A 57,671-nucleotide genomic window follows, 5' to 3' on the forward strand; every position below is an offset into this window, starting at 1 on the left:
CTTGCTGTGGCAATGGTCTTGCCGTCGGGACTGAAACTCACACTATAGACAGAACCGCTATGCCCTTTGAGAGTTTTGAGTGGTTTGCCAGAGATGTCCCAAAGTTTGACTGTGCTGTCAGAACTTGCTGTGGCAATGGTCTTGCCGTCGGGACTGAAACTCACACTATAGACAGAACCGCTATGCCCTTTGAGAGTTTGGAGTGGTTTGCCAGAGATGTCCCAAAGTTTGACTGTGCTGTCATCACTGGCAGAGGCAATGGTCTTGCCGTCGGGACTGAAACTCACACTATAGACAGAACCGCTATGCCCTTTGAGAGTTTGGAGTGGTTTGCCAGAGATGTCCCAGAGTTTGACTGTGCTGTCAGAACTTGCTGTGGCAATGGTCTTGCCGTCGGGACTGAAACTCACACTTAAGACATAACCGCTATGCCCTTTGAGAGTTTTGAGTGGTTTGCCAGAGATGTCCCAAAGTTTGACTGTGCTGTCATCACTGGCAGAGGCAATGGTCTTGCCGTCGGGACTGAAACTCACACTATTGACAGAACCGCTATGCCCTTTGAGAGTTTTGAGTGGTTTGCCAGAGATGTCCCAGAGTTTGACTGTATTGTCAGAACTTGCTGTGGCAATGGTCTTGCCGTCGGGACTGAAACTCACACTTAAGACATAACCGCTATGCCCTTTGAGAGTTTTGAGTGGTTTGCCAGAGATGTCCCAGAGTTTGACTGTGCTGTCAGAACTTGCTGTGGCAATGGTCTTGCCGTCGGGACTGAAACTCACACTATTGACATAACCGCTATGCCCTTTGAGAGTTTTGAGTGGTTTGCCAGAGATGTCCCAGAGTTTGACTGTGCTGTCACCACTGGCAGAGGCAATGGTCTTGCCGTCGGGACTGAAACTCACACTTAAGACATAACCGCTATGACCTTCTACAGTATTACGTTCCCTGAATTTATTTTCGTCTGGTTGTAAATATACTGCCTGTCTTAATGTTGCAATTGTCTGCATTCGAGTGCTTGGGGTTGCTAATTCGGCATTTTTGAGTTTTTCTGCTGCTTTTAAGCCTTCTATCAGGGAATCAAAGTTCAACTCAGAGAGAAAAAGTGCTTCGCTAGAATTAGTAATGGCGTTGATTTCATTAACATCGGCTTGTTTTTTTTGCTCTTCTACCCTACGTGCTGCATCCCAGGCGGTAACTGCTAACCCAGCCAATACCAATCCAGCTGCTACTGAACCCATCAAGGCGCGTTTAAGTAACTTATTAAGTTTGGCTTCGCTAATTTTTCTTTGTTTTCTTTCCTCTTCCAGTTCCGCCATCACCTGCTTTAACTTCGGTTCCTGTTGCTGGCGGATAAAGGCGGCTAAATAATCATGCACCAATTGATAACGGTCTGCTGGTTTTTCTGGTAATAAAACAACTAAGCCAGATTTAACAAAAATCTCTAATATTAAATTTAATTTATGGCGATCTGCGGCGACATCTGCCACTAATGCTTGTAAATCCCTTTCTATTTCAGCGCGAGTCTTCAGGGGGCGAGTCCCTTTGTCATCAGTCAGCAAATACAGCAACAATTCCGCCGCTTGTTGATTTTCTGCACCGCAGTCATTAACCACTTCTGCTAAGTGTCGCTTCACTAATTCTTCTTTAGCGTTACCCCCTAATTCTTGATACTTCGCCAAAGTTGTAATATTCTCAGTTTGCAGTTGCGCCCCTACCACCTGCAACTCAATTGGGCGCACTTCTCCCAGTTCTCCGGCTAAATCTTGAACTAGTTGGTCAATTAACTCAGGTTCTAAATAAAAGCTAGTATTCTGAGTTAAACGCTGAATAATTGCTTTAGTATCACTAGGCGAAAAATTCCCCAACTCATAAAGCACATTATTGCTGAGAATATCATTGCCAATAATCTTCAGACTCTCAAGGCGATTACATTCCAGTAAATAATGCAAGTAATCTATCCGCAATGACAAAATCACTTTGACAGAGAGGATGTTAAGACATTCTCCCAGGAACTCAAAAAACTGCCGTCTTTGTTTTGGTTCTGGGTAAACGAAGAAAAATTCTTCAAATTGGTCAAAAATTAGTACAGTTCGCAGGTTGCGTTGTTCATTTTCTCGCAATTGAGTGAGAAGAGCGGGAGGTGAGGGGGACAAGGGAGACAAGGGAGACAAGGGAGACAAGGAGGAATGGGAGGGTTGAGGTTTTGCTCTGGGAGTGTTGAGTAAAAAGGTGGAATTGTCACCTTCTGAACTGGAATTGTTCTGTTCTGAACTCGCCGTGTCTTGTTCGGAACTCGAAGTATCGAGTAAAAAGGTGAAATTGTCACCTTCTGAACTCGAATTATTATGTTCTGAACTCGGAGTATCGTGTTCGGAACTAGAATTGTCGCCTTCTGAACTCGGAGTATCGTGTTCGGAACTAGAATTGTCACGTTCTAAACTCAAACTGTCACCTCTGAACTCCCCCTTGTCCCCCTTGTCCCCCTTGTCCCCCTTGTCCCCCTTGTCCCCCTTGTCCCCCTTGTCTCCCCTGTCCCCCTCGCCCTCCAACAACTCCCGCCCCAACTCTTCTACCCAATTGGTATACACGCGAATAGCAACAACTAAATTATCTTGCACACCAATGGCTTTTTGTTTCAAAGCTGGGACTAATCCCGCATTAACTAAAGAACTTTTACCCACACCCGATTGCCCATAAATCACGATTAATTTATAATCTGAGCGACCGATGCGTTCTATTAACCGTTCTACATCCAATTGACGACCAGATGCGGCGATTTCTGGGGCAATATTACCTTGATTATCTGCTAGTACTGCTGTTAAAACTTGGGTATCTAACTGTTTTGTCGCTTGTAATCTCCCTGCACCAATAAACGCCCGCAAACCAAATTGCTGCTCAATAGAACGTGCTTCTAGTTTGGCATCAAATGCTTGGAGATATTGCTTTTGTTTAAAATATAAGCTTTTTAATTTATCAAGAATAATCAAATAAATCTGGGGGTCGTTGTCTGCGATACTTAATTCTCTAGCTAGTTCTAAATAATTAATTGCTGCTGGCTGTTGTGCTAAATTTTCTTGAGCTTGGGCGATAATTAATAATAATTTCTGCCGATGAGCAATGATATTTAACTGAGATAATTCCGGCGGTACGGGCTGATGAGTGGTGGCAACCAATTTTAATGCTGTTTGTGCAAATTCTTGTGCTTGTTGCCAGTTATTTTGTGCTAATTCTGTTTCTGCTAAAAAACCATAATCCTGGGATATTCTTAAAGGATTATTCTCCGCTTCATGGACAGTTAAAGCTTGTTGGGCTAGGGTTTTGAGTTTTTGCCAATCTTCTAAATAGCTGAGGATAATCCCGAATTGCTCAAGGGAATTGGCAATTAAATCCGGGCGTTGGGCGGTTTGAAATGCGGTTATAGCTTGTTGGAGATAATTGGTAATTGTCTCCCGATTAACCGCCGACACCCTAAAGGGTGCGGCTACATCAACGAAAGCTGCCTTTGCAGCCTCAATATCTCCAGCCTGCGAAGGCAGGCTTTGTGCTGTTAGCCCCAGGCTTCTAGCCTGCGGGCGATTTATCGGGCGATTTCTTTCGTCTGCTCTCGCTTTTTCATAATAGCAAATGGTAATTTGCGCAAGTATCTTTCCTTGATATTCATAATTATTAACAGTCTGCCAATAAACTAAACTTTGATGGTAATACTCAATCGCACCATCAAGATTTTTATGAATATATTCAACCAATCCCAAGACAAAATCACAGTTAGCTTTTAACTCTGGTGCTAAATCTTGTCCCTGATTTTGTAATTCTTGCCAAGCAGATTGAATTTCTGTGATATTTTGTAAATTGATATTTAAAACATTAGCAAATAATTGCGCTGCTGTATTTTGGAGAAACTGAGTTAAATCATCAACAGCGATCGCAAAATTTTTCGTAGTTGTCCAACTCTCTAAATCTGGCGCGATTTGCATCAATTGCTGGTGAATTTCATCGTTAATCCACATCACAATCGGGAAGGGAAAACTTTTGCGAAATTCTTCCCGCACCTGATTCGCCGCAATCAACATTTGGGGTAAATCGTGCAATTTATCTAACCCCACAATCGTTAAAGCTGGGATATTATCCCCAAATTCCTCCCGAATTGCGGTGTAAAGCGTTTTTTGGGATGGTTTGAGAGCTAAAACGCTAATTTGGACAGGAGAGATTTCTTGTAATTTGGCAATTAAGCGATCGCGCTGTTGCACATAATTACACTTTGCCAAAATCAGTTTAAACTGCCCAACAGAAGCTTGTATAGCCCAAGCTAGTTGTTGTAAAGAGCGATCGTTGTTTGTCATTTGTCATTTGTTATTGGGCATTGGGCATGGGGCATTGGGCATGGGGCATTTGTTAGAGACGCGATTCATCGCGTCTCTACAATTGTTGCCCTGTTTCTTACGCCAATTCTCTGGCTTCGGTCAAAATTGGGTTAACATCAAACCAAGATTCGCCGCGATCGCGATATTCAAAAACAAAGCGACTGCGAATCAGTTTTTGATATCCTTGATCGTCGCTAACTCTTTTTCTCTGCTTGACATGGCGTAATAATTGCCACTCATCATCAGAAATTGGCATTGTCATTTCGTTGCGGCGAGAACGTATTACTTGTTCTAAGGTGTCGCGGGATAGGGGAAGCGCCATTTCTTCCATAATCCAGGTGTTTAGCAGTCGCAGCAAGTCGCGTACATGACCGCCACTCATCTGACATAAGCGGTTTAAGCTACTTTCATCGTCAAATATTTCTGTAATATTACTTAAACGCTCTGCTGGTGCTAGGTCAGGAAAGGCTCTGGCTAAGACCATCTGCTGCATTAATTCCATTCCCTTTTCATGGATGCTACCATCAGGCCACAGTACGGGAACCATTGGCAAAACTTTCGGGTCTTCGGGGAATCGCTGGGTTAACATGCCATAATCATTAGAAAATTTCAGCGATAGGGGCATTGTATAAACTAAGTGACAATTTAACTTAGTTAAAAATTCTCCCTGATCGACAAATAGATATTCCTGTTGCGGACGACCCCAAGATTTGACGCGGTTGTCGATGCGGTCGAGGTTATCGACAATTACCACTAAACCTTTTTTACCTTGTTGCTTGAGTTTTGCGATCGCAGGTTCTAATAGTTCCCGGTTAATGGCTTCGAGTAATTGGGTTTTCTGCGGCCCTAAATATTGATTGAGTTTTTCCCGCAATGTGGGATCGTTTTTGATTTTGGTGGTAATTTCGCCAATCCCAAAGGATAAAGATACCTTTTCTTTATCCGTCGAGTAACCCACATCCCCCAGGGGAGACTTGGCTTTAACTCCTGTAACCTCGGAGTTTAACACCCGCCAAGCACCTTGCAGCAATTCATTAAATTTGCTGGTTTCCGCCAGAGTAATTTTATCGAGACTTTGACTTACACGGCGCGCGATCGCTAATAATACATCAGCAATATCAACATCAGTCATTTCTAAGTCTTCGCTAGACTCAAAATACACAACATGAAAGCTTTGCTTTTCCAGTTCCGCCTGTAACCTTAATAACTCCGTCGATTTTCCACAACCAATATGCCCAGTAAATAAAGTACAGGTAGGATCGTTTGGTTTGAAAAAGGTAATTTTCTGTTGCAGTTTGTTAATAATATCACCGCCCCGTACCTCAGAAAAATCTATGTAGTACTTAGCATCCAATTCGTTATTAATAAATAACGTGCGGCTGGGATCGGTAGCTTGAAAGAACTTCAGTAAATCTAAGACCATGAACTTATGATTTTATTGTAAATTTGCCAAATACAGCAGATTGTCAGTGATTGTAGGGGCACTGGCACTGCCATGCCCCGAAGCGCGTACCTCATTTACTTAAAATATGCTGTATTCTCGTTCCAGCTATTTCCGTATCTGTACTTTCTGTATATTGGGCATAGCCTATCAAAACTTGTGACGCTGGGCTATGCCCGTTACGCATCATTTAAAACTCCAGTATTTATACTATATGTAATAACTAGGAATAAGCAACTATCGAGAAATTACTGACTGTAAACTTTTGTACATTGTATCTAAGGCTGCACATTAACGCCCTCACCCTATAAGGGTGGGGCTATAATTACAAAGCCTGCCTACGCAGGCTAGATTATATGCATCTTCATATTGAATTGGTATAAATGCCATTTCCAAAAAATAATAAGATTGAGGCTAAAAAAATTCTTAAAGAAGAGTTAGATAAATTACCAATCTGTTTTCAGGGTAGATTTGGACAAAGAGAAAAGTTAAAAGCCGTCCCTGATTGGCAAGAACGGCTGAGAGAATACGTTGATGAATTAATTCAAAATGTCAACAATCAGTAAGCTTTGTCTATATTTGGGCAGTATTTAGCTTACAGTTTCTAACCCAATTTTTTTAGATTTTTACTTCATCTGCGAAGCTTTGACGCCGGAAAAACTGAAAAGGCCCAGCAACAGATCCCCATAGATGCTCATCGGTTTCTAAATCTCTTCCGCGATCGAGGCTAAGAAAGATATCTTCGTTGATTTCAAATTCATTGTCGAGATAGGTTTTATTGCCTTTGCGAAAGACGATGCAACCTTTACCTGGTTCAACTTTACCTTTAAAGCTGGTGCCTGTCCATTCAACAATCATGTTACAGCCGGATAACTTTTCTAAGTCATCTGGTTTTAATGTTGCTAGTTTTTCTAGATTACGGGCAGCACCGTAAAAATTTGTTTCTTCTTTAACAGTGTAATTTTCAATGTGGATGCGATCGCCTGCGTCGATTAACTTCAACACCCGCAGCCGATAAGGATCGTGTAGCGCAAAATCATAAGCTTGTTCCACAAACAAACTCACCCCCGATAAAAATTCTAACGGTAGGGGACGCATACACACGCGAATGTGAGCATAAAGCGGCGGATTGTCAAAGGCTTGTTGTTGATTGCTAAAATCAGCCGCCATCCAGCGCGCCAAGGTAGCAATGTCTGTAGAGTGAGTCATTATAAATTATCAAATGATGGCTGAATATTCTTCTTGAAGTATTTTAAGGCTTTGCGTTGGGCATTGGGCATGGGGCATTGGGCATTGGGCATTGGGCATTGGGCATTGGGCTATATTCCGTAGTGCGAGCATCTTGCTCGCTGGTGTTCAAAAGCGAGCAAGATGCTCGCACTACAAATTTATTGGGTATTTAAAAAATTGGATGTCCCTTGTCTCCCTTCCCTTCCCTTCCCCTACTTCGGGAGAATTCCCATTGCTTTATGCGTCCTGCAAATTGGTAACTTAGGTAATGGGGTAGGGAGATTAGCGCATGAGAAAATGGAACGATCGCCAGCAATTACGTTATTTACTTTTTATGCTGACTACGGCGATAGTCTGGCAGTTTAGCAGTACGTTGACTTTGGCGCAGAATAAAAAGCCACAACCGCCTGATAAGTTTCCCCCTAGTCCGATAGAAAATATTCTTCCCGATCCATTATTAACACCTTTGGGCGATCCCAAAAAGTTGACTCCTGCACAACTCCAACAGCTAGAACCGCAACTTGAACAGTTAAATCAACAAGCTGCGGCGCAACTAGAAGCGGGAGATACAAAAGCTGCTTTTGATACTTGGAACCGGGAATTACGCTTACGTCGTTTATATGGTTCCTTAACTGAAGTGCAAGCATTATCAAGGGTGGGAGGAATTGCTTTTAGTCAAAACAATCGCGAACAGGTGCAATATGTTACCCAACGTTTGCAAGTAATTCAACAGCAAACTTTATCTCAGCCTTTAATTGATTTAGAATTACTGCGATCGCTTGGTGCGGCTTATGAAAAAGTGCGATCGCCAAAACAAGCTTTAGAAGCGTACAATAACCTATTAACAGCAGTCAAGCAACAAAAAAATACCGCCGCCATTATCGACACTCTCAAAAGCATCGGGGAAGTACATCTCGGTTGGTTCGATTATCCCCAAGCCGCAGCCACTTATCAAGAATTATTAGCTCTGGCGACTACCCAAGGCGATAAATTAAACGAAGTAGCATACTTGCAACAGCTAGCTTATATTTACGAACAGGCAAAAAATCCCCAAGAATCTATCAATATTTTGAGTAAACTGGCAGAAATTTACACCAGTGATAATAATACAACTCAATTACCAAAATTAAAAATGGCGATCGCGGCAAATTATCAAGCATTAGCCAAGGAAAACCCAGCTTTATTACCGGAAGCCTTTAAAAATTATCAAGCAGCTTACACCACAGCTTGGGAACAGCAACAATATTTTGATGCGGGGGAAGCTTTACAGCAGTTAATTGCGCTGTACCGTTCTCAAGGACAAGTCGAAGATGCTTTGCAAACCAGTCAAATTTTAATTACCGCCCAAACTCAAGCTAGCAACTATTACGGCGTCATGCAAGCTTACGACCAAATGGGACAACTTTATTTACAACAAAAACAATATCCCCAAGCAATTACAGCCTTTCAAAAAGGTTTAGAAATAGCCCAACAACTCAAGTATGATGAAACTTACTTTACGCAACAAATTGAAAAAGTATCGCAAGGTAATTTATGAGTAAGTAGGGCGATGTCATGAAAATACTGGAGAAGGCTGTCATTCTTACAAAGTTCTGAGCGCCGGAAGCCGGCGCTCAGACTTTGCGCTTTGTCATTTGGGGACATCCAATTTTTTAAATACCCAATAAATTTGTAGTGCGAGCATCTTGCTCGCTTTTGAACACCAGCGAGCAAGATGCTCGCACTACGAAATATGGGTAATTTATTTTTTGTAAGTCCCTTGTCATTTGTTATTTGTCTTTTAATTGCCTACGTCACCTACATCTCAGATGGATTAATACACTTGAAATCTTCGCAACCTAAACGTTGAGTCACCATTGCTGATAGCTGTTGCGAAGCTTGCAAATCTAAATGCAATTGTTGCTGAATGCGATCGCAACTTTCACCCTGCACAATTCGCTTTGCCATTTGTTGAAACTGCAACCAAGTTAAATCGCTGTCAACAAAAGCTTTAGCCAGGGTAATTACCAACTCTTCATAGTCATTATCTTCGATTTTCGTCATCATCCGATGTTCTATTTGCAGGGAATCATCGAAACAGTAGTACCAAGATTTTGGTTGTTGCTGGAGTACCATGTTAAATAAGTCCTGCTGTTTAGATAAACTCACAGCGCGATCGCTTTCACTACCAACTATTAACATCGGTGCAGAAACAGTCTTTGCAGCTTGTTTTAATAAATCCTGTCCTAATTCCAGAAATATCCGCAAACCAGGAATGCGAAAACCTTTATAGCCAAAATTCCCTGGTGCATCTTTATTAAACCATTCAAAGTAAATTGGCAAAGTTTTAATCAACCCATCAAATAAAAAATTCTGACTGCCTAAAAAAGGTGCAAATAATAGCGCTCGATTGATTTTCTGGGGATGTTCTAACGCTAACCAACCCGCTAAAGTTCCCCCTGTGGATAATCCACCCACTATTACTTGTTCACCTAAAGTTTGGGCAATTTGCAACCACTCCAGCACAAAATTTTGATAAGTCTCAATCTCCGTTGATAATGGCGGTGGATTTTGACGATGCCAATTACCTGCAAGTCCGTGACCTGGTTGTAAAGGAATTAAAACATTGTATCCTTTGTTAAAGAAAGCTTTGCCAATCGGTTCAAATTGGTATGGCCCGGCTGTAAAACCATGCAAGAACAAACAAACTTTAGAAGTATTATGAGGATGCACAAAAAATTTAGAACGACAGGCTTCGTTCTTCAGCCCAACTTTAGACTCTAATTTCTGAAATTGCTCAAGTATTTCTCTTGTATCTTTAATATTATCTATCATCGTATCAGTTACTGTAATTATGCTGATATCTTTGAGGAATGTATCTCAAAGTTAGCAGCCACAACATCTAACTGATGTATTGATAATACTCCACCTCAAGACATAATAATTCCCCACTAAATACAACATCTCATTAATTCTTAGCTCATTCTTTGCGTACCTCTGCGCTTACCTCCGCGCTACTTTGCGTTTAAACTTGTCTTATGAGTCTATGAGCTTTTTACTGGTAAATTGGCTGATTTGCAAGATATCTCAGCTACTTTTCCTTAAATTAGATAGTTCCTTGCAGATGAAATATAATGTATTATGTAAGTAATACTCGAAAAAAACTACGGTAAAAGTATATGTAGTCCCTGGTTGCAATCAAATTCGGTTCAAGCGGCGAATGTTAACTGACTGATTCGTTTCAGTTCGTCGCGAAATGATTTGATTGCAGTCACCAAGGTAAAAATTCAGAGAAAAAATTGATCGATATCCGCGTATCCATCATATTGAGGATTCGCGATCGCAATTTGAAAATGAAGACACAGTGTTTCATTTTCTTAATTTTGCATTGTCAACATATCTCCAGAAAAACTGAAAATGTCAAAACCAGAAAAGAAAAAAATGGCAACCAGTCGCGAAGTTTACCATCGCATTATCTGGGATGTACGTCTTGATAGCAGCGCTTTTATAGTCGGTTATCAAGAACGTCTTTCATCTACAGGAATCCGCGAAAAACCTCTCGCACAATGGACGACAGATGGAGATATTCCATTTCATCGCATCCGCTATATCCGTTGTCAAGATGTGCTAGTTTGGGATCGAGAACAGCATTTAGATTTAATTTCCTCTGGAGAATTACCTGCGGCGGCTTGGAAAAGCGAGACTAGAGAAAATTTAGGGGAGAACGTTGTCACTGTATTAGATAGCACAGCAGTATTTACTCCGCGACAAGTTTATAAATACGATATCCAAGGTTGGCGAGCAGATACACAAAAAATCGCAGATGTCAAATTAAACAATTTGGCGATCGCTAGTTTTAACGTGCTTTGCGACCTCTACGAAAAAGAGAAAATCGCCACAGAAAAAAGATTACCAGCAATTGTTGAGCAATTACGTCAATGTAACGCAGATATTATCGCCATCCAAGAAGCAACGCCAGCTTTAATAGAGTTACTTTTATCACAAAATTGGGCGCGTAATTATTACATTTCCGATAACAGCGCAGCCGCAACAGTGCGACCTTACGGTAATTTATTATTGTCCCGTCTGCCTTTTACACTCGTTGAGCATCAATTTTCTGGACACAAGCGGGTATTGGTAGGGAGTTGTCAAATTAATGGTCAATTATTGCACGTTGCAGTTGTACATTTAACCAGTGATTACGCGCAAAATGCTTTAGAAAAACGCCAGCATCAGCTAGCTACCATAATTGCATATCTGCAAAAGCTACCGGGAAATAGCTTAATAGCTGGTGATTTCAATACGCGAGGTAACGAACAACAAGACATCTTAACCGGTGCTGGATGTGTTGATATTTGGGAACAACTACATCCAGATGCAGCAGGTTATACATTTGACCCCCAACACAACACCTTAGCAGCCTTGATGAGTTTAAAGGGAATACCAGTTAGACTCGATCGCATTTTACTACGAAGTCCAAACCAAGATTGGCAACCACAGTCAATTGACTTGTTCGCTTGTGAACCCATAGCAGATACAGAAGAGAAAATTTATCCATCCGATCATTTTGGGATTCGCGCAGTTCTGAAATTTGCCAAGTCTTTTCCAGTTTCTGCATTAAATTCGGCATTAAGTACAGTGCGCCCAGTTTATCAAAGTGCTGTAGTTGTAATTCCACCAGACAATGTTTTACCTGCTATCCAAGCCATCCGTCAGCGTTATGATGCCAGAGTAGAGCGTTGGATGGCTCATATTAATTTACTCTACGGTTTTCTACCAGAATCTTATTTTGCCGAAGCGGTAGAAATTATTGCACCTGTACTTGCTCAACTACAACCATTTCAAATTACCTTAGCCGACTTCCAAACATTTACACACCGTAAAAGTTCTACAGCATGGTTGCGTCCTGTTGTCGAGCCAGAAACCGCATTACATGAGTTACAGACAATACTGGAAAATCTATTTCCCCAATGTAACGAACAAAGCAGCAAAACCAAAGCAGGTTTTACACCCCACCTCAGCGTCGGACAATTCCCCAGTCCGGAAGCAGCGTTTGCTGAGTTACCTGAATGGTATCCAGTTAGTTTTACAGTTGACTCTATCGCCTTAATTAGCCGTCGCGGTGATGAGCCTTTTGAAGTTAGACATATTGTCTATTTGGGACAGGGGGGAAGTGAATTAGGGGAGTTAATTAAGGAACTGGAACCGGAATTAACTCCCGCACAGCAATTACAGCGCGATACGGTGTTAGAAGTGGTGACTCAAGCTTGTGCAGAATGTTTGGGTTTTCAACCATCATTGCAGTTATTGGGTTCGGCGCGTCTTGGGGTGCAAAGTCCCGATAGCGATTTGGATGCTGTGTGTGTAATTCCCACTTATCTATCTGGGGAAGCGTTTCTAATTAGTGTTCAACAACAGTTACAAGGATTGTGTCACACTCAACTAATATTAGATGCACGAGTACCGATACTGCGCCTCAAATTAGAGGGAATATCCTTAGATTTACTTTATGCACGAGCAGAAAACTATCAATTAGCGAGAAAAAATCCGCAAAACCTTGACCCAATTAGCTTAAAAGCTATTACAGGTTGTTGGGAAGCAGATGTAATTACTGAGATAGTTAGTAAATATGTATCTCTAGACATCTTTCGGCAGTTATTGCGAGCAGTACGCGCCTGGGCTAAAGTTAGAAAGATTTACGGCAATGCTTCGGGTTTTCTTGGTGGTTTCTCCTGGGCGTTACTCTGCGCTTTTTGTTGTACTTTTGACCAAGAAGTAGAACCAAGCATAGAGAAATTACTGGCTAATTTTTTTCAACTTTTGCATCATCATGATTGGCAACAGGCGATCGCACTTACAGATTTTGGGAGACAATATCAGGTACAATTACCAAGAGACTGGCTACCTGTAATTACATCAATAGAACCATGTCAAAATACTGCTCGTAATGTCACCCATTCTACTGCAAAGATAATCCACAGTGAATTTGCTAGAGGCGCAACATTGACTAAGCAAATTTTAGCTGGTGAGGAGAAATGGACAACTTTATTTGAGACAATCGATTTACACCAAGAATCATAAATTTTAATGCATCTAATTTGTATATAAGACGCGGGCAAGATGCCCGCACTACAATTATTTTGCGTTTTTGACTTATATAATTTAGCTGCACAGCAGCTTATTATTTGCATAATTTAAGTTTTACTTGAGACAGCCTAAAGGCTCACAAGCTCACCTGTAGGCTCTGGAGATGAATTATGTGTGAGGCTTTTGTTAAGCTTCAGTGAAAGCATTAGCGAGATTTATGACTAGTTCCTCAAGAGGGATATATTGAATCAGAGAATGGGAACAATAACTAGAGTCAGATAAAGAAAGCGATCGCTGATGAAAGTAGTACCGTTGCTATTGATATTAATAAGTGTGTTATTCAATCCAGAGAATAACCAAGTGGCGATCGCGCAGGTGACATCAGACGGTACTACTAACACTTTAGTTCAGCAAAATGGGAATAATGTCACTATTCTTAATGGTATTGAAAAAGGTAATAATTTATTCCACAGTTTTAGTAATTTTTCGATTCCTCAGAATGGTTCAGCAACTTTCGATTTAATTAATACACCAAATATTAAAACTATATTTAGTCGAGTTACAGGTGGCAAAATTTCCGATATTAATGGGTTAATTCAAACTCTCAATAGTAATCATCCTGTGAGTTTGTTCTTGATAAATCCTGCGGGTATTGTGTTTCGGGAAAATGCCTCATTGAATATTGGCGGTTCGTTTGTAGGAACTACAGCAAATAGTATTAAGTTTGCTGATGGTGTGGAATTTAGCGCTACTAATCCTCATACTTCGCCCCTATTGACAGTAAGTTTACCAATAGGCTTGCAAATGGGACAAAATTCAGGTTTGATTGCTGTTGAAGGGGCGGGTCATCAAATTACAAGTAAAAGTGAAATCTTTGGATATCCCCAACTAATTAACAACCATACGGGGTTACAAATTCAAGCCAAAAATACCTTGGCACTGATTGGCAACCAAGTAAATTTTTCTGGTGGACTTGTGGAAGTTGATGGCGGCGGACATCTAGAAATAGGGAGTGTTCAAAAGGGGGAAGTCAGTATTAATCCCACAGTTACCGGATGGGAGGGAAACTATTCAAAAGTGCAGCAATTTAATCATATTCATCTAGCACAACAATCCCTGCTAAATGCCAGTGGTAATAATGGCTCAATTCAACTACAGGGGCAAAATATCAACTTGAGTGATGGATCTAATGTGGCGATCCAAAACCTGGGGAGACAATCACAAGGAATTACCATCTATGCTACAGAATCTTTAAATTTGACAGGCAATACCTCTGACAAAAAGCTGGGCAGTATAATTAAATTGGAAAACTTGGGATTAGGGCGCATAGGCGATATTGTGGTTTGGGCGAATCAACTTACCCTGCAAGATGGCGCACAAATTGAAACTGCGGCTTTCACTCCAGCACCCAGTGGCAATATTATAATCAATGCTCAAGGCTTGATTGACATTAATGGTTTTGTCTCTAGAAATCCTTCTACTCCTTCCTCAATTTTAACGCTGACACGTAACGCCGCTAATGCAGGTGATATTAACGTTTCATCGGCAAACTTAAGAATTAGCAATGGGGGTATTCTTAGTTCTCTGACTGTAAGTTCTGGACAGGCTGCAAGGATACAGATCGATGTCAAAGACTCAATTGAAATTGCTGGTAATAACCCGATAACGTTCATACCTAGCACAATCAGTTCGACTACCTTTAGTGCTGGTAATGCTGCTGATGTAGTAGTTACAACATCCAAATTAGTCATTCGAGATGGCGGCTCTTTAGGATCTGCCAGCATGAATCAGGGTTCATCAGGGAAGGTGACGGTTAATGCTTTAGATTTCATAGAAGTCAGTGGTCGGGCCTCTGGATCGATCTCATCTAGTCGGATTGCTTCTGGATCTGAGATTACTGACCCAGTTTTTCGAGCTATTTATGGAGTACCACTCATTCCCACTGGAGATGCAAGTGCTTTGACAATTAACACCCCATTATTACGTATTACTAATGGGGCACTGGTAACTGTCAAAACTGATGGCCCTGGTAATGCAGGAGATTTACAGATTAATAGCAACTCGATTTTTATGGATAACCAAGGCACAATTAGCGCCTCAACTATTTCTGGAAATGGAGGCAATATCAAATTAAACTTACGAGATAATTTGCTAATGGGTCACAATAGCCTGATTGCGGCTAGTGCTGCGGGTAAAGGTAATGGTGGTAATTTGTCAATTCATGCATCGGTGATTGTGGGATTAGAAAATAGCGACATTATCGCCAATGCATTTCAAGGTCAAGGTGGAAACGTTCAAATTACAACTCAAGGTATATTCGGTCTGGAATTACGTCCCCAACTAACTGCTAAAAGCGATATTACAGTTAGTTCTGTATTTGGGCTAAATGGTGGTGTAGAAATCAAAACTTTGGCAGTCGATCCTAGCAAAGGAATTGTGGCATTACCTGTTGAGCCAAAAGATATTTCATCATTAATTACTCAAGGTTGCGGACAGAATCAACCTAGTGAATTTAACCGCTTCATTGTGACTGGACAAGGCGGTTTACCCCAAAATCCAGAGGTAATATTGGAGAGTGACACAGTTTTAGAAGATATCCAAACAGTTCCGATTGCAATAAAGAGCGATCGCTCTTTGCTAACTCCTAGTTCTGGAAATTTACCATTGCAAACCTCCCAAAGAATTATAGAAGCTCAGGGACTTGTAATAACTCCTCAAGGAGAGATATTATTAACGGCGCACTCATTAGTCACAACTCCTCATAGTTTTGGGTTCAATGCAGCTAGTTGCCTGACAAATTAAACAGCGTGCGTAGTTCATGACCAATGCCCAATGCCCCATGCCCCATGCCCAATGACTAAGTATCCAAGAAAGTTGAGGCAAATGTCAAAATTGGGACTAAAGCCTCGTACAATTGATATCACTTATATTTAGCTCAGGAGAATCTAGCCATGCCAATGGCGGTTGGCGTAATAGAAACCTTAGGTTTTCCTTCGGTGTTGGCGGCAGCAGATGCAATGGTAAAATCAGCAGCAGTCACACTGGTGTATTATGGCCAAGCAGAAAGCGCTCGTTTGCTAGTTGCAGTTCGGGGACATGTTGCTGAAGTCAGAACAGCTGTGGAAGCAGGAATTGCCGCAGGTGAACAGGTAAAGGAGGGTACAGTCATTACCCATTACATTGTCCCCAATCCCCCAGAGAATGTGGAAACTATACTTCCTATCCACTTTACGGAAGACTCTGAACCCTTCCGTATGTTCTAAACAAGTTTGCCATTAAAATTGGTAGCGAAGCTTCGTACAATTAACTTGTAACACCACCTAAGTTTATTCCTACAGGAGATTTTTTAATGTCATTACAGGCAGTTGGAGCGCTAGAAACTAAGGGTTTTCCTGCTGTGTTAGCAGCAGCAGATGCAATGGTCAAAGCGGGTCGTGTTACCTTGGTGGGGTATATCCGGGTTGGTAGCGCTCGTTTTACAGTCAATATTCGTGGCGATGTCTCTGAAGTTAAAACCGCTATGGCAGCTGGTGTAGAAGCTGCTGAAAATGTTTATGGTGGTACCCTGGAATCTTGGGTGATTATTCCCAGACCCCATGAAAACGTTGAAGCTGTTCTACCTATTGGCTACACCGATGCCGTACAACAGTACAGAGAATCTGTGGAAAATCCAATTATCAGATCGTCAAACAGTCGCTAGATTGAGATTTATCGTCTTTAGCTCCAACTAGAAACAAAATATTACCAGCTGCGCCTTGACAATTCACTCTTGCCAAGACGCAATTAATCATGTCTTGACATATTTATTACCAATGTTTTTCATCTAAATTGCATAACTACTAATAAGGCCTGTCAACAGTCAACAGTCAACAGTCAACAGTCAACAGTCAACAGTCAACAGTCAACAACCCAGAGAAAGTTATTTGTATTAGTAGTTCCTTGAGTTGGTATAAGTTTTGTCATCGTATGTGAAATACACATAGCAACCCAATGTAATATTGATGGGGTCACAAAATTAGGAAAACCTCAAGAAAAGCTTTATTTATGAGAAAATTATCGCCATCGCTCCAGATATTACCCTCATGGGTACTATTAAATAGTCAATAATCCTATTAGATAATGGTTGTATATCTTGCCGAAAAATAAAATTAAGTTGCCAAAATGATAGAAGAGAGTTAAAAAATGCTGAGATTATCACACAGATATGCTGGAAATCTGAAACTTATATGTATCAAACTACGTCTGGATTTGAGGTGAATTTTATTTGCTCTGGCGATCGCGTCCACCATGTCAGCTTTTCTTAACCCCGCTTAAAAAAGGTGTATATTAATTTACATACACTGCGCAGGTTGCTTTTCTCGAATGTGAATTTATTAAATTTACAAAAATTTATAATTTGCAAATCAGAGAAAAATTCCTTGAATAGTTGGGTTTTCCGCAGTTGGCAATCAAAAGTGAAAACTAGCAAAGGATATTTTCTGCATAAGTTTAGTCCTTTGAGACGTAATAAAAAATGGAATCACTAAAAAATCTTCAACCAGAAGATTCAGTTAGGGGCAGCTGCCAGTTAATAAATTAAGTGCGAAAAATGGGGGTTGTAATGCAAACTTTAAAACAGGGTTTTGAGGAGTACAATCTCACTATGGCAACAGAAGCCAACAAACTGGCACAATATTGGCGACAACGTCTTGTGAGTGATTGTCCACAACAAAGTCAAACAGCCAGAGAAAGCATAGTCTTGTGGTTGTTGGGGCGCGATAACCAGCGCTTTGATATGCTTAATCCCAAAGAGCTTGAGATTGCCAAGCAAGCGATGGAATATCGTTACCGGATTTTGTTGCAACGTTACTTGGGTACAGGTAGGGAACGCGCCTATCGTAACCTCATCTCCAGATTAGCCAGCTTAATGACCTTAAGGAACAAAATTCAAACTTGGGTATCTTTAAGCCGCGATCGCCAACGTAGTGTCATTGATGTACTACAAGAAATCATTCAAGAATTATTACAAAGCGATTCTTACATTCAAGACCAAATGTCCTGTATCGCGGAAATTACCACCGATCGCAGGTTAAGAGATACTTTATTATTCGCCAGCATCGAGGAATATTGCTTGCGTCCAGTGCGCAATCAACCCTTGCTAGTTTATCGCTTTGTCAATTACCTGCGCCGGACTCAACGGGGAGGCTTAACTCAAGTACCCAGCAGCGACTTGATTCGCCTAGTTTCCGAGGAAATCCTCACAGATGACAGCGATAATCGAATTAACTTGGTTGATAGTCAAGCGATCGCGGAATATGAAGAAGCACAAGAACTAGAACAGCAACAAATCCTGCGTCAGTCCGTACAACAAGAATTTGAAGTATATTTACAAGAAAATCTCGGCACCGAAGCAGTAGAATGGCTGCGGCTGTATCTCCAAGGTAAGTCTCAAGACGAAATTGCCAAAGTCCTCAACAAGCAGATTAAAGAAGTCTACAGATTGCGCGAAAAAATCAGCTACCATGCTGTGCGCGTGTTTGCCCTCAAAGGTAAACCAGAACTGGTAGATAATTGGTTAGCAATTTCCTTGGAAGAACACAACCTGGGGTTAACACCTAATCAATGGCAGCAACTTTATGAGAAATTGTCTCATCAGGGACAGCAGATTTTAGATTTGCGCAAAGCTGGTAACTCCATTGAAACCACAGCTCAACAATTAAAACTTAAAACCCATCAGGTGATGGGAGAATGGGCCAAAGTCTATCTCGCTGCTCAAGCTTTAAGAACTCAGGAGTCATCATGATATCTCAGATGAAATCCTGAAATAATACTGATATTAAAAGTTATCTATTTAACATATAGAAACACTTAATATTAAGTATTACCAAACCTAACAGTGTTGAGTTGTAGATTTTGGATTTGGGATTTATCCCCAATCCACAATCCCAGATTTAACTAAGACAACATCCCTATCTACTTTACAAAAAATTAATTTGTATATTCTGATTTTCACTAAAAATTTGTCGTTAATTTAACTAGTGCTAACATTTATAAAGCATCTTTATTTACTAAAACCTAACTAAGACGCACAATAGAAGGATAAGCAAATAAAAAAAGTCTTAAATACATCTTATGTTGTCTTCAGAAGGCAATTTTACTGATAACAAAGCGAACACGCCAATTACAGGGGAAACAAAACTCACTAATATTGACCAGTTACTGAGCGATCGCGAGCGGATATTTTCGTTAATAGATAATTTATTGTCCTTAGAAGTTTGCCTATATCACCAAATTTTACCCTTAGAGTTAAAAAGCAATCAACTCATACTCGGTATGGTGAATGTAGAAGACACAGAAGCATTAGATTACGTTAACCGAATTTTTTCTTATATGAAGTTAACAATGGTGAGTCTGACAATTCCTAAGGAGATTCACCAGTCTACCCTTTCAAACTACCTCAGCTACAAAAATACATCTTCCCTAAATCCTCAACCACAGCAGCCACAAGCTAACTCCAACGCTAATAATAACCCTGTTCCGCCAATAGAGCCAACAGAGCAAATTAATACCTATGCCACTACCTACATTGAGACAGAAGTAGAAACTCCCCCTGCTTCTTTGCACAAAGTAGATTTACCTGTAAAAGAAAATCGCCCTCCTGTGTCTCAACCTAGCATAACTAAGCCGCAAGAGAGTGAATATAAAAAGACTACGGAGATTATCGCGCCAAATAACCTCAGTGTCTCACCATTACAAACTTCAGAGATATCCAGACCCCTAGAACTACTAACTCACCTACCACCGAGAAAATTACTAGAACAATTATTAGCCAGAGTCTTGCGCGGGGGAATAGGTCGCTTGTATTTGGAAAGACAGCATAACCAAGGGAGAATACTCTGGAGCGATAACGGAATTTTACAATCAGTAGTCGAAAATCTCTCTCTTGATGTTTTCCAGAGCATTATTAATGAGTTCAAGAAATTTGCTGATGTACCCTTAACCACGATTTCAGAAGCAAAACAGGTAGAGAAGGAATGTAAATATAGAAATGACAATTTATTGTTACGCTTACGATTGATGCCGGGAATTTATGGTGAAGAAGCAACATTACAAGTATTGCGGGGAGCAGCCTTAAAATTTTATCAACAGCAACAGTTAAGTCGCCTCAGCCGCGATACCTTGGTCATGGCGCAAAAACTCAGCTTTAAGTTACACGAACTAGAAAAACGCTTGCTAATTAACAATACCAATCAATCTGAGCAATTAAAAGCTATAGCTGCCATCACTAAAATAGTAGAAAATTTAGACAAACAACTCAATATTCTAGCAGCAGATACTCATCTGCCTAGAAAATAGTTAACAACAGTAATTAACATTTTAATTTGTCAGTAAAAACGCTGATTTCGATTGTCTACATAATTGTTATGTTGTACTAGAATATTAGACCTAAATACTAATTTTTCATGCCTCAATTTTTCATCAAGAATCCTCAGATTAAAACTGAGATTTTAAGTTTCCCTGTCTTGTTGGATTAAAAAAATAGGATAAACACCTAATTATTCTCAATAAATTTCTCATCGTATTTTTACCGTATTCAGTAGTTGATTGCTGTGTGAAAAATTATCATATCCGCTCTAATGTTCTCCTCGTAAATCTATTTTTTACAGATATTTCATGCATACTGAGGTTTTTAGTGAACTTTTCCCCTTACTAAGTACAGCCAATCCTCAAACTTTAGAATGGCTGTTAAACGTTGCGATTGAACACGAATACCCAGCAGAAAGAGCCGTTTTAATGGAAGATGCTTGGGGAAATGCTGTTTACTTCGTGGTTTCTGGTTGGGTAAAAGTCCGGCGCACATCCGGAGATAATTCCGTCGCTCTAGCTATTTTAGGTCGCGGTGATTTTTTTGGAGAAATGGCTGTTTTAGATGAATCTCCGCGTTCAACTGATGTAATTGCTCTTTCGCCTGTAAAATTGCTGAGTGTTTCTCGCGAACGTTTTATTCAAATCTTATTTAAAGACCCGCATTTGCATCACCGCATGTTACAACTAATGGTGCGACGAGTACGACAAATCAACCTCCGCTTGCAAATGCGCTCTTCACCTCCAGCAGTTAAACTAGCCCAAACTTTAGTAAGTTTAGGTGAAAATTACGGACAAAAATCTGAAAAGGGACGAGAAATTTTTAATATTCCCGTTAAAGATTTAGCAGAAGTCACAGAAATTAGTGTTGAGGAAACCAGCAAAATTATGGACAAGCTGGATGAGAAAGGCTGGATAGAAATTGACGATATTAATAATATTATTTATTTAGTCAATTTTAAACAGTTGATTAATTTGGCGGGTAAAGTTTGATAGTGGGGCATGGGGCATCCCTTCGGCTTCTCTACGAGACGCTACGCGAACGCTCAGGGCGAGTGGGCATTGGGCAGAGACGCGATTAATCGCGTCTCTACAATTTTCATCTTAATCTCCCTTGTCCCCCAATACCCTGTTGCTCCTGCTTGCAAGTTCCACCTGTGAGGGTATAGTTATCTACCTGAACCCAGCTATCTTGACTTAAAGCCCAGAATCCGGTGACGATGTTGTAATCAGATTCACTACCGGTGACGAATCGGAGGGTTAAGGGTAGATATTGAGGTAATCTGCCAAATTTTATTTCTATAAATGGTTTCTGATTGGCATCTCGCAGTCCAAAGGAACCATCTGTGATATTTTCAGATGTGCGCACGTAGGCTTTTAATTCATATTCAGTATTTGGCTGTAATTTAATGCGCTGACTAATACTATTCCAGCCTGTAAAATTGCGCATAGAAATATTATTTTTGCCGGAATTGCTATTTCCTGCTGCTAAATCAACAGTTATGTTACCGTCAGCAACCCAAGGACTGCTGACTGTGGGGCTAATTTGTTCTTCAAAGTCGCCATCTAATAGGGGACTGGGACAGGCGGCTGTTACTTTAGCAGAGCCAAGATAATGGATAATGCCAATAGTAATAAATAATGCAACTGTGCCGATCGCGAACTGTTTGCTAGTCATTATATATTGACCTCTTGACTCAGGGGTATTACCCAAGCCAATGAGTATATAATATGTCTCGCCAATCTGGCTGAGGGAAATTACGGAAGGCTGTATTTTGAGCTATGAAAGCGATCGCACTAGCTTTACAATCAAAGATAGTTGAAAGTGCGATCGCTAATTAGCAAAATTCTCTAGAATATTTCTCGATTATCGACCATTAGCGATTTTTCTTTCAATCACCGAAATCCGTTCTTGGGTTGCTGGATGGCTACTCAAAAACGATGGTGCAGAAGATTGACGAACTAATTTGCGCAAAAATGCAGGCATAGCCTTGGGATTATACCCAGCCCGGCGCATATACTGCAATCCCCTATCATCCGCATTAAATTCTGCTTCGCGGCTATTAGGTAAGTCTACAGCTAGCTGATAAGCTATAGCGGTGACAGCACTTTGATCTAAACCTGCTAGGGAAGCTGCACCTTGCGCCAGTTGTGTTTGTTTTAACTTATTAATTAAGTCATTGTTGCAAATATGCGCTATTTCGTGAGCGATAACAGATGCTAGTTGGTCTTCATTATCCACCGCATTTAATAGCCCTGTGTGAACGTAAACATAGCCACCTGTGGTTGCAAAAGCATTAATACTAGAGTCGCGAACTACATAAAAGCGAAAAGGAATTTGAGAACAATTACTAGCTTTAGCTAAACGTTGACCAACGCGATTAACATAAGCGTTGGTTTTAGAATTAGAATCCAGTCGGTAATTTTGTTTTACCTGCTGGTGAATATTTTGTCCCAGGGCGACTGTTTGCTGTGGGGAAATGTTGGACAGTTGTAACAACTGCACGCCATTAAATATTAGCTGACCCCAAGGAATTGCACTGGCTGGCTCAAGAGAACTCAAGCCAATAGTACAAGCAGTACCTAAACCAAGGATTAAAGAAACACCTTTATGCATTCTCGATTTCATAACCAAAAATCAAACGTATACGAGTAATAAACAGCAAAATTGATTTTTACCTTTGCGGCTAAATTAAGTTTTTTGATAATGAGAAAAAATCAAAATGATACAGTTTGATAAAAGTGTATTAATAAAAACCAATATGTATTAATCGCTCTATTCGATTAGTTATTTACGTTTAATATATATAAGACTTAAGCAAAATCATGAAAAAACGAACCGCGAAGCACGCAAAGAACACGAAGTAAAGAGGGTTTGGAAGAGTTATTGCATAAGTCCTATATATATTTATTTTAACGAAAAGTGTTGTACATAAAGCCAGCATAAAGGAAGAATTTTACAGGTGAACTAACCCTATCAGTATCAGTCTCTAGCATTACTGTGAGAAGTTGTTGGTGGTCAGATCCCCGAATCAGAGTTAATCCCGGTGTGGGATTATTTTTTTACCAAGTTGAGATCCAAATAGGGAAAGACGACGTATTCCTATTTAGATGATTCAAATATCAATCAACTATGTCAGTGCAAGTTACTCTTTCTCCAGAAACTATCCAAGCTGTGATTCAGCAATACTTTGCGGCTAGTCGTTCTGACGATAAAGCTGAGGGTATGGTTGTCTGTTTTGCCGAAGATACTGTCAGTTATGATCCTGTAGGTGCGCCAGCATTACAAGGCCATAGTCAACTACGGGAATTTTTTCAAGGGGTAGCAGCTTTGTTTACCAAGGTAGAACTCTCTGAAGATTTTATTTCTATCAATGGTAATGAAGCGGCTGTTAAATGGACGGGTCGAGGTATCGGTCAAAATGGTCAGGCTGTGACTTTTGAAGGAATTGATTTATTCGAGTTCAACAGTGAGGGTAAAATTCAATCAATGCGGGCTTATTGGAATCCGGCGGCAATGCTGGCACAATTGCAGAGTTAAGGCTGATACTTGATTTGAGCAAGAAATCAGGCGAAAATATGCGATCGCGTTTAGGGCTAATTCTCAGTGTACTCGGACTATTTTTAAGTAGCTGGATTATCATTCCGGCTTCTAACTTTACCTTGCTACCTCTAGCTGTGGGTAGTCCAGAAATCAGCCCTATATTGTTAATTGGCAACTTAATTGCTTTCTTGCTGTCATTTACCGCTAAAAAACAGCTTTTACTTCGTCGGATTGCAATTGGCTTGAGTTTAAGCGGAATTTTACTCAGTAGTCTGCCTTTATTACAGCTACCTAGCACAATTAAACAAGCAGATGCGCAAATGCAACCTTTATTGAGTAATCTGCAAATTACGGCTGATTTACAAGCAAAAATACGCCCCCATCCCTTTGTATTAGCTGATTTATTTACTGGATTTGCAAAACCCAAAGTTCGCCATCATCAACAAAATTTTGCTGCTGCTGATGGAACTCCCCTAAATCTCGAAATTTATCAGCCTCTAACTACTGGTAAGCATCCAGCGATTGTCACTATTTATGGTGGCGCATGGCGTAGTGGCGAACCAGCGCAAAAAGCCACATTCAATCAATATATGGCAGCGCAAGGGTATACAGTAGTGGCAATTGACTATCGCCACGCACCCAAATATCGCTACCCCGCACAAATTCAAGATGTACAAGCCGCATTGAATTTTATATTGCAACAGGCGGCTAATTACGAAATAGATTCTAGCCGAATTGCGGTTATGGGCTGGTCTGCGGGAGCGCATTTAGCACTATTAGCCGCATATCAGCCAGATACTACCCCAATTCGCGCAGTAGTTAACTATTATGGCCCGACAAATTTGTTACAAGGCTATAAAGAACCACCATCACCTGACCCTATCAATACCAAAGCTGTTTTAACAGCCTTTTTAGGTGGTTCTCCTGAGGAGGTGGAAACCCAGTATAAATTAGCATCCCCTATAAATTATGTAAAATCTAACTTACCGCCAACATTATTAATTTATGGCGATCGCGATCATCTCGTAAAGCCAATTTTCGGTCAGCAACTATACCAGCGTCTGCAAGCTAAAGGTAACACCGCTATTTGGATTAAGATTCCTTGGGCAGAACATTCCTTTGATAGTGTCTTTCAAGGTATCAGCAATCAAATTGCCCTATATTACACCGAAAGGTTCTTAGTTTGGGCTTTGGGTGGATGAGGAAGCAGAGGAGCAGCGCCTCGGCTCCGCTCGGCGACCGGGGACAGGGAGCAGAGGAAGCACAGGAGTACAGCAGAAGTAATTAATGCCCAATGCCCAATGCCCCATGCCCATACTGTTGGAAATCGGTCAAAAGCTCGGTATACTTCGCAGTTATACCCCGTTTTATACCGAAAAAAAATCTCTAGATGGAGAATATAGCTGTTGCGGATGTTTTACTGTTGACGAAAATTGCCCAAGGCGATCAATCTGCGCTTTCTGCTCTTTACGATCGCTATGCCAAAATTATCCAGGCGATCGCTTTTAAAAGTCTGCAATCGAGAGAGGAAAGTGAAGAAGTTGTCTTAGATGTCTTTGCTCAGGTTTGGCGAATTGCGGAACGCTATGATGTGCAAAAAGGCAGAGTTGATACCTGGATATTTACCCTCGCACGCAGTCGCATTCTCGATCGCCTGAGAAAAATACAACGCAGCAGTCCATCTACGACATTTTCTATGGATGCTATAGAAATTCAACCGCCAGCAGATAATGTAGATTTGTTTGAGGAAGCTTGGATTTGTGAACGACGCGATCGCGTGATGACAGCAATGAATAAGTTACCGCCAGAACAACGCATTGTCATTGAATTAGCCTATTATCAAGGATTTACTCAAAGCCAAATTGCCGCACAGACAAATATATCTCTAGGGACAGTGAAAACGAGAATTCGGTTAGGATTAAATAAATTAAAGTCGATTCTCAATAATGAGGAAAATTTCTAATTCGTAATTCGTAATTGGGATTATGCAGAATTGGTATGGCGGCTTGATGTTAGGAAATAAATTAGAACTTGATAATGCAAATGAAGTCTGAAAACTACTGCTTTTGTGAATTAGCTCCCCTTTATGCTCTGGATATGTTGAATGAGTCAGAGAACGCTTGGGTTGAGCAGCAATTAGCAAAGTTTCCTGAATTAGGCGAAGAATTAGCCGAATATCAATCAGCAGTCACTGCAATTCCCTACAGTGCGCCGCAAATCCCAATGGCGGCGGATTTGAAAAATCGTTTATTTGAGCGATTAGAGTTAGATAGTCCGCCTGCTGTACCTGTCAATAATCTGACTGTACCCCCTGAGTTTTTGGCAGTGCGATCGCAAGATTTAAATTGGCGATCGCATCGCGTCCCTGGTGTAACTGTGGCTATATTACACATCGATGAAATCAAGCGGGAAATTGTCGGTTTACTGCGAGCCGAACCTGGCGTTCATTATCCTATACATCGTCATGTAGCCGTTGAAGAAATCTATATGCTTTCAGGTGATTTGATAGTTGGCGATCGTGTTTATGGTGCTGGCGATTACATCCGTTCTCAGCCCGGTTCAGTACATGGCCCCCATACCAATGGTGGTTGTATGTTCTTGTTTCACACCTCAATGGATGACGAATATCCTGATGTCGCAGTAGTGCCTTAACAGTAAATGCAAATTTGGTAGTTACAATAAAAGACAGGTAGGTAAATTTATGAACTCAGAAGACCTGTCAGAGTTGGTATCTCTATATGCTTTAAACACCCTAGATGCAGCAGAAGCATCTATGGTGGAATCGGATTATGCCCAATTAGCAGAATTCCAACTAGAATTGGCAGAATATGAGTCAGTTGTCGCAATGTTGGCTTATACAGCGCCTCCTGTACCATTAGCTTCTGAAGTTAAAGATAGATTGTTTGCGAGAATTGCATCAGAGGATAAGACAACAGACTTATTACAGCAAGCACAAAATGTGACTTGGGAAGCATACGCCCCAACTCCTGGTGTAGAATTGGGTATTTTGAAAATAGATCCCCAGCAGCGAGAAGTACAGTGCTTTGTTAGGAGTCTCGGTAAAGTGAAATTTCCCCAACATCGCCATGCTGGTGAGGAAGAGATTGTGGTTTTAGATGGCGATTTGGTCATTGGTGAGAACATATATAAAAGTGGCGATCGCATTTCTTCGTTACCAGGAACCGTTCATCAACCAGAAACCCTACATGGTTGTACTTTATTTCTGCGTACTTCCTTAGATGATGAAATTTTATCGCCATCCGTTGATAATTTGTGAAATCTTATATCTAGGGTTGTTGACAGTCAACAGTCAACAGTCAAAACCGATATTTTTCACAACTGAAATAGGATTGGTATAGGAGATTCGTCATTACCAAGTATCAAGCAAATGGCTTGATAAAAATGCTTGATATTGCCTTCTCTGTAAGACTGAAAAAAAATTTGATGATTTTTTGTTCTAGACAGATCCAACCGTAAATATTTGTCGTATACCTCTGTAGTTCAAGCAACACAGAGGTTTTTAAATATTTGTTTGAGTGTTAGTACTCACACTCAGCAAATATTTTATCTCCAATTTCTAGGAACTTCAGATTTTTATGATTCATCACATTTCCATACCGGCAGAAAATCCCTTGAAAGTGGCTCAAGTATTAAGTGAATTATGGCAAGGTCAAGTTGCTCGTTTTGTTGCTAATCCAGGAAGCTATGTTGTCTTTAAATTGGATCAACTGGGAACTTTAATAGAAGTTTACCCAAGCGGTACTGAACTTGTACCAGGTAATAAAGAACAACAAGTAAGCTTTGCCCAAAATTCCGATTTTTCCAAATATACAGCCATTCATGCAGCGATTTCAGTTTCTATCCCAGCAGATGAAATTATAGCGATCGCTCAACGTGAAGGTTGGCGTGCATTAAAATGCGATCGCGATGGATTGTTTACAGTTATAGAATTTTGGCTAGAAAATCGGCTGCTATTGGAATTATTACCGCCTGATTTTGGCTCTGAGTATTTGTCATTTATGCAACCACAAACTTTACAACAATTCTTAGCAAAACTCAATACTCAACTTGAGGTAAAAAATTCCCTGGTAGCAGAGAAAGGATAATTAATCATTGATTGAGACATTGCGTCTTCCCTATCCGATTCTGTAAACAAAAAGTGAGCAGTAATTGGTCTGTTAAGTGAGCATTTCCCACAAGCAATATATAAACATCAAATCAACGGAGTTCAATTTTATGGTCAGCACAAACATCAAAACTCAAGCCACCACTACACAAAAATTCTGGCAACGCTTAGGTCTTGGTAAAATCAAAATCCTTCCGGGTATTGGTTTGTTAGCTTTAAGTTTGACAGTAGGTTTAGCAACCTTAGCACCGAAATACGTCACAGCTTCCGACCATGACGATGGTGAAGTAGACACCAAAGGTCGTAACCTCAATCTTACCGATTTATATGTCTTTCGCGAACAGGATCAGAATCCAGCCGCCCGTAAAGACGACTTGATATTAGTAATGAATACAAATCCGCGATCGCTTGCTCGGCAACAGTATTATTTTAGTAATAATGCCCTCTATGAATTTAAAATTAGCCGTGTTAGTAATAAAGATGCAACCCCCACTGGGAAAGAAGATGTTACCCTCCGCTTTCAATTTGACGAGCCTAACAACAGAGGCGAACAACAATTTAAACTTACCTTAGTTACCAACGGTCGTCAGAGAAGCGACACAGGTAGAACTACACCTCTAAGCGTGAATCCGAACAATCCCACCATTAACAACTTATCTTTAGGCGACCATAAAGTTAAAGTCTTTGCTGGACTGCGCGAAGATCCCTTCTTCTTTGATGTCGAACAATTCTTTAGAGTTCGTGCAGGTGCTTTAGGTATCGGCCCGGCTGTCGGATTCCGCCCAGCTAACCAAGCACTCGACTTTGCTAAAGGCTACAACGTTAATTCCATCGTCGTGAGAATACCCCGTGCTTTATTGGCTGGACAGACTGATGCTACTACCTTTGATGTCTGGGAAACTATTTCCTTCAAAGACCATCGGAGTGGGAAATTCCAACAAGTTGAACGCCTCGCCAGACCTGGAATTAACGAGGGTTTAATAGTCACCAACGACTTTCTCAACGCATTTAATAGCATTCCGCCCACAGCAGATTTAAGTTCTGCCGCTAAACCCGTAGGTGCAGAAGCCAAAAAGACACTCAAAGCCCTCGGTAATAATGACCAACGCGCCGATGCTCTCCTTGGTGCTTTCCTTCCCGATGTCATGCGTATAGATACCACCATCCCTAGTGGATACGGTAATGCCCTCAATGCTAAAGGTAGCCCCATCGCCGGACGGAAAATCACCGACGATGTCATTGATATTACCCTCAGTGTTCTTACCAACGGAGCCGTAACTACAGATAACGTCTCCTACGAAGGTAATCCAGGTAACCCATCTCAAGGACACAAACCATTAGAACCACAATTTCCCTATCTAGCTTTACCCAATTAAGACAGTACTCCAACACTCCCCAAACTTAACCATTACCTCCCTCAATCAACAACACAGAGGACGCAAATAAAAACCCTTTGCGCCCCTCTGCGTTTCCCTTCGCGCCCCTTTGCGTTAAAACCATGAACCAAATACAACTTTTTCACTATAAATTCCCTACAAAACTTATCGGACTATTAATTGCAGCACCAATAGCAACAACCCTCTTTTTCACCCTCACACCCCATCAAATACAACAAACACCTTACCGCTACAACTTCTCACCATCGTTACCAGGTACAGAAAATCGCCGCGCCACATTGCAACAAGAAATTACTTTTTACCAAGAAAAAGTCCGACAAAATCCTGATAGTGCTTTGAACTTAACAGCCTTAGCACAAACATACTTAAAAATGGCTAAAGCCACAGGAGAAAGTAACTGGTATTTATTAGCAGAACAAGCAGCCCAACGCTCCTTATCTCATTTACAATTCAATAATCAGGGAGCAATTATAGTATTAGCGCGTATCGCCCAAGCGAGACATGATTTTACCGAAGCCATTCGCCTTTCCCAAGAAGTATTAAAACAACAACCCAATAACGATAATGCCCTCGCTATCTTGGTAACATCAAACCTAGCAATGGGCAAATTACCACAAGCAAAAATCGCCGCCGATACCCTTGTAAACAAAATTCCTACCCAAGGTAATTTAACTCTACAAGCCTTAGTATTAGTAGCTCAAGGACAAGATAAAGCTGCGCTGGAAACTTTTAAATATGCTTTAGCTGCTGAAGAACCGGGAGAACTAGGTACTTCCGCCTGGACAAGAATATTACTCGGTCAATTTCACTACAAACATGGACAGTTAGAATTAGCAGAAAACTTGTATAAAGAAGCCTTGAGAATTATACCCAGGTATCCTCTAGCACTTTTGCATTTAGCAGAACTAGAAACCCGTAAAGGAAATTATCAAACAGCAGAAAATTTTTACGCGCAAGTGTTACCAAAATCGCAAAAATCAGCTACTATTTTCGACCATGCTGTATTGCGAGGTAAAGCTAAACTTCAACAATTACAAGGTAAAGAAGTAGAAGCAAATCAACTTTTAAATCAGGCGGAAATTTTACTGCGACAAGAAAATGCAACAGGACATAGTAACGGTTCTTTTGGACATAGAAGAGAATTAGCAAGGTTGTTATTAGAAAAGAATAATCCCCAAGATACAGCAGAAGCTTTATCCCTGATGGAAGCCGAAATTAAGATTCGTAGCGATGCGCAAACTTTAGATACTTTAGCTTGGGCGTTATTGCGTTCTGGAAGATTATCAGCAGCACAAGAAAATATTCAAGCAGCTTTGCAATTAGGTACAAAAGATGCGGGTATTTATTACCGCGCGGGGATAATTGCTAAAGCCTTGGGTAATCAAGAACAGGCTTTGAATTATGAGAAACTCGCGCAAAATATTGACCCTAGTTTTGACGATCAGGCGCGGAGAATGTCTGGGTTAGGGTTGGATAATTTGGGGATTTAGATGGGGATTAGTCTCACGCAAAGACGCAGAGGCGCAAAGGTAAAAAGGAATTTACTTTGGAGATTGCAAGGAAACAAGTATTTCTCTCTTCTCTCTGCGTTCTCTGTGTCTCTGCGGTTTTAAAAATCATTTTCTTAACTTTTACACAGTACAAATTACCATGAAAAATTACTGGCGCAGATATCAAATTTATCTCATCTCCTTTATCGGAGCATTATTACTAACAATTGGTTTTTCTACTCCCAGTCAAGCACATTGGGCAGATTTAGCAGTAGCTGAGATAACAGTAGAACCGACAAAAACCGGAATTATTTTAACATTTCCTACAGGCTTAGTAGCTGATTCTGACGATAACCGGGATGGAAAACTCTCCACTAATGAAGTTACCAGCCATCAAACAAAACTAGAGAAATTTTTAGGCGATCGCATCCGGCTGATCGATAATCAAGGCGAAGCTGGTAAAATCGCTGTTACACCCACCAATAACTTACCAGCGAATATCCAGAGTAATACCAATACTCACACGACCCTAGAACTAACTTACACTTGGTCACAACCAGTTAGCGCACTCACTATCAACTACGATTTATTTCTACCCAATGTCCCCACCGCCCGGTGTTTAGCTACTGTAATTCAAGGCGGAAAAACTCACAATTTGGTATTTACTCCCGAACAGCAGGAATTTGCCTTAATTGACGCTTCTATATGGCAACAAATCGGCAGTTTTATCTTGCTAGGAATAGAGCATATTATCACAGGATATGACCATGTTTTATTTTTGATAAGTTTATTAATGTTAGGCGGTGGTTGGCGTTACCTGCTGAAAGTAGTCACAGCTTTTACTATTTCTCATTCCGTCACTTTGTCGTTAGCAGTATTGAATATTGTCAGTTTACCAGTCCGCTTTGTCGAAAGTGCGATCGCACTCACAATAGTCTATGTAGCTGCAGAAAATTTTTGGCGTAAAGATGTGCGTGGACGTTGGTTGCTGACATTTATCTTTGGACTCATTCACGGGCTGGGTTTTGCTGGAGTTCTCAAAGAAATTCATCTGAGTCAGTCTAATTTGGCTGTATCCCTGGCTAGTTTTAATATTGGCGTAGAACTGGGACAAATTGCGATCGTTTCTCTCGCATTTTTGGTGTTGCGTACTATCCAAAAATATCCTTGGGAATTAAATCTGCGACGCTTGTTATCTGGTTGTGTTGTCGCTATGGGCTTATTTTGGTTTATCCAACGAGCTTTTTATTAAGCTTGTGTATATTTCAAAAATTATGCGATCGCATTTGTAAGGGTGGGGTTACCTCGCCCTTACGATTTACTTAATATAACATTTTTATAAATTATACGATGCCTTAACTAAGGAAATATCGATATTGAATTAAATAAATTTACGGCGAAATAATAGATTTTTATTTATTTACGAAATAAGTATTTTTATACGGCTAATAACTGCATAGTATTCTACATAACAGCTTAATACCTAAATTTTAATTAGCGAATCCCGATAATTCTAATCCTTTAACCTTACGCTAGCGATTCCTTAACGTTACCACGATAACTTGAACTACTGAAATAGATATTAATTATATAGATATGACTGAGGATGAGGATAAAATAAAGCCTCTAATTCTCTGCGCCTCTGCGCCTCTGCGTGAGACTAATTCATATATTTACTCAGTCAATAACAAACTTAAAAATGTATAGTTTATACCCTTAAATAACCTCTCCTATTCTCTCAATTTAAAATTCACCTCAGTACTAACCTATGGTAACCACAAACACAATTCGCTTTTCGCAATTCAATGCTTCCCTAAACCGGAATGCTGATGGTCAGTTAATTACTGATTTATCTACACCTAATAATAATCAGGCGAAAGCTGTTGCCGAAATTATCCAGCGCAACAATCCCGATATACTATTAATCAATGAATTTGATTATATCCAAGGAAACCCTTCACAGGCGGTGCAATTATTTTTGCAAAATTACCTAGCTGTGAGTCAAAACGGTGCAAATCCTGTTAATTATCCCTATTTTTATATCGCACCTTCAAATACAGGAATTGCTTCGGGGTTTGATTTAAATAATGACGGTAAAATTGTCACCACCCCAGGCGCATCTGGATACGGCGATGATGCTTTTGGATTTGGTAATTTTCCCGGTCAGTTTGGAATGTTGTTACTTTCTAAACATCCTATTGATACTGATAATATTCGCACCTTCCAAAATTTTCTGTGGAAGGATATGCCAGATTCTTTACTTTCTACAATTTCAATTCCTAATTCTAATACTCTTTGGTATTCTTCAGAAGAACAAAACGCTTTACGCCTTTCTTCTAAAAGTCATTGGGATGTACCCATTAAAATTAACGGTGAGACAATTCATGTTCTCGTGAGTCATCCCACACCACCAACTTTTGATGGAAGCGAAGACCGCAACGGTAAACGCAATCATGATGAGATTCGCTTTTGGGCAGATTATATCACACCTGGTAAAGGTGATTACATCTATGATGATGCAGGTAAAAAAGGCGGGATTGCTGCTGGTTCTAGCTTTGTGATTATGGGCGATCAAAATGCTGACCCTGTAGATGGTGATAGTTACGACAATGCTATCCGCCAATTATTACAGAATCCTGGCATCAATACTAATGTAATTCCTAGCAGTCTGGGCGCAGCACAACAAGCGACTTTACAAGGTGGTGCAAACCTTACTCAACAGGGTAATGCAAATTTTGATACCGCAGACTTTGCTGACACTGCACCCGGTAATCTGCGGACTGACTATGTATTACCCTCGGCTGATTTGACTGTTAGTAATTCCGCCGTATTTTGGCCTGTAAATACTGACCCGAATTTTCCTTTGGTAGGTACTTTTCCCTTCCCCAGTTCCGACCATCGTTTAGTATATACAGATGTGGAAGTAGGCGCAACTACACCAGGGAAAACGATTCCTGAAGTGGAATTTTTGGGAGAAACTACATTTCCAACAGACTTTATTCCCTCAGGGGAAGCGGGAACAGTCAATGGTGCATCAGCTGTGTTGGGTGGCTTATCTGGTGTCGCCTATGATGCAGCTAAAAACCAGTTCTATGCTATTTCTGACGATCGCTCTCAAATTGCACCTGCCCGGTTTTATACTTTTACTACCGACCCTGCAAATATTTCCACAACTGGGGTGAATTTTACCAATGTTACAGCCCTCAAAGATGCTAACGGCAATTTCTTCCCTATCAACAGTCTTGATCCAGAAGGGATTGCGTTAACTAACAATGGTACAGTTTTCATCTCTTCTGAGGGTGAGGTAAATCTTGGTGCGGGTAGGGTGACTAATCCCTTTATTAAAGAATTTTCTCTCACTACGGGGCAAGAAGTCCGCAGTTTACCTGTCCCTAAGAAGTTTTTACCAGTGGTTCAGGATACAAACGCTAATGGGGTTGTCGATGCTGGCGATACCCAAACCGCAGGGGTATATAATAATTTGGCGTTTGAAAGTCTGACAATTACACCTGATCAAAAAACCTTATTTACCGCTACAGAAAACGCTTTATTTCAAGATGGGTCAAGGGTGACGACTACAACCGGTAGCCGATCGCGGATTTTGCAATACAATTTGGTAACGGGACAGCCAGAAAAGGAATATCTTTATATTACAGATGCAGCTGCTACCCCAAACCCAGCAACAGCTTTTAGTGATAACGGCTTGGTGGATTTATTAGCGATTGATAATCGGGGGACATTACTAGCTGTAGAACGTTCTTTTGCGCAGGGTGTCGGGAATACAATTAAAATTTACGAAATTACTCTGCAAGGTGCAACTGATATTAGCAGTATCGACTCAATCAAAGATTTCAGCGACACTCAATTAGCGGCTATTCAACCAGCGCAAAAACGGCTAGTTTTGAATTTAAATGACCTAGATTTGCCGAATGGTACAGATAATATCGAGGGTATAGCTTTTGGTGCGAAATTAGCGGATGGGCGTCAATCTATAGTTTTGGTGAGCGATAATAACTTTAATCCAGCCCAATTTACGCAAATTTTGACTTTAGATGCAGATTTAGTCCCTACCGCAGCGCCAAAAGTCGAAACTCGTCCTGATTTATTTGACGATGAGACATTACCTACAGACCAACGTGCGGATGCTGATGACCCTGCTATCTATATTAATGCTAACAATGCGGCAGATAGTCTAGTTCTTACCTCGGTGAAAAATGCCGGACTGAGGGTGTATGACTTGTCTGGTAATCTGTTGCAGGAAGTAAATCCGGGTGGAATTCGCTACAACAACATTGATTTGCAATATGGTTTTGAATTAGGCGGGGAAAAAATAGATATTGCCGTCGCGAGCGATCGCGGTAACGATAAACTAGCAATATTCAAGATAAATCCTAATCCCACCACCCCCGGTAAATATCTCGAAAACATTACCGACAGCAGTATTGGCACAATTTTCCAAGCACCACCTTTTCTTGCGCCTTATTCCTCATCTTCTCGCAGTTCCTACGGATTAGCTTTATATCGCAGTCCGATTACCAATGATTACTACGTCTTTACCAGTCGTCGGGAAACTGGAGATATCGCCCAGTTTAAACTAATAGACAAAGGTAATGGTAAAATTGGCGCGGAACGAGTACGAGAGTTTACTATTCCTTCACCCTCCGATTCTGAACGTTCAGCACAGACAGAGGGAATGGTTGTAGACCAAGAAACAGGTTTCCTCTACATCGGACAAGAAGATTTGGGGATTTGGAAATTCTCAGCAGAACCCAATGGTGGTACAACCGGTAAGTTAATTGATAAAGTTAAAGGCTTGGGTGGTAGTCACCTCACCGATGATGTGGAAGGCTTAACTATTTACTACGGTAAAAATGGTACAGGCTATTTATTAGCATCCAGCCAAGGTGATAATACCTTCGTTGCTTATACCCGTGAAGGAAACAACGATTATTTGGGTAACTTTGCGGTTGGTAGTAATGGGGGAATTGATAGCGTCCAAGAATCTGATGGTGCGGATGTGGTTAACGTACCTCTAGGTTCTAACTTTCCCTATGGTTTATTTGTAACTCAAGATGGTTCTAATGAACCAGCTAAATTAGTCGAAGATGAAGGAGAGTTTGAAAATATTAACTCTAACTTTAAGTTAGTACCTTGGGAAAATATCGCTAACGCCTTACCCACACCTTTAAAAATTGACACAACTAGTTACAATCCCCGCAATCCTGTTGCACAACCTAAACTCACTATATATGACTTTAAAAACCTACCCAAATTAGGCACAACTTCCAAAGGTGAAGATATTTTCTTGGGTGGTTTTTCGGGGTTGTATTTCCAAGGAATCGCACCTAATGGTAATCTGCGATTTGTTACCAATACAGATAGAGGCCCCAATGGCGAACCTGTGGGTGCAAATCGACCATTTTTATTACCAGATTTTCAACCTGAAATCGTTAATTTTGAACTCAACCGCACCACAGGCGAAATTAAAATTACCAAGAGAACAGGTTTATTTCGTCAAGATGGTAAAACTCCATTAACCGGATTACCAAATCTACAAGCTGGGGCGAATGGTACAGCTTACACTGATGAAATTGGTGTTGATTTAGATAATAAACCTCTACCTAACGATCCATTAGGTGCAGATTTAGAAGGAATTGTCGTGGCGGAAAATGGTGATTATTGGATGGTGGATGAATACCGCCCAGCAATTTACCATTTTGATAGTCAGGGTAAATTACTTGATAGATTTATCCCCAAAGGTACTGCAATTGCACCTAATCCCGATCAAAGTGCGGGTACTTTTGGAACTGAGATATTACCAGAAGTTTACGCCCAACGTCGCAACAATCGCGGATTTGAAGCTGTCGCTTTAGAAGGTTCTAAACTCTACGCCTTTATTCAAAGTCCAATTGATAACCCTGATGTCGCCAATGACGGAACTTCTAAAGCCTCTCGCAACCTGAGAATTTTAGAATTTGATATCATCAGCAAACAGGTAACAGGCGAGTATTTATATCTTCTCGAAGGTTTACCGGCGACTGATAAAATTGGCGATGCAGTTTCTCTGGGTAACGGTAAATTTGCAGTTGTCGAACGAGATGATAATGGAACATCGGCGGGGAATAAATTAATTTTCCAAATTGATTTAAAAGGCGCGACAAATATCAATAATCCTGCTAAATTTAGCTTACCATCTGGTAAAACTATTGAACAACTAACTCCGGCGGAATTAGCTACAGCAAAAATTACCCCTGTCAGCAAAAACTTAATAGCTAATGCTGCACAGTTGGGTTACACCGGGGTGGAAAAATTAGAAGGTTTAGCATTAGTCGCACCCAACACTCTGGCATTAATTAATGATAACGATTTCAACGTTACCGGGAAAACTCCTGCGGAAAGATTGGGAATTTTAGAATTACCAAATAACATCGCAGTTACTAAACCCAAAACATCCCTAAACATCCTCTTAGTCAATGATGATGGTTATCAGGCGAAGGGAATCAATATTCTCTACAATAAATTAGTTGCGGCTGGTCATAAAGTCACATTAATTGCACCAAAGCAACAACAAAGCGGTCAAGGTACAGCCCTGGATACTGATAAATTTGGTAGACCTTTGGAGGTTGTCAATTATGAACCAAATAAATGGTATGTGGATGGGAAACCTGTTGTTACTACCTGGGCAGGAATCGATTATATATTAAAAGATAATCCCCCAGATTTAGTGATTTCTGGAATTAATGAAGGGGAAAATCTCGGTTTAGAAGGGATTATTTCTGGTACTCTGAGTGCGGCGGTATCTGCATTAAATCGCGGTGTACCTGCGATCGCAGTTAGTGCGGGTGTTAAACTAGCAGAACGTAGCACAGGCTACCCCAGTACTGATAAAGCCTACGATGTTGGCGCTAATTACGTTGTCGATTTAATTGCCCAATTACAAGCAAAACAAGGCAATAATTCAGCTATATTACCAAAAGGCATCGGTTTAAACGTCAATATCCCCGCAACTGACAAAATTAAAGGTATAGCCTTTACAGAGTTTGATAGTGCAGGTAGTTTTGATTTCAAATTTGGGGAATTACCATCTAACTTTGGGACAGGTCAAGGTATACTTTATACCCAAAATTCTTTACCTAAAGGAACTACACCAAAGCCATTCTCAGAAGGCGAACAATTCTTAGCAGGTAAGGTGACAGTCACTCCTTTTGATGGCGATTGGGGTACAACTCCAGATAAACGTCAAGCACTGAGTTCTCTTGCTAACTTAGAAGTCCCTGGTTTAACGGATGAAATCAAACCTGCTAGCAAGGCATTAAATATTTTGCTGGTGAATGATGATGGTTATCAAGCCAAAGGTATTGATGCGATCTACAAAGCCTTAACTGCTGCTGGTCATAATGTTATCTTAGTCGCACCCAAAGACCAACAAAGCGGGAAAGGTACTTCCATCAACACCAACAAAATCTTTCAGAATACCGAAGTCGCAGAATTTGATACCAGCAAAAACAAATGGTATGTCGATGGTACTCCGGTTGTTACCACCTGGGCGGGATTGGATTACATCTTCCCCAACAAAGAGAAAATTGCTAAACCCGATTTGGTAATATCCGGGATTAACGAAGGTGAAAACATCGGTTTAGATGCCATTTCTTCTGGTACAATCAGTGCGGCGGTGACTGCATTACAAAATGGTATTCCCGCGATCGCAGTTAGCGCCGGAATTGACCTTGCTGGGTTACAAACAGGCGACAAATCCAGCACCGAAAAAGCCTATGAAATCGGTGCTAGGTTGGTTGTTGATGCAATTAACCAACTCCAAGCCACTCAAGGTAGTAATGCAGATTTACTTCCCAAAGGTGTGGGTTTAAATATCAATATCCCCGCTTATAACCCCGATATCCCCAAATTCAGCACAATTACGGGGGTAGCAGTTACCAAATTTGACCAAGCTAGCAGCCTGGGTTTAAAGGTTGGTGAAATTCAGCCTGGTGTTCCTGGCTTAACTTTAGGCGCTTCCAGCAATACAGGTACAGGGGATTTGTCATCGGAAGGGGGTAGATTCTTAGAGCGAAATATTACAATTACCCCCATCGATGGTAACTGGAGTGCAACCCCAACCAGCCGTGAACAAGTCGCCAACGCAGCTACACCCATCTCGGTGAATGGAATCGCTAGCGGTGACACCACCCAAAACTCTACAGTTCTCTGGGCGCGGAGTATCTTCCCAGGGAAAGTAAAATTTGAATATAGCACTGATGCTAACTTTAGTGCGATCGCCGGCACGAAAACCATCAATGTGACGAATATCAACCAGCCTGTGAAAGTTAATGTTGGTGGTTTGCAAGCGGGAACTCAATATTATTACAGAGTCACCGATGCAGCAGGCGCAACCGCCACAGGTAAATTTAGTACGGCTGCAAGTCTGGGGACAAAAGCAGGGTTAAAATTCGGTGTCTCTGGCGACTGGCGCGGCGAATTAGCACCCTATCCAGCTATTAGCAATGCCGATGAGGCGAATCTGAAATTCTTCTTTGAATTTGGCGATACCATCTATGCAGACTATCCTTCACCGGGATTGAGAAACCCAGACGGGACAGAAAAAGCCCAAGCTACAACTCTAGAAGATTACCGCGCCAAACAAGCGGAAGTTTACAGCGATCGCTATGGTAAAAATACTTGGCAAGATTTACGGGCTTCCACCTCTATCTTCGCAACCATTGACGACCATGAAGTAGTCAACGACTTCCCCGGCGGTAAGAATTTAGCAACCGCCTCCGCCGCCGAACAAGCCTTATTCGGTGCGACTTCCGGCTTAGTCAACGACTCGCCCCTATACGAAAACGGTCTGCAAGCCTTCCAAGAATACAACCCCATCCGCGATCGCTTCTACGGTCAAACAGGAGATGCCCGCACTGATGGAGAACGCAAACTTTACCGTTATAATACATACGGCAGTGATGCTGCCACCTTCGTTCTCGATGCTCGTTCTTTCCGAGATCCAGAATTACCAGGAGTTACTAATCCCAACGATCCGGCGCAAGTTGCTGATTTTCTGAGTAAGTCATTTCAAGGCAATCGCACTTTATTAGGAAAGCAACAACTAAAAGACCTCAAACACGACCTCAAACAAGCCCAGAAAAATGGCATCACCTGGAAGTTTATCATGGTGCCAGAGCCAATTCAGAATTTAGGGGTGCTGGCAGCAAGCGATCGCTTTGAAGGTTACGCCGCCGAACGCACGGAAATTCTCAAGTTCATCAACGACAACAACATCAGTAATGTTGTCTTTGTCACTGCTGATATTCACGGTACAGTCGTCAACAATCTCACCTATCAATTAGCCCCAGGACAACCACAAATTGCTACCAGTGCCTTTGAAATCAGCACGGGTTCTGTTGCCTTCGATGCACCCTTAGGCCCCACAGTAGCAGACTTTCTCACCCCTGCGCAAAAAGCCTTATACAATTCCCTCCCTGTAGTAAATGATGCCGATAGTCTAGCCAACGACAAAGACGATTTCATCAAACAGGCGATCAACGCTGGTTTAACTCCTCTCGGTTACGATCCTGTAGGCTTAAATAACAATCTCCTCCAAGCCAACGGCTTAATTAACGCCAAACTATTACAAGGAGATTACATCGCCACTCAAACCTACGGCTGGACTGAGTTTAATATTGACCCCCAAACTCAAAAGCTAACTGTTACCACCTATGGTATAGAACCATACACCCGTGAGGAATTAGTCGCTAACCCCAGCGCAGTTACCAACCGTCAACCGCAAATTGTCAGCCAGTTTGAAGTAGATCCTGCCAAAAAATCAGAGATTCCAGGTTCTATCTACAATCTCCAGCCTGGTCAAACTATATCCACAGGTAACGGTGCAGATACTATCGAGGGTAGCCAAGACAATAACATTAAAACCGGTAACGGTGATGACACAGTATTTGCTGGTAGCGACTCTTTAGTCTCAACAGGTAATGGAAGCGATCGCGTTTTTGTGGGTGTGAATAGCCCTGCTAAAAATACTACTGTTAATGGTGATGCAGGTAACGATGAACTCACCGTAGTTGAAGCTAGTGGTAGCAATCGTCTATCTGGGGGTGCTGGTTCTGATACCCTGAAAGTAATTGAAGGTTCTCATCAATTCCTCTTCGGTGGTTCTGGTAACGACATCCTCACCAGTAACGGTAACAATAACCGACTTAATGGTGGTTCCGATGATGACACACTTTTCGCTAACACCAATGACACCTTACTAGGTGGTAATGGTGATGATATCTTATTTGCTGGACAAGGCGGTGGTAATCGCCTAACTGGTGGTGCTGGTAGCGATCAATTTTGGATTGCTAATGCTAGTATTCCAATTAGTAAAAACATTGTTACCGATTTTACTCCAGGAATTGACATCATTGGCATTGGCGGTCTTGGATTAACTCAATTCAATGACCTAAATTTAATACAACAGGGTAGTGATACTTTAGTGAAAATTGGAAATTCGGAGTTAGCTTCCTTACGCGGAATTACCGCCAATACCCTCACTGCTAGTAACTTTACTTTCATGGCGTGAAAATACAGCCCATTGCAGATGATTAGTAGGGACACAATAATATTGTGTCCTGATAAGCTGTTGTGCAGCTAAATTATATAAGTCAAAAACGCAAAATAATTGTAGTGCGGGCATCTTGCCCGCGTATTATATACAAATTAGATGCATTGCAGCTTATCTTTTTTGTCAGATGGTAAGATTTATCCCCAATGGAGAGAGATAACCCCCGAAGGGCGATCGGGCGAGCGGTTTTGTTACACAACTTAACAAAACATCACCTACAAGCTGAATGAAGGGTGTTATATTCGGTTTGGTACGAAATTGGTACGGTTCGCGTTAAGGTTCAAATGGGAAAGCCTGCCGAATCCTAAAAAGGAAGGCAGGCTAGGGATTTTAATAATCGGAGCGGCGGGATTCGAACCCACGACCTCCACTACCCCAAAGTGGCGCGCTACCAAGCTGCGCTACGCCCCGGTCAGAATTATCATAGTAGCAAGAAGTTTGAGGATAATCAAGAGGTTTATTTAAAAAACTTTGAGCATCTCAGCTGCTTGCAACAAACCAGGCACGGCAGAGTTATCCCATTGACCTTCTGCACAGCGTCCTGTATTCAGGATGAAGCGCAGACTGTAGCTGTGGGCATAGCCTTCTACCTCCATCCATAATAAATCGCTTTCGGCCTCGCAAGCAATTTTTTCTTCATCCATCAATTCGGTTGCTATTTGTTTGATTGTGTCGGCTAGCTGTGCCAATAAGCGGCAAAAGTCGTTCAACTCGGCTTCGGTTAATTCAATTGCCCAATCATCTGTACCCAATAAACCTTTAAACTCAGGTGCATGAGGGTTCCAACCAATACGCCAACCAGGGCCGCTTTTAACTAAACGTTCCATAGACTAATTATGGTTGGGGTATTGCTGAATAACTAGAACTAAAGATGTTGGTTAAGACTTGCACTAAGGCATTTCGCTGGCTGCGGGTAAGCTTGGCAATAGCAGCGCGATCGCCTTCTATGGGATTTTCTCGTAATGTATCATGTCCTGGATAGGTAATATCATACATAGTTTCATTGGCATTCAGATAATCAGCCAATGTCAGCTTCCAATCTAAGCGATAAGCTGGAGAACGCTCTTTGACATAAACGTGATATCTAATTAAGCGACCGACTAAGGTATTATTTTCGGCAACTTTACCAGTTTCGTTGCTAATGTACTGATTTTCTTTCGGGAAATCTGGCAATTGTTGATACACCTGCTGCCATACTTCACCAGGGCTGATTCTTTGAGCCAATGCAGGTTTGACAGTGAGAAAAACTGTATATTTTGATTTATCTATCCCCAAACCTAAAATAACTCCAGCCCCTACAAGGAAAAGTATTGCTAACTGGAGAGTTTTCACTATAAAGTTCGACTGCAAAACGGGAGAAAATTTTTTATTCATAAGCAAATATTCTGAGTTAAAAGTGCAACAAGAATACATACAGTACTCATAAATCAACACTTTCAACCCAGGACTATATTTTATACTTCGCCAATAATTTCTGGCTGAGTCAGTTCATCAGACATTTCGATAATTGCCCTGAGTACAGGTTTCATCATTGCATCTTCTGCACTTTCAAAGTCTTCATAACGGCGACGTTTGGCACGGTTTGCCACTTGAACTGTAATGCGGTAGCGATTTGAGGCTGCACTAATCAGATCCTCAGCACGGTGCATAATCTGAGACTGAGTTGTCTCGAACTTAGAACGCTTTAGCATAGTCAGTGGTTCTTATGGTGATCGGGAGGATGAAGCTTTAATTATGAAGTATGAAACACAACATTTTCATGCTTAATCTTTGATTCTTCATCCGTTCTGTGTTATTCCCCAGTTTAGCAGCACTAACAAATCTACTGCTGTGTTATCGCTCCTAACCTTTCTCTTGATAGAGGTTGAGAAACTTTTGTCCTTTTATAAGTAGGTTGTAACAGCAAGTTAATAAAGTAACATAATCGCATGGCTGATCTTGTGGAAACTGCGATTCAGGCAGGAAATTTCAATACCTTGGTGCAGGCTGTGGAAGCTGTGGGACTAACGGAAGTTCTCAAGCGTCCAGGCTCTTTGACAATTTTTGCACCAACTGACGATGCTTTTGCTCAACTACCCGCAGGAACTTTAGATAAGCTACTGCAAGATATTCCCAAATTAAAGAAAATTGTGGCATATCATGTAGCTTCTGGGGATGTTCGGTCTGATGATTTGGTGCAAATTAATGAAGCAGAAACACTTGAGGGGTCAATTTTAGCCATTGAGTCTGCTCGTGGTGTAGTGAAGATCAATGATGCCAATGTCCTGCAAACTGATATTTTGGCTGATAATGGCGTGATCCATGTGATTGATGCGGTGTTAATACCTGCATTGATTGCTGGGGGAACGAGTTCCTCTGTGGCATGATGTGTTGCTAATGAACAAAAAAGTGGCTCTGAAAATCAGAACCACTAGCTAAATAAGTATTTAACCTGGCTACCCCATTACAAGATGGAGATGATTATTTCTTAGCTTCAGTAATGGGAACCCATTCAGTGTGGAAGCTTCCAGGCTTATCGGTACGCAGGTAGGTGTGTGCGCCGAAGTAGTCGCGTTGTGCTTGAGTCAGGTTTTGTGGCAAGCGTGCGCTGCGGTAGCTGTCAAAGTAATCTAAAGATGCGCTAAATGCTGGGACAGGAATTCCCAGTTTGGCAGCTGTGATAATTACTTCCCGCCAAGCTGCTTGTCTGTCAAGAATTGTTTGCTTAAATTCTGGAGCTAAAAGCAAGTTAGGCAATGCTGGATTTTCGTTAAAAGCCTTCTTAATCTTATTCAAGAAGCCAGCGCGAATAATACAGCCACCTTTCCAAATCCGCGCCATTTCGCTCAAATTCAAACCCCAATTATATGTTTTTGAGGCTGTGGATAGCAATGCCATCCCTTGAGCGTAAGAACAGATTTTTGAGCAATACAGAGCATCACGCACTTTGTTAACAAAGTCTTTAACTTGGCCATCATACTTACCGCTAGGCCCTGTCAAAACTTTGGATGCGGCTACCCGTTCATCTTTAATGGAAGAGATGATCCGCGCATTTACTGCGGCGGTAATTGTGGGGATGGAAACACCCAATTCTAATGCAGTTTGTACAGTCCAACGTCCAGTACCCTTTTGACCGGCTGCATCCACAATCAAATCTACGAGCGGTAAATTTGTTTCTGGGTCGATGTAGGGGAAAATATTCTTCGTAATCTCAATCAAAAATGAATCGAGTTCATCAGTGGTGTTCCATTGAGCGAAGACTTCATGCAGCTGATTGTGATCAAGTCCACCGGCATTCTTCAGCAAATCGTAGGCTTCAGCAATTAGCTGCATATCACCATACTCAATGCCGTTGTGAACCATTTTTACGTAGTGACCAGAACCACCGGGGCCAATATATGTTACACAAGGGCCATCATCGACTTGCGCCGCGATTTTGTTAAAAATTGGTGACAAATACTCGTAAGAGCTTTTTGTCCCACCAGGCATAAGTGAAGGGCCATTGAGTGCGCCTTCTTCACCACCACTCACGCCCATACCAATGTAGCGTAGTCCGGTGGGTTCTAGTTCTTGTGTGCGGCGTTCTGTGTCTTCAAACCAAGAGTTGCCACCGTCAATGATGATATCGCCTTCATCCAGCAAGGGTCTTAGTTGAGCAATTACCGCATCAACTGGCTTACCAGCTTGCACCATCACTAATATTTTGCGGGGACGTTCTAGTGCAGCTACGAACTCTTCTAGGGTAAAAGCGGCTTTGACATTCCGTCCTGGCGCACGTTGAGCCATGAAGGCGTCGGTTTTTTCTCTGGAGCGATTATAAACTGCAATTGGGAAGCCATTACGCTCGACGTTTAGAGCGATATTCTCGCCCATAACGGCTAAACCAATCACACCAAAGCTTTGTAGGGTCATAAACTATGTTTGGCTAACTCTTGCAGATCCTTTTATCTTTAGGGTAGTCCGATATTTTCGCTTCTCTCCTAAAGAAGACATTAAGAAAGAATTTAGTTTGGCGGCAGAAATACACAGCTAACATAGATATTTAGTTTTAATTTGTATCTAAATCAACAATTAACTTGTAAAATTTGCAAAATTAAAATATCCAATTGCAAGGGCTAGGAGCTAGACATTAGGGACTAGGGACTTGAGTATTTTCTGACCTTGAACCCTTAACCTCTAACTCTTAATCCCTAGTCAAGATGACACATTAAGGAGTTACCAAATAATGCTGGCATATGTCCTAGCTTTAGCGGTGGGCCTTGGGAGCTTAACCATTTACTTAGCAGCTTTCTTTTTTCCAGAAATCCATCGCAAGAATGATTTTATTTGGAGTGGTGTAGGGCTGTTTTACGCACTGATATTATGGGTTTTTGCACAGCGTATTAATGGTGGCCTTTTGCTGGGTCATGTAGCTAGTGTTGCACTTTTGGGTTGGTTTGGTTGGCAAACCCTCTCTTTACGTCGCCAAGTCACGCCAAAGCTACAACAAACACCAGTACCCAGTTCAGATGCGGTGAAAACTTCAATTCAGCAACAGGTGACTAAGTTGTCTTTAACAGATAGATTAGGCCAGTTGCAAAAGGGTGTTAGTAACACCTTGACGGGAGTAAAAGATAAATTTCAAAAAACTCCGAAAAAAGCACCGCCAAAACCAACTACTACAACAACATCTACTGCTGGCACAGTTTTACCGACTGTAGAGATTATTGATAATACTACTGCTGTTACAGAAACGCCAGTAGAAGATGTAGCTACTACTACCGAGCCGGAAACTACCATAGCAGAAACGCCAACGGATGCGGTAGCCGCTACTACAGAAGCAGCAGCGACAACTGAGACGCTACCAGAAGTGATTCCACCAAATCCCCCATCACCGGAATTAGTGGAAGCAGCGCAAGCAAATTCGGAAACTGAGAACAAAGAACCGATTCCTGTGGAAGAAATTGCACCGGATGCGGTACTTGCTCCCCCAGCAGAAGCACCACCAGAACAGCTACCACCCAATCATCCCGCTAGTTAAGTTGAGTGAAGCCCAGCATTTACAGAAAGTCGGCGGGAAAGCTTACTCCTTGATGGGGTGGGATGAACCTCCCTACGGGTTCGGCAGCGCGGTCTTGGGGCATAGGGTATGGGGCATGGGGCAAGGAAAAGCCACAAATGCCTTATGCCCGTGAAATGCCATTGCCTTTTAGGGGATGAGCTTAACTCATATCATGTTGGGTTTTACTCAATTAGGACGACAGCGAAGGGTGAGATGGAACCAACAACAGAACAGTACGCGCTTCGGGGCATGGCAGTGCCAGTGCCCCTACAATCAACGATAATTTTTATCTCACCAACTGGTAATTTGCTATATATCCAAAGGGTAATACCATTTTGAAAAAAGAATGCGACAGATGGGTAGGGGCACGGCACCAGTAAGATAATTTGAGATACCGAAAGATTGTGGATGTTCCCTACAAAGAATTTATTTGTCGCAAATATTATTTGAATTAGTGCCTAAACTCGCAATTAATGGAAATCTTGGTAAAACGTGAGTTTGACGAATAAGATACGATCTCTATCCAAACCTCTCTCCTACGAGGAGAGAGTATTAAATACTTTTAAAACATCTTTTAAGTCAAGTTCTCGGATTTATTAGCAATTAGTCGTGCATCCAAAAGTTTAGCTATTCCCTCTCCACCTTGACGCATAATCTCGTTATGATTCCATTCCATTAATGGTCGAATCAATCTAGCTAGTATATTCATCCAGGGTTTGGTTGTTTTGACAGTCCAAGTGTAGCGAGCAATAGTTACTTTATCAACTGCTGCTAATTCCCATAAACCTATTCCTTCTACTTCACCATTCGCAACTAGTTCTAATAAATTGGGTGGTTGGATGCGAGTTATACGAGTGTTAAAAGCAAGTTTATAAGCGAGGGGCGTTTTCCATGTGAAGCGGCGGATATTGTCAATTCCAGAAGGTTCCCCTGGTGCAATTTCAACTACACTTTCCACTGCATTCCACCAACTTGGCCATTGTTCGGAATGGTTAATGACATCCCAAACTTGTGTAATGGGTGCTTCAATCTCCCAAATGGTTAAAAATTTGTAACTAGCCATCTTGGATATCTAATTTATCTGTTAACTCCATGATTCTCTCAAATTGGAAGTTATTTGCTAAGTCACTAAGATAGGTTTTTAATTCATCGTTATCTGAGGTAATTTGATTGAGCAAGTTTAGGATCATATCGTCACTACATTGAGCGGCGGCATGGTAAAGTTCTTTTAACCATGCAGTTGACATTTGCGATAATGAAGGAATTAAATCAGCAGGTGGTAGCATTTGCGCTGATGTTTGCCTTGCTGTTGTTAATTGATGGGTTTCTTGTTGATAAAGGTATTTGACTCGTAAATATTGGCTGAGTTTTTCTAGGAGAATTTCTTCGCGGAATGGTTTGTTAATTAAGTCATCACAACCGGCTTGGATTATGGCGGCTCGTTGTTCTTCAAAAGCGTTGGCGGTTAAGGCAATAATAATTGTCTGCTGCTGGGCTGGGGGATTTTGAGATTCGGTAGCTTTAATGACTCTTGTGGCTTCATAACCATCCATTACAGGCATTCGCATATCCATTAAGATTAGCTGGGGTTGGTATTCTTGCCAAAGTGCGATCGCTTCTTCTCCATTGGTAGCTTCCCATACTTTAAATCCAATAGATGTAAGTAATTGCACTAACACAAGACGGCTTTCGGCGGCATCGTCAACTACTAAAATGCGATATTCTTTGTGGGGCGGTTCTAAACCAATGACTACAGATTTTGTTGCTTGAAGCTGAATTTCGCTGGCTGAGGCGGGATGAATTTCAATATCAAAGGTAAATTTACTACCTTCACCTAAAATACTGGTAACAGTAATATCTCCCCCCATCATTTCTACATATTTTCGGCTAATTGCTAACCCTAATCCGGTTCCTTGTTGGGATTTTCTCCCGGTTTCAGTTTGTCCAAAGGCTTCAAATAATAAGTTAATTTCTTGGGGTGCAATACCGAGTCCGGTATCTTCGACTTCAAAGAAGATACGGGAGGGATGAGGGGGATTTTCTGCTGCTTCTAAAGCTGTACTATAAACTCGTAAGATCACGCTGCCTTGATGAGTAAACTTGATAGCATTACCTAAGAGATTGAGGAGAACTTGCAGCAATTTACTTTCATCGGTTTGGATGTATTGGGGAATATTAGGGGCATATTCAAATATTAACTCTAGGTTCTTAGCACCTGCACGCAAGTGCAACATTTTTTCTAAGCTGTTTAACAGGTTGATTAAGTTAAAACTGCTAATATTTAAAGTGCTTCTCCCAGCTTCAATTTTTGACATTTCTAAAATGTCATTAATTAAGCTCAATAAATGTTCGCCTGCACGATTAATAATTGCTAAATGTTGCTGATGTTCGTGAGATAAAGAATTTTCACGGCTCATGATTTGCGTGAAACCTAAAATGGCGTTGAGGGGGGTGCGCAATTCATGACTCATGTTAGCGAGAAATTCGCTTTTAGCACGATTGGCGGCATCAGCAGCAACAACGGCTGCTTGTAATGCTTGTGATTGACTTTGGGTTTGGGCTAATAGTTGTACTTGCTGTAAAGCCACTCCTAATTGATTACCAATTTGTACAGCAATATTAATTTCTTCGGTTTTCCATTGGCGGGGGTGAGAATTTTGATAACTTGTTAATAATCCCCAAAGTTTATCGCCGCATAATATGGGTACTGTAATATAAGCTTTGGCTTGAAAGCGCTCTAGTAAATTGATGGTTTCTGGGGGAAATCCAGCGTGATAAATATCTTCTATACATTGATAAGTCAGGTTTTGTTCTGCGGATAAATCGGTATTGGGTAGGATATCTGCATTCATTAATAATGTCATTATTCCCCGATCGCTCTCTAGTTTCAGATTGGGGTATTTGGCTTGGAGTTCAAGTAAGGAAATCCAACCATTTTCTACAGATTCAGAGACAAATTCCCCATTACTTTCTAAATCGCAACGGTAAACAGCGACGCGATCGCAATCTAAAACTTGGCGTAATTCTTGGGTGGTAGCGGCAAATATTGTCTCTAAATCCAAGGTTTGCCGCATTCTTTGAATTACTTGGGCGATCGCTTTTTCGCGTTCTGCACTTTCTTTTAAGGCTTCTTCTGCAAGTTTTCTCTCGGTAATATCTGTGACTGTACCGATATAACCTTTAATTTCGCCATCATCGCCTATTTCCGGCAAACATTGGGATAATACCCAGACAATTGCCCCATTAGTACGTAAAATGCGATATTCTAGTTTATACCCAGTTTTAGCGGCTCTGGCTTGCTTCCATTTGTTGACAACGCGCCGCCGATCCTCAATATGTATGGCTTTTGTCCAAGCTTTACGCAGAGATTCGGCTAAGGAAAGTCCAGTAATTTCCGTCCAGCGTTGATTTAAATATAAAACATTGCCATCAACATCGGTGTGAAAAATACAAGCTGGCGAGGCTTCAGCTAAGAGTTGATAGCGTTGTTGGCTGGCTTGCAAGGCTAATTCTGCTAATTTTCGCGCATTTACATCTGCCCAGTAACCAACACATTCTATCGGCTTTCCGGCTTCATCGCGAATTAACCTGACTTGCTCATATAACCAATGATATGTACCATCAGCATGTAAAAAGCGATATTCATAGGAACTGTATTCTTGCTCAAATAACAGAGAAAATTTGCTCAAGATATACTCAACATCTTCTGGGTGAACGTGACGCAACCAAAAATTGGGATTTTCCAGAAATTCCCGCGCTTCATAGCCAAGCATGGTTTTCACGTTCTCACTCATAAATGTATGCCCAAAATCCCCGGAGATTTTGCTGCTATAGATAACTACAGGGCTAGAAGTCAGCAGATATTGTAAGCGTTCGTTGGCTAACCGCAGTTTTTGTTCTGCATATTTGCGATCGCTAATTTCTACCATTACCGTTCCCACACCCAAGGGGCGATCGTCTTCGCCGGGTATGGGAAAATAAGAAACCAAAAAGTGACGCACAATCTCTGGTTTTTTCGTTGAGGGAATACTGACTTCTAAATTGAGAATTGCTTGACCGGTGAGTAGTACTTGTTTGTAAAATGGAGCTACAAACGGAGCCATTTGGGGCACAACTTCATATATAGTTCTGCCAATGTGGTTTTTTTGCGGTTTTCCGTGAATTTCTGCCATTAATTCATTGATTTGCACAAACCGCAGTTGTTTATCTAAAATATCCATCCCCACAGGCGCACCAGAGAAAAAGGCGTTGAGGCGCGCTTCTCTAAGGGCGATTTCTCTTTCTAAGGTTTTGCGTTCGGTAATATCTTTGTGAGTACCTGTCATTCGCAAGGGTATACCTTGTTCGTCGCGTTCAAAAATTTGGGCGCGCGTTTGAATCCACTTCCAAATCCCAGAAGCGCAACGCATCCGAAATTCTGCTTCATAAACAGAAGTAGCGCCTTGAAGATGGTTTTCTAAAGCTGATTGTACTGCGGCTAAATCTTCGGGATGAACTAATTCTTCAAAAGCTTGTTGATTTTCTTCAATTTCATCTTCTGTATAACCGAGCATTTTTTTCCAGCGCCAATCTCGGTAGATTCTCCCACTGGTAAAATCCCAATCCCACAAACCTAAATCGCTAGCTTCTAAGGCTAACTGTAAACGTTCTTCGCTTTTTCTATGGGCTGCTTCTACTTGTTTGCGTTGAATTAATCCGCCTAATTGGGAAGCTACCGCACCGACTAACAAGAGCAACCGCTTATCAACTGACATAGCGGTACTTTTAAAGAAGACTAACAGGGCTAAGACTTTGTTAGCGGCGATAATCGGTACGCCAAAGACAGCTTTTAATCCCAGGTTAGTGGCTTGGGGCGATCGCAAAAAAATTGGTTGAGCAACACGAGAAATATCCTCAATCCATTCTGGCTGCTTGCTTTGCCAAACTCTCCCCGGTAAACCTTCACCCAAAGCTAATTTCAGGCTTTTACTTTCTAAGCAAAATTCTTCTAAATTGTTGCGATCGCCATACCAGCCTAAACTATGTTCTAAAATCGCGCCGTCATCACTAGGTATCCAGGCTTCGCCAAAATCCCAGTCGATATTTTGGCAAATTAGGCGTAAAACCATAGATAAAGCGCTGTTAACATCTATGGCGCGTGTCATAGCTTGAGTTGTCAACAGCAATAACCGACTTTCGTTTTCTGCTTGCTTGCGTTCAGTGATGTCTTTAGCTGTACCCAAGATGTACTTTTGTCCATCAATTTCGCTCATTTCCGCACTTAACAGCGTTGTCTTAATTTCCCCGCCTGCAGTGCGAATATCTACTTCATGATTGCGGAGTACCTTTGTTTGTTCTAACATTTGGCGCAGAAAATTAGACTCTTCGGGATTCGCCCAAATTCCTAATTCTGCGCTGGTATGTCCAATTACCTGAGAGCGAGAATAGCCAAAAAATGTACAGAAACTATCGTTAACTTCGATATAGCGCATGTCAGGAAATGTACTGAGGCTAATCGGATCGGGAGAGGAGCGCAAAGCCGAGCCTAATTTCTCTTCGGACATGCGCCTAGCTGCTTCTGCACGGCGGCGTTCCCTGGCTTCTAGAGCTAAAGAAACTAAATTACCTAAAGAACGGGCAAAATTTTGGTCTTCTAATGTCCAATGATGGGGAATTGCCACTGTTTCTAAGCATAAAACGCCAACAGTCTTACCTCCTAGCCTGATTGGTGTATTCAGCATAGAAGTGATGTTAAATGGCGTCAGGTGAGAATCTAAAAATTCTTTGGTGCGCGGATCTGTAGCCGCTTCATGGGCAACAATAATCGGATCTGAGTGCAAAGCTTGAAAATAATGGGGATAATCTGTGGCGCACAGGGAATTTCCTTGACTATGTTGCTGTTGACTGTGGGTAAATAAATCTACACATTGCAAAATATTATCGTTTTCCCCATACAGCCAAACGCTAGCTCGTTCTACTTCCAGATTTCTCACACCGACTTCGGTAATTTCTCTCACAGCCGCTTTCAAGTCTTCTTGATACAGCACTTGATTTTTAGCTAACTCTGTTAACACCAAGTTATGCTGCAAAAGTTTAAGGGCGCTGGTATGCAGTGCTTGTTCAGCACGTTTGCGCTCAGTAATATTACTAGCTGTACCAGTGATGCCTACAACATCGTCATCATGATTTTGGACAGCGATCGCATTAATTGTTAAATATAAAATGCTCCCGTCTTGGGCAAAACAGCTAACTTCCTCATGAAAAATAGACTCTCCGCGCAAGAGACTGGCGAACTTTTGTTGAATCAGTGCCACTTGCTCTGGCAAAATAAAATCAGTAAAGTTACGCCCAATCATCTCTTCCGGTTCGTAACCAAAAAACTGTTTAACAGCTGGATTGACAAAATTAATCACACCATCCACATCCACAGACCAAATCATATCTTGGGATGTCTCAACTAGCTGACGATATTTACCTTCGCTAGATTTGAGAGCGACGAGACGCGCTTTGCGGGAAGCTTCGCTGACGCTAATTTCTTGCTGAAGTTGGATGATTTGGGCTTTTAGGTTATCTTCGGCTTGTTTGCGTTGGTGAGCGATGGCGATCGCGTTGGCGATTGCTTGTAATATAGAAATCTCCGCAGTTTCCCAACCGCGAACTTCTACACAGTTATCAAAGCCAATCAAACCAACAAACTCACCGTTAACAATTATCGGTAACATCAAAATCGCGAAAACGCCTTGCAGTTCTAACTTTCCCCGTTCTAAGTCTGGACATTCTGTGACAATTTCCGCGATCGCTTCTCCTTGAGTTAATAAAGTCGCCCAACGCAGGGAAAAATCCTCAGCAGACACAGTTTTGCGGGTTGGGTGGAGAATTTTCGGCGGAATTCCGGGCGCGCACCATTCCCCACATTGGCTAATTGCAAAGTTACTCGCAATTCCTGGACGTTGCTCATAAATATATACACGACTAGCTTTAGTGATTGGCCCGAGAATTTCTACGATTTTTTTGTAGTATTTACTGCTACCATCAAAACTTAATAACTGGTGTTGAATTTGTCCCAAGGCGGCTAAGTAACGTTCGCGAGATTTTTGTCTAGTTTGTGTTGCTTGATGGGTGCTAATATCAATCAGCGTTGTCACCACAAATTTGCCATAATCCTTTTGACAAATCGCCTGAATCATCTCAACATTTAACCGCGAACCATCTTTACGGGTAATAGTAAATTCCCGTTTTTCTGGTTGGGTATTCAAAGCCAGAAAATTTTTATATTGCTGAATTAAATGGGCTTTTTCACTAAATGTTAAATTGCCATAATGTACTGTAAATGGTTGTCCTATCAGTTCCTCCCGTTCCCAGCCATACATCTGGCAATAATCTTGATTGACTTCGACAAAATAGCCATTTTCATCGGTGAGGCAGATCCCAACTTTGGTAGCATCTAAAATAGATTGATTATGCCGATTTTGTTTGATGACTTGCTGTTTTCTTTGGATGAGTTGCTGATGGTGTTCGTGAAATCTAGCTTTAACTTTTTGCAAATTTAATTGTTTGTGTAGCCGTAATAAAACTTCTTCACGCCGCAGTGGTTTGGCAATAAAATCAACTAAATCTATTTTATTCGGCTGGATTTTCTTAACTAAATCTGCATCAAAACCTAGAAAAATTACTGGTATATACTTAGTTGCTTTGTGAGATTGCAACTCTTGCCAGACTTCATAACTCTGCATATCTGGCAAAACAACATCCAGCAAAATCATCTGAGGAGGAGAAGCAAGCGCTGCTGTAAGAGCTAAATTCCCAGAAGTTACCTCTTGCAAGTGATAATCTGGAGCAGCAAGAATATTTGCCAAAAAAATCCCGGTTTCGGGCTTGCTATCTACCAACAAGATTGTAAATTGCTGATTATTATTCGCCATACCAATTGTTTAGTGAATTTCCCATCATCGCTCCAGATTTGATTGCCATCAGGAGTAGCTAATTAGCAGTACATAAAACCCTGGGACAGCATCAAGATGGCAAAGCCAGAAAAGGCAGACAAATAATTCAAAATTCCCCATGCCCAATGCCCAATGCCCAATGCCCCATGCCCTATACCCAATGCCCCATACCCAATGTCCATACCCTCACAAGTTCCTCAAATTCTGGAGATAAATTTGTAGTGAATCTAAATTTTAAATAGATTTTTGATACCAGTGTATGTTTGATTTTAGGAAGCGGCAAGTATGAGTACAACTTTATCTAAACCACAACCCCATGATTGTACGGTTTATGGCCCGGTAAATTCTTGGCGATTTGGGCGATCGCTAGGGATCGATCCCATTTGTTCGGTATCTACTTGTTCTTTTAACTGTGTTTATTGTCAGCTGGGAAAAATTCAAGCCAGTACTGCGGAACGCCAAGTTTTTGTGCCAACAATGCAAATTCTTGACGATCTGCGCACAAGATTACCTTTAGATCGGGTAGATGTAGTGACTTTAAGCGGTAGTGGCGAGCCTACCCTAGCATTAAATTTAGAAAAAATTATTGGGGTTGTTAAGAAAATTACTAGACTACCGACAGTAGTTTTAACTAATAGTACGATGTTGCACGATCCAACAGTTCGGAATGCGTTAAAAGTAGCAGATATAGTAGCCGCAAAATTAGATGCAGTTTCGTCAAATCAATTGCAGCGAATTAATCGTCCTGTAGAGACAATTAATCTACCAGATATATTAGCGGGAATCGAGCAATTTCGGCAAGAATACTCAGGACATTTGGCTATTCAAACAATGGTTTTGTCTCGTTGGACACCCGACATGGTAGAGGATTATATCGAAATTATTCAGCGTCTCAAACCCGATGAAATTCAAATTAATCTGCCTTCCCGTCCGCGCGTTTTGGTCAGGAAATTAGAAGCACGTGGTAATAATATTGCCCCATCTAGTCCTTACCTGGTGCAAAACCTCAAATGTGTCAGCCCTGACATCCTGACGGCTCTTGCTACTCAAATTCATGACGCCATTAATATTCCGGTAAGTTACCCGGCTATGGCTTAACTTTATTAACGCTTTGAAGGAGGAAAGAGATGGAAACAAAATTTAGCAGCCCATCGCTACCACTAATAGAAATTCCCCCTGAGTATTTAAACATCATGGGTTATGTTGATGAATCAGAAGTCAACGGGCCTGGTTGTCGTGCAGTGGTTTGGGTACAAGGTTGTCTGAGAGAATGTCCTGGTTGTTTTAATACGGCTTCTTGGCCATTTGAAATTAATCAATTAATTACTGTTGATACTCTGGCAGAAAATATTCTCAAAAACCCCAAAAATACAGGTGTAACTTTTTCTGGTGGCGAACCATTTTGGCAAGCACCTGCATTAGCAGCTTTAGCTAAAAAGGTCAAAGCGGCTGGGTTAAATGTTATGTCTTTTACAGGATTTACTCTGAAGTTATTACAATCGGAATCGGCTCCACCTGGCGCGCAAGATTTATTAGAACAACTAGATATTTTAATTGACGGGCCTTTTGTCGAGTCTTTGGCAATTCATTCCCCAACTTCTCCCGTTTCTTCTAGCAATCAACGAGTGCATATTTTTAATCCTGAGTTCCAAGATAAAATTTCTTGGGCTAGCGATCAAATAGAGATTCATGTCCTCAAGGATGGTAGCCGGATTGTGACTGGCTATCAAAGTTTATGGGAGAAGTCAGAATAATTCGTAATTCGTATTTGAGAACCATAGCTTTTCATGCGTAGTGGGAGCATCTTGCTCCCTGGTGGTAGTAGCGGGCAAGACTTCGGCGTGAGCGCTCAGTCGAACGCTGCCCGCACTACTCCAGTTTTGAAAATGGACGAAGTTTATCTCTTAATTTTTTGCAAATTCTCGACGGTGAGATAGATTTCTTCATCAGCTATTTGACTGTTGTAGTCGATGTTAATTTGGGTAGGATAGCCCAATTTAGCATCGTACTGTACAGTCAGGTTAGATGCTTTTTTGGCGATCGCATCTTCAATGATATTAAATAGCTTGGGAACTGTATCGTATTGTTGGAACAATTCTCGCTCTACAGGTTTACCTGTCGCATCAGTTAGGTAACTTGTACGTCCTTTTCTCACCGTGACGCTAATCGGCCCGCTAGCTTTGGGTGCGCAGAAGCAACTGCGGCTAAATGTATACCGATAGTTACGAATATTTTGCTTTTTCCATAACTGACGGTTCGTTGTTAATTGCTTTAGCTGTGAGTTAGCAATTGTTGCTGATTGCGGTGCTGGACTTGCAGGTAGAGACAGCACTGGCGCATTTAAGCTCAGTGCAAGTAATAACCCTGCACTTATAAAAATAGGTAAACGCATATAAATAGATAGATTGAATTTGTAAGTTATGAGAATTGGGTAAAGTCGTGAAAGTTCCTGCTTGAGTTTATTCCCGGCAAAATTTATTTTTATGTTAATTTGGACACTCAGCAATAAAATATTTGACTGTATTATAGATTACAAATAGCCAACAGTATTTGTGAGCGATCGCGAAATAAAACCAAGATTAAACTTAAAACAATTATATTTTGCTGGTTCTTAATCCTGAAAGCTGGGAACTGCTATGAATTCTGACAAAGCTTGCCCTGTAAGCATTTGTGGTTTTTAGCTAGGGCTTTTTTGAGGAAGTTAAAATAAGTATGTAATTATACCATATCACCTCTATTTACGTCTTATATCTAAAGATAGAGAATAATGGTTAACTTAAATTTGGGAATTATTACTTGAGAGAGGTTAATTCTCAAATCAATTTGCTTAATCAAAACAGCCTATCTTTATCTTTAGTGCAACCGAGGTCAGATGACGCAACCTTTAAATCCAGTTAGCGAATGGGAACAACGTCGCAATCGGGCAAGCCGCTATTATAAGCGGGGAGAATTTCAAGAATATCTCGCACTAGCTACCGAAAATCTTAAGTTAGCTCGGATTATTCCCGATCGAGCCAGAGAAGGTCATACATTAAATGACATAGGTTTAGGTCACCTCGGTTGCTGGCAAACTCAAAGAGCATTAGATTGTTTTACTGAGGCTTTGGAAGTAGCGCGGGAA

At 41.3% G+C, this 57,671-nt stretch carries 38 protein-coding genes and 1 tRNA gene (1 of these 39 running past the window's edge); 25 read left to right on the forward strand and 14 right to left on the reverse strand.

Annotated features, from left to right (window positions below; translation table 11 throughout):
* A partial coding sequence (locus AACW45_RS09500) for an nSTAND1 domain-containing NTPase (RefSeq protein WP_190632756.1) occupies positions 1 to 4,340 on the reverse strand: 4,340 nt, incomplete at its 3' end.
* A 97-nt stretch (positions 4,341 to 4,437) separates the two neighbouring features.
* Positions 4,438 to 5,784, reverse strand: a complete 1,347-nt coding sequence (locus AACW45_RS09505; RefSeq protein ID WP_190632757.1) for a P-loop NTPase fold protein — start codon at positions 5,782 to 5,784, stop codon at positions 4,438 to 4,440.
* Positions 5,785 to 6,185: 401 nt separating this feature from the next.
* On the opposite strand from AACW45_RS09505, the gene AACW45_RS09510 reads away from it, so the two are divergent.
* On the forward strand, positions 6,186 to 6,368 hold the full coding sequence (locus AACW45_RS09510; RefSeq protein WP_096646815.1) for a hypothetical protein: 183 nt from the start codon (positions 6,186 to 6,188) through the stop codon (positions 6,366 to 6,368).
* Between the two features lie 52 nt (positions 6,369 to 6,420).
* Here AACW45_RS09510 and AACW45_RS09515 read toward each other — a convergent pair whose 3' ends face one another.
* Positions 6,421 to 7,011: a chromophore lyase CpcT/CpeT gene (locus AACW45_RS09515; RefSeq protein WP_190547266.1), complete on the reverse strand. Its 591-nt coding sequence runs from the start codon at positions 7,009 to 7,011 to the stop codon at positions 6,421 to 6,423.
* Between the two features lie 162 nt (positions 7,012 to 7,173).
* Between AACW45_RS09515 and AACW45_RS09520 the strand changes: the two genes are divergently transcribed.
* Both AACW45_RS09520 and AACW45_RS09525 read left to right on the forward strand, forming a co-directional pair.
* Entirely contained in the window at positions 7,174 to 7,398 is a 225-nt protein-coding gene (locus tag AACW45_RS09520) for a hypothetical protein (RefSeq protein WP_190632758.1), read from the forward strand.
* The gene (locus AACW45_RS09525; protein ID WP_190632759.1) at positions 7,322 to 8,569 is read left to right on the forward strand and encodes a tetratricopeptide repeat protein; all 1,248 of its coding nucleotides are present in this window, start codon (positions 7,322 to 7,324) and stop codon (positions 8,567 to 8,569) included. Before AACW45_RS09520 ends, AACW45_RS09525 begins: the two co-directional genes overlap by 77 nt.
* 260 nt (positions 8,570 to 8,829) lie before the next feature.
* On the opposite strand, the gene AACW45_RS09530 is transcribed toward AACW45_RS09525, so the two are convergent.
* Positions 8,830 to 9,846: an alpha/beta hydrolase gene (locus AACW45_RS09530; protein ID WP_190632760.1), complete on the reverse strand. Its 1,017-nt coding sequence runs from the start codon at positions 9,844 to 9,846 to the stop codon at positions 8,830 to 8,832.
* 606 nt (positions 9,847 to 10,452) lie between these two features.
* Here AACW45_RS09530 and AACW45_RS09535 point away from each other — a divergent pair.
* From AACW45_RS09535 to AACW45_RS09565, 7 genes are all read left to right on the forward strand, one after another.
* Entirely contained in the window at positions 10,453 to 13,092 is a 2,640-nt protein-coding gene (locus AACW45_RS09535) for a poly(A) polymerase (RefSeq protein WP_242045504.1), read from the forward strand.
* Between the two features lie 303 nt (positions 13,093 to 13,395).
* Complete coding sequence (locus AACW45_RS09540; RefSeq protein WP_190632762.1) at positions 13,396 to 15,900, forward strand: two-partner secretion domain-containing protein; 2,505 nt, start codon at positions 13,396 to 13,398, stop codon at positions 15,898 to 15,900.
* A gap of 149 nt (positions 15,901 to 16,049) precedes the next feature.
* A complete protein-coding gene (locus AACW45_RS09545; protein ID WP_096647480.1) occupies positions 16,050 to 16,361 on the forward strand; it encodes a carbon dioxide-concentrating mechanism protein CcmK in 312 nt (103 codons plus the stop codon).
* An 86-nt stretch (positions 16,362 to 16,447) separates the two neighbouring features.
* Positions 16,448 to 16,798: a carbon dioxide-concentrating mechanism protein CcmK gene (locus AACW45_RS09550; RefSeq protein ID WP_096647481.1), complete on the forward strand. Its 351-nt coding sequence runs from the start codon at positions 16,448 to 16,450 to the stop codon at positions 16,796 to 16,798.
* 888 nt (positions 16,799 to 17,686) lie between these two features.
* A complete protein-coding gene (locus AACW45_RS09555) occupies positions 17,687 to 18,880 on the forward strand; it encodes a HetZ-related protein 2 (protein ID WP_190632763.1) in 1,194 nt (397 codons plus the stop codon).
* Positions 18,881 to 19,209: 329 nt separating this feature from the next.
* A complete protein-coding gene (locus AACW45_RS09560) occupies positions 19,210 to 20,433 on the forward strand; it encodes a GspE/PulE/PilB domain-containing protein (RefSeq protein ID WP_190632764.1) in 1,224 nt (407 codons plus the stop codon).
* A gap of 318 nt (positions 20,434 to 20,751) precedes the next feature.
* Positions 20,752 to 21,435 carry a Crp/Fnr family transcriptional regulator gene (locus AACW45_RS09565; protein WP_190550135.1) on the forward strand — a complete coding sequence of 228 codons (684 nt, stop codon included), beginning with the start codon at positions 20,752 to 20,754 and terminating at the stop codon, positions 21,433 to 21,435.
* Positions 21,436 to 21,541: 106 nt separating this feature from the next.
* Here the strand turns inward: AACW45_RS09565 and AACW45_RS09570 are convergent, their stop codons facing one another.
* Positions 21,542 to 22,120 carry a hypothetical protein gene (locus tag AACW45_RS09570; RefSeq protein WP_190632765.1) on the reverse strand — a complete coding sequence of 193 codons (579 nt, stop codon included), beginning with the start codon at positions 22,118 to 22,120 and terminating at the stop codon, positions 21,542 to 21,544.
* A 189-nt stretch (positions 22,121 to 22,309) separates the two neighbouring features.
* Positions 22,310 to 23,071 (reverse strand): M48 family metallopeptidase, encoded by a 762-nt coding sequence (locus tag AACW45_RS09575; RefSeq protein WP_190632766.1) that lies wholly within the window; start codon positions 23,069 to 23,071, stop codon positions 22,310 to 22,312.
* A gap of 504 nt (positions 23,072 to 23,575) precedes the next feature.
* Between AACW45_RS09575 and AACW45_RS09580 the strand changes: the two genes are divergently transcribed.
* From AACW45_RS09580 to surE, 10 genes are all read left to right on the forward strand, one after another.
* Entirely contained in the window at positions 23,576 to 23,983 is a 408-nt protein-coding gene (locus AACW45_RS09580) for a nuclear transport factor 2 family protein (protein WP_190632767.1), read from the forward strand.
* Positions 23,984 to 23,997: 14 nt separating this feature from the next.
* Positions 23,998 to 25,188 carry an alpha/beta hydrolase gene (locus AACW45_RS09585; protein ID WP_242045503.1) on the forward strand — a complete coding sequence of 397 codons (1,191 nt, stop codon included), beginning with the start codon at positions 23,998 to 24,000 and terminating at the stop codon, positions 25,186 to 25,188.
* A 188-nt stretch (positions 25,189 to 25,376) separates the two neighbouring features.
* Entirely contained in the window at positions 25,377 to 25,949 is a 573-nt protein-coding gene (locus AACW45_RS09590) for a sigma-70 family RNA polymerase sigma factor (RefSeq protein WP_190632768.1), read from the forward strand.
* Positions 25,950 to 26,029: 80 nt separating this feature from the next.
* Positions 26,030 to 26,638 carry a cupin domain-containing protein gene (locus AACW45_RS09595; protein WP_190632769.1) on the forward strand — a complete coding sequence of 203 codons (609 nt, stop codon included), beginning with the start codon at positions 26,030 to 26,032 and terminating at the stop codon, positions 26,636 to 26,638.
* Positions 26,639 to 26,687: 49 nt separating this feature from the next.
* Positions 26,688 to 27,263, forward strand: coding sequence for a cupin domain-containing protein (locus AACW45_RS09600; RefSeq protein WP_190632770.1), 576 nt, complete (start codon positions 26,688 to 26,690; stop codon positions 27,261 to 27,263).
* A gap of 319 nt (positions 27,264 to 27,582) precedes the next feature.
* Positions 27,583 to 28,092, forward strand: a complete 510-nt coding sequence (locus tag AACW45_RS09605; protein ID WP_190632771.1) for a hypothetical protein — start codon at positions 27,583 to 27,585, stop codon at positions 28,090 to 28,092.
* 130 nt (positions 28,093 to 28,222) lie between these two features.
* A complete protein-coding gene (locus tag AACW45_RS09610; RefSeq protein ID WP_190632772.1) occupies positions 28,223 to 29,488 on the forward strand; it encodes a DUF4331 domain-containing protein in 1,266 nt (421 codons plus the stop codon).
* Positions 29,489 to 29,610: 122 nt separating this feature from the next.
* On the forward strand, positions 29,611 to 30,999 hold the full coding sequence (locus tag AACW45_RS09615) for a tetratricopeptide repeat protein (RefSeq protein WP_190632773.1): 1,389 nt from the start codon (positions 29,611 to 29,613) through the stop codon (positions 30,997 to 30,999).
* Positions 31,000 to 31,159: 160 nt separating this feature from the next.
* Entirely contained in the window at positions 31,160 to 32,251 is a 1,092-nt protein-coding gene (locus tag AACW45_RS09620; protein ID WP_190632774.1) for a HupE/UreJ family protein, read from the forward strand.
* A gap of 516 nt (positions 32,252 to 32,767) precedes the next feature.
* Positions 32,768 to 41,566, forward strand: coding sequence for a 5'/3'-nucleotidase SurE (gene surE / locus AACW45_RS09625; RefSeq protein WP_242045502.1), 8,799 nt, complete (start codon positions 32,768 to 32,770; stop codon positions 41,564 to 41,566).
* A gap of 379 nt (positions 41,567 to 41,945) precedes the next feature.
* On the opposite strand, the gene AACW45_RS09630 is transcribed toward surE, so the two are convergent.
* From AACW45_RS09630 to AACW45_RS09645, 4 genes are all read right to left on the reverse strand, one after another.
* Positions 41,946 to 42,019, reverse strand: a tRNA-Pro gene (locus AACW45_RS09630).
* 50 nt (positions 42,020 to 42,069) lie between these two features.
* On the reverse strand, positions 42,070 to 42,435 hold the full coding sequence (locus tag AACW45_RS09635; RefSeq protein WP_190632775.1) for a DUF1818 family protein: 366 nt from the start codon (positions 42,433 to 42,435) through the stop codon (positions 42,070 to 42,072).
* Between the two features lie 7 nt (positions 42,436 to 42,442).
* Complete coding sequence (locus tag AACW45_RS09640) at positions 42,443 to 42,982, reverse strand: hypothetical protein (RefSeq protein ID WP_190632776.1); 540 nt, start codon at positions 42,980 to 42,982, stop codon at positions 42,443 to 42,445.
* A gap of 80 nt (positions 42,983 to 43,062) precedes the next feature.
* On the reverse strand, positions 43,063 to 43,299 hold the full coding sequence (locus AACW45_RS09645) for a DNA-directed RNA polymerase subunit omega (protein WP_096593431.1): 237 nt from the start codon (positions 43,297 to 43,299) through the stop codon (positions 43,063 to 43,065).
* Positions 43,300 to 43,536: 237 nt separating this feature from the next.
* Between AACW45_RS09645 and AACW45_RS09650 the strand changes: the two genes are divergently transcribed.
* Positions 43,537 to 43,974, forward strand: a complete 438-nt coding sequence (locus tag AACW45_RS09650) for a fasciclin domain-containing protein (RefSeq protein ID WP_190632777.1) — start codon at positions 43,537 to 43,539, stop codon at positions 43,972 to 43,974.
* A 94-nt stretch (positions 43,975 to 44,068) separates the two neighbouring features.
* On the opposite strand, the gene gndA is transcribed toward AACW45_RS09650, so the two are convergent.
* Complete coding sequence (gene gndA, locus AACW45_RS09655; RefSeq protein WP_096647240.1) at positions 44,069 to 45,499, reverse strand: NADP-dependent phosphogluconate dehydrogenase; 1,431 nt, start codon at positions 45,497 to 45,499, stop codon at positions 44,069 to 44,071.
* Positions 45,500 to 45,812: 313 nt separating this feature from the next.
* Between gndA and AACW45_RS09660 the strand changes: the two genes are divergently transcribed.
* Entirely contained in the window at positions 45,813 to 46,607 is a 795-nt protein-coding gene (locus AACW45_RS09660) for a Ycf66 family protein (protein WP_190632778.1), read from the forward strand.
* Positions 46,608 to 47,202: 595 nt separating this feature from the next.
* Here the strand turns inward: AACW45_RS09660 and AACW45_RS09665 are convergent.
* Both AACW45_RS09665 and AACW45_RS09670 read right to left on the reverse strand, forming a co-directional pair.
* On the reverse strand, positions 47,203 to 47,691 hold the full coding sequence (locus tag AACW45_RS09665; RefSeq protein WP_190632779.1) for an SRPBCC family protein: 489 nt from the start codon (positions 47,689 to 47,691) through the stop codon (positions 47,203 to 47,205).
* A complete protein-coding gene (locus tag AACW45_RS09670; RefSeq protein WP_190632780.1) occupies positions 47,684 to 54,529 on the reverse strand; it encodes a PAS domain S-box protein in 6,846 nt (2,281 codons plus the stop codon). The genes AACW45_RS09665 and AACW45_RS09670 overlap by 8 nt, the downstream gene beginning before the upstream one ends.
* Positions 54,530 to 54,835: 306 nt before the next feature.
* On the opposite strand from AACW45_RS09670, the gene AACW45_RS09675 reads away from it, so the two are divergent.
* Complete coding sequence (locus AACW45_RS09675) at positions 54,836 to 55,648, forward strand: radical SAM protein (RefSeq protein ID WP_190632781.1); 813 nt, start codon at positions 54,836 to 54,838, stop codon at positions 55,646 to 55,648.
* Between the two features lie 29 nt (positions 55,649 to 55,677).
* Positions 55,678 to 56,304, forward strand: a complete 627-nt coding sequence (locus AACW45_RS09680; RefSeq protein ID WP_190632782.1) for a 4Fe-4S single cluster domain-containing protein — start codon at positions 55,678 to 55,680, stop codon at positions 56,302 to 56,304.
* A 143-nt stretch (positions 56,305 to 56,447) separates the two neighbouring features.
* On the opposite strand, the gene AACW45_RS09685 is transcribed toward AACW45_RS09680, so the two are convergent.
* Positions 56,448 to 56,942 (reverse strand): DUF6174 domain-containing protein, encoded by a 495-nt coding sequence (locus AACW45_RS09685; RefSeq protein ID WP_190632783.1) that lies wholly within the window; start codon positions 56,940 to 56,942, stop codon positions 56,448 to 56,450.
* Between the two features lie 480 nt (positions 56,943 to 57,422).
* Between AACW45_RS09685 and AACW45_RS09690 the strand changes: the two genes are divergently transcribed.
* Positions 57,423 to 57,671, forward strand: partial view of a tetratricopeptide repeat protein gene (locus AACW45_RS09690; protein ID WP_190632784.1) — the start only. It continues 777 nt past the right edge of the window; the window shows 249 of its 1,026 coding nt (coding positions 1–249); its start codon is at positions 57,423 to 57,425; the stop codon falls past the right edge of the window.

The sequence above is a fragment of the Calothrix sp. FACHB-168 genome (assembly GCF_963889195.1).
In the GTDB taxonomy this organism is placed as follows: domain Bacteria; phylum Cyanobacteriota; class Cyanobacteriia; order Cyanobacteriales; family Nostocaceae; genus Aulosira; species Aulosira anomala_A.

What these genes read in the sequence shown, in the direction of transcription:
- AACW45_RS09580 (WP_190632767.1), top strand. Translation starts at nt 23,576, where the DNA reads ATGTCAGTGCAAGTTACTCTTTCTCCAGAAACTATCCAAGCTGTGATT.
- AACW45_RS09670 (WP_190632780.1), bottom strand. Translation starts at nt 54,529, where the DNA reads ATGGCGAATAATAATCAGCAATTTACAATCTTGTTGGTAGATAGCAAG.
- AACW45_RS09680 (WP_190632782.1), top strand. Translation starts at nt 55,678, where the DNA reads ATGGAAACAAAATTTAGCAGCCCATCGCTACCACTAATAGAAATTCCC.
- AACW45_RS09675 (WP_190632781.1), top strand. Translation starts at nt 54,836, where the DNA reads ATGAGTACAACTTTATCTAAACCACAACCCCATGATTGTACGGTTTAT.
- AACW45_RS09505 (WP_190632757.1), bottom strand. Translation starts at nt 5,784, where the DNA reads ATGGTCTTAGATTTACTGAAGTTCTTTCAAGCTACCGATCCCAGCCGC.
- AACW45_RS09590 (WP_190632768.1), top strand. Translation starts at nt 25,377, where the DNA reads ATGGAGAATATAGCTGTTGCGGATGTTTTACTGTTGACGAAAATTGCC.
- AACW45_RS09610 (WP_190632772.1), top strand. Translation starts at nt 28,223, where the DNA reads ATGGTCAGCACAAACATCAAAACTCAAGCCACCACTACACAAAAATTC.
- AACW45_RS09515 (WP_190547266.1), bottom strand. Translation starts at nt 7,011, where the DNA reads ATGACTCACTCTACAGACATTGCTACCTTGGCGCGCTGGATGGCGGCT.
- AACW45_RS09575 (WP_190632766.1), bottom strand. Translation starts at nt 23,071, where the DNA reads ATGAAATCGAGAATGCATAAAGGTGTTTCTTTAATCCTTGGTTTAGGT.
- AACW45_RS09685 (WP_190632783.1), bottom strand. Translation starts at nt 56,942, where the DNA reads ATGCGTTTACCTATTTTTATAAGTGCAGGGTTATTACTTGCACTGAGC.
- AACW45_RS09605 (WP_190632771.1), top strand. Translation starts at nt 27,583, where the DNA reads ATGATTCATCACATTTCCATACCGGCAGAAAATCCCTTGAAAGTGGCT.
- AACW45_RS09600 (WP_190632770.1), top strand. Translation starts at nt 26,688, where the DNA reads ATGAACTCAGAAGACCTGTCAGAGTTGGTATCTCTATATGCTTTAAAC.
- AACW45_RS09545 (WP_096647480.1), top strand. Translation starts at nt 16,050, where the DNA reads ATGCCAATGGCGGTTGGCGTAATAGAAACCTTAGGTTTTCCTTCGGTG.
- AACW45_RS09540 (WP_190632762.1), top strand. Translation starts at nt 13,396, where the DNA reads ATGAAAGTAGTACCGTTGCTATTGATATTAATAAGTGTGTTATTCAAT.
- AACW45_RS09550 (WP_096647481.1), top strand. Translation starts at nt 16,448, where the DNA reads ATGTCATTACAGGCAGTTGGAGCGCTAGAAACTAAGGGTTTTCCTGCT.
- AACW45_RS09525 (WP_190632759.1), top strand. Translation starts at nt 7,322, where the DNA reads ATGAGAAAATGGAACGATCGCCAGCAATTACGTTATTTACTTTTTATG.
- AACW45_RS09510 (WP_096646815.1), top strand. Translation starts at nt 6,186, where the DNA reads ATGCCATTTCCAAAAAATAATAAGATTGAGGCTAAAAAAATTCTTAAA.
- gndA (WP_096647240.1), bottom strand. Translation starts at nt 45,499, where the DNA reads ATGACCCTACAAAGCTTTGGTGTGATTGGTTTAGCCGTTATGGGCGAG.
- AACW45_RS09570 (WP_190632765.1), bottom strand. Translation starts at nt 22,120, where the DNA reads ATGACTAGCAAACAGTTCGCGATCGGCACAGTTGCATTATTTATTACT.
- AACW45_RS09535 (WP_242045504.1), top strand. Translation starts at nt 10,453, where the DNA reads ATGGCAACCAGTCGCGAAGTTTACCATCGCATTATCTGGGATGTACGT.
- AACW45_RS09645 (WP_096593431.1), bottom strand. Translation starts at nt 43,299, where the DNA reads ATGCTAAAGCGTTCTAAGTTCGAGACAACTCAGTCTCAGATTATGCAC.
- AACW45_RS09620 (WP_190632774.1), top strand. Translation starts at nt 31,160, where the DNA reads ATGAAAAATTACTGGCGCAGATATCAAATTTATCTCATCTCCTTTATC.
- AACW45_RS09555 (WP_190632763.1), top strand. Translation starts at nt 17,687, where the DNA reads ATGGGGGTTGTAATGCAAACTTTAAAACAGGGTTTTGAGGAGTACAAT.
- AACW45_RS09560 (WP_190632764.1), top strand. Translation starts at nt 19,210, where the DNA reads ATGTTGTCTTCAGAAGGCAATTTTACTGATAACAAAGCGAACACGCCA.
- surE (WP_242045502.1), top strand. Translation starts at nt 32,768, where the DNA reads ATGGTAACCACAAACACAATTCGCTTTTCGCAATTCAATGCTTCCCTA.
- AACW45_RS09615 (WP_190632773.1), top strand. Translation starts at nt 29,611, where the DNA reads ATGAACCAAATACAACTTTTTCACTATAAATTCCCTACAAAACTTATC.
- AACW45_RS09565 (WP_190550135.1), top strand. Translation starts at nt 20,752, where the DNA reads ATGCATACTGAGGTTTTTAGTGAACTTTTCCCCTTACTAAGTACAGCC.
- AACW45_RS09635 (WP_190632775.1), bottom strand. Translation starts at nt 42,435, where the DNA reads ATGGAACGTTTAGTTAAAAGCGGCCCTGGTTGGCGTATTGGTTGGAAC.
- AACW45_RS09640 (WP_190632776.1), bottom strand. Translation starts at nt 42,982, where the DNA reads ATGAATAAAAAATTTTCTCCCGTTTTGCAGTCGAACTTTATAGTGAAA.
- AACW45_RS09665 (WP_190632779.1), bottom strand. Translation starts at nt 47,691, where the DNA reads ATGGCTAGTTACAAATTTTTAACCATTTGGGAGATTGAAGCACCCATT.
- AACW45_RS09520 (WP_190632758.1), top strand. Translation starts at nt 7,174, where the DNA reads ATGCTCGCACTACAAATTTATTGGGTATTTAAAAAATTGGATGTCCCT.
- AACW45_RS09530 (WP_190632760.1), bottom strand. Translation starts at nt 9,846, where the DNA reads ATGATAGATAATATTAAAGATACAAGAGAAATACTTGAGCAATTTCAG.
- AACW45_RS09650 (WP_190632777.1), top strand. Translation starts at nt 43,537, where the DNA reads ATGGCTGATCTTGTGGAAACTGCGATTCAGGCAGGAAATTTCAATACC.
- AACW45_RS09595 (WP_190632769.1), top strand. Translation starts at nt 26,030, where the DNA reads ATGAAGTCTGAAAACTACTGCTTTTGTGAATTAGCTCCCCTTTATGCT.
- AACW45_RS09660 (WP_190632778.1), top strand. Translation starts at nt 45,813, where the DNA reads ATGCTGGCATATGTCCTAGCTTTAGCGGTGGGCCTTGGGAGCTTAACC.